The following is a 57,671-nucleotide window of genomic DNA, read 5'->3' as shown; positions in this document are numbered from 1 at the left end:
CGAATTGATTTATCATATAAACCTTTTATCAAAACAGAATATGAAAATGCAAAACCAGATGAAGCAAAGGAATATGATTATCAAGTAGATTAAAAACGATTGAATGGTAATAATTAATTTAGGAAGGGATTCCCTATCCAAATTAAATAACCGTTCAATCGTTTTTTATGGGGTAAGAATAAGGGGAGCGTTTAGGAAAACAGTATCTTTGTTTTTTATCTTTCCTTACTGCATTCCCTGCCCTTACTACTTCATTGGTGGAATTAAATGATTTAAACGTAAAATTCCAATAATGTATTGATGGAATAAATCGTTTTCATGGAACGAGCTTGAGTGTCTGATTTGCAGTGTAATAATTTCTTTGTTTAAATTTGTAGCTAATTCTTCAAAGAGTTCTTCTCTTTTTGTTATTTTTTCTTCTTTAAGAGTAATTCCTTCTCTACAATAATATATTGGCTGAAATTCACCGATAGAAGTAGGGTTTAAAATTACAGCAAATGAACAGCATTTTGTTCCATTGTTTTCAGAAGTTAATTTTAATAAAAATCGAACTCGCTCTTTTTGAGATTTAGCTATTTCAAATAATTCATAAAGATCGGAGTATCCTTCTCCTATTTCGATCATACGTTGAATCACGATGGTTCCCCCTTAAAACGTCAAAACTTAAACGATATAAAAATAATTAGAATATAAATGCAACATTTATTCTACAGGATATAGGCATAAAAAAAAACCCCGCAATTGCAGGGCCCCTCTTATTAAAGTGTCATCACTTAAAAGAAGGCAAAGGGAGAGGAGAAACCGGAGGAAGAACTTATGGGGAAACGTAAGTCTTCTCCGCGGTTGGCAACAACATCAACTGAGATGTTGTTAAATTTAGTTATTACCAAAGTGAATGTTTTTATACATTAGTAGGAGAATATGGAAAGAAATGTTTTTTGTTTCGTGAAAATTATGATAGGATATTTTCGTAAATTGAAATTTATAGTAGGTGTAAATAGAATGAGAGTAGTATCAGGTGAAAATAAAGGCTTAAGCCTAAAAGCAGTACCAGGGATGAGTACTAGACCGACAACCGATAAAGTTAAAGAAGCTATGTTTAATATTATTGGACCATATTTTGAAGGCGGGCTTGTTTTAGATTTATTCGGAGGTAGTGGCGGACTTTCGATTGAAGCTTTAAGTAGAGGAATGGAAAAAGCGATAATAGTAGATCGTGAAATGAAAGCTATTAAAACAATTAAAGAAAATTTAGCAACATGTAATCTTACAAATCGAGCTGAAGTTTATCGGAATGATGCTGAACGTGCTGTAAAAGCAATCATCAAAAGAGAAATTCAATTTGATTTGATTATTTTAGATCCTCCTTATAAAAAACAACAGATTATCTCTTTAATTGAAATTTTCGACGAAAAAAATCTGCTGACAACAGATGGAACAATTTTAGTTGAACATGCTACAGATGTCGAATTGCCAGAGAAAATTGGAAAATTTGAAAGAACAAAAGCAGAAAAATATGGAATTTGTGGAGTATCAGTGTATCATATTTGTATGGAGTAATTTATAGGGGGTACGAGATGAAACGTATTGCAGTTTGTCCTGGAAGTTTTGACCCAATTACTTTAGGACATTTAGATATTATTAAACGTGGCGCAAGAGTATTTGATGAAGTAATTGTTGTAGTGTTAAATAACTCTGCCAAAAAATCGTTGTTTTCTATAGAGGAAAGAACTTCTTTAATTGCTGAAGCTACTAAATCAATTCCTAATGTTCAAGTTGATTCTTTTAGCGGGCTATTAATGGACTATGCGAAAAAAATAGATGCCTCTGCAATCTTAAGAGGTCTTAGAGCAGTTTCAGATTTTGAATATGAAATGCAAATAACTGCAATGAACAAGAAATTGGTAGATGAAATTGATACATTTTTTGTTATGACAAATAATCAATATTCATTCTTAAGTTCTTCAATCGTAAAAGAAGTTGCTAAATATGGCGGAAATGTAAAAGATTTAGTTCCTGATTGTGTAAACAACGCATTAACAGAAAAATTTATGAAACCTCAAGTTTAAATTAAAACTGAGGTTTCTTTTTTTTGATCCAAAATTGATAAATTAAAATGAGTAAATAAATGTAGAGGGAAATTATTGTGAATAAGGAACCAGTAGAAATGATCGAATCTAGACTAAGATGCTTTTCTGAAAAAAACTTCATAACGGGTACCGTTTGATGACTAGAATTTGAAGTCAACTTATTCAAATAGAATGGTTTCCAAAAAATAATTGCTAAAATTGGAGCGATGATTGATTGTAATAATCGACCAATTAAATATGGTTTCATGCTCATTTTAACTTCTGAGATAATACTAGCAACTTGTGCTTGTATAGAGAAACCACCAAAACCTAAAATAAAACTTGTTAAGGCTACTTGTTGTAATAGTGTACTATTATTAAGTTCACTAACTAATTTAGATCCTAAAGTAATTTCAAATAGACCAGACAAAAACGGGGTAGATAAATTTTGATTAACACTTATTTTGGAAAAACAAAATGCGATCACTTTTCCAACATGAGATATAAAACCAATTTCTAATAAAAGCATATTTAGAACTGAAAAGACGATGATAAATCCACCAATCATTAATAAAGTTTGAACTGAAGAACCAATTGCATCTCCAAGTATTTTTCCAATCGGTCTTTTTTCATTTATTCTTTTTTCGTGTAGTACTTTAAAAGCGTATTTAAAGCGGTTAGAATGGATTCTTTCGCTACGGGAGTAGTTAGGTTGGTTTCTGCCGTAAAACCTCATTAGGAGGCCTACAATCGCGTTAGAAAAATAATGACTAAGAGCAAGAACAATTCCGATATTTACATTGTGAAAAAAGCCAACAGAAACAGCAACAAATATAAATAATGGATTAGACGAATTTGTAAATGAATTAAGTCGCTCAGCTTCTAATTTTGTCAGTTCGCCTTCTTTATATAACTTTGCAGAAAGTTTTGCACCCGAAGGAAAGCCAGAAGCCATTCCCATTGCCCATACAAATGCTCCCACACCTGGAACCCTAAACAACGGTCGCATAACAGGTTCTAAAAATACACCTATAAATTGAACAATCCCAAAGCAAATGAGAAGTTCACTTAAAATAAAAAAAGGAAGTAATGAAGGAAATACGATGCCCCACCACATATCTAAACCTCTAATTGACCCTTTAAATGCTACATCTGGATGCGAAATGATCATAGATGTTAGTAATACAAGTGTTATGAAAATTAGTAAAGTAATGAAGTAACTTTTTTTCACATATAAACCTCCAAAATATAAACTGTTTAACGCTTTGGATGCTGTCCATTTGTAGTAAGACCAATAAATAGAAAATAAGATATTAATATATGTATAAAAAAACTTGTACAATTTAATATACGTTCATTGAATTCGATTTTAGACCAAAGAGTTTAATTGGAGGGGAACAACTTGGAACCGAAAATTGGTTTAGCGCTAGGTTCAGGTGGGGCAAGGGGATTTGCACATGTTGGTGTAATTTCCGTCTTGAAAAAGCATAATATATCTATCGATATGATAGCAGGAAGTAGTATTGGTGCTTTAGTAGCGGTGTTATACGGTGCTGGTTCGGATGTAGATAGGTTATATAAAATTGCAAAAGTTTTTCAATCAAAATATTATATTGATTATGTTGTGCCGAAAATGGGTCTGATTTCCGGAAATAGAGTGAAAGAATTAATTAAAGTTTTATCATTTGGTAAAAAAATAGAAGAGCTAGACCTACCAATATCGGTCATTGCAACCGATTTATTAACTGGGGAAAAAATTGTCTTTCAAAAAGGTGATATCGCTACTGCGGTTAGAGGAAGCATTTCAATTCCAGGAATATTTGTACCAGAGAATTGGAATGGTAAACTTTTAGTAGACGGTGGTGTCATTGATCGAATTCCTGTTTCAGTAGTGAAAGAGATGGGAGCGGACTTTGTTATTGGTGTCGATGCTTCACCAATTAATGTAAGCAGTGAAGTTTCAACAATCTATGATGTAATTATGCAAAGTATTGAAATCATGCAGCATGAGCTTGTAAGAAATAGAGAAATTGCATCCAATATTATGATAAGACCTAAATTAGATCATATAAATTCTAGAAATTTTACTGATTTAGAAAACATTATTCAAATCGGTGAAGAGGCAGCAGAAAAATGTATACCAGAGATTTTAGATAAGATTGAGCAATGGAAGGAGAACAATGGTGATAAGAAGGATAAAAATACTTAACATACTATTCATACTTGGCATCATCTTAATACTTTTATATTTCATTCCTTTACCGTATTATGTGACAAAGCCAGGTTTAGCAGAACCATTAAGACCATATGTAAAGGTTGCAGGCGCGAAAAAAGATAAAGGTGAATTTATGCTAACAACAGTTTCGATGGGTAAGGCCAATGTATACTCTTATCTTGGAACAAAGCTAAATGATACTTACCACTTATATAAAATTAACGATATAAAAGTAAGTGGAGAAAGTGATGAAGATTATCAATTTCGTCAATTAAGATATATGGAAGAATCAAAACAAGCTGCCATATTAAATGCATATAAACAGGCAAATAAATCATATAAAGTAATCGAAAATGGGATTATTGTTGTTTCGGTAATAAAGGAAATGCCTGCTTACAACGTACTAATGCTAGGGGATATTATTACAAAAATTAACGGCAAAGCAATCCATTCCCTAAACGATTTTACAAAAACGATTAAAAGTAGTAAACCAGGTACTAATTTTCAGCTAGAAGTTGATCGTAAAGGCGAAAAAAAATACTATACCATAAAAACGAAAGCTTTTAAAAATGAACCAAAACGTTCAGGGATTGGTGTTTCAATTGCAGAAAATTTAAAGCTATCAACTAAACCAAAAGTTAAAATCAATTCTGAGGAAATAGGAGGACCTTCAGCGGGTCTCATGTTTGCACTAGAAATCTATGATCAATTAGAGGATGAAAATCTTGCGAAAGGTTATGAGATTGCTGGTACAGGTACTATTGACAAAAATGGGGTTGTAGGTCCGATTGGTGGTATATCTCAAAAAATCGTAGCAGCATCTAAATCAGGCGCAGAAATATTCTTTGCACCATCAGAAAATGGAAGAAAGAATTCAAATTATTATGAGGCTGTGCAAAGTGCAAAAAAACATCACTTGAAAATAAAAATTGTACCAATTAACACGTATGAACAAGTAATTTCTTATCTAGAAAACTTAAAAACAAAAAAATAAACTGTTTATGAATTCATCTTAACGAATTGACGTTAAATGAAATTCATAAGCAGTTTTTTCATAGTACGTAATAACTTTACGTAAACACCGATTTAGACTCCGTCTTCGACTAGTGACCCGCCATTCTGCGAGTTTTCATTCTAATTTTTACTAGGCTCTAATAAAATTTTTCGCATCTTCATCGTATATGATTGGATATAACGAGTATTCTGTTTTTATCAATTTTTGTTGGTTTTCTAGTGAAAGGATTGATGAATATGCATAAGTAGCTTTTAAATCTGTACTTAAAGCTAATTGATTTTGTTGATTAATTGTAGTGTAAATCGGAATATCAATTTGCTTTTTTTGGCGATTTAAATAAGTTTTTCCGATCGAACTCATTCCTAATAAACGAATATACGGAACACGATCAAATTCTAAAATTGATGAAATTTCATTCTTGGATGTATTGGTTAAAAGATGTGTTAATAAACGTTGAATTCGAGTCCAAGTATATCGTTTCGTTTTAATTGAAGTCATTAATTCTTCAAAATTATTGCAATTCAATATAGAATTAAAAACCCTTCTTTCTAACCCTTCAACTGCTTCGTAAATTGACTCTAACTCTTTATTTTTTGAAGTTAGTAATTTGTATTTTAAAAATGGTAAATAGTTATTCCACGAATGAAGAGTCTCAAACTCATTTAAATAATCTTCAATTGAGTTTTTAGTAAAGCTTGGGACAAAGTTAGAAATTGATTGATCCTCACCCTTAAGTAATTTTCTGATTGCAGTAGCACTTGCAATACTTTGATGAGTGGTTTCTTCGTCATGATAATTTGCTGCTATTCGTTTAATTGTTTTACCTTCCATCTTGCTTTCGAAATGTTCAATTGCTTCTAAGTAATGTATACCTAAAATATTATTTGGAAGTGAAACATCTAATTTTGATGTCTCTAGATTTTGTTGCAATGCTTTGCTATATGCTGCAGGGTAGCTCATTCCTTCATCTAGAAAAGTGCGTATAGTTGAATTAATTGAAGAAGTTAGAAGCTTCTTTTGATGAATTAGTACGTTAAACGTTTCAATATTTCCGTCTTCACTACCGAAGCAAACAAAATCACTTTTTAACGAATCTAAGATTGAAATAGCTCCTTTAGCAAAAATGCTTGCATGTTGAGTAGAATAACTATATGGAAGCTCGATAACGAGATCTGCACCGGCTTGTAATGCAAGCTTAGTCCGTACATGCTTCGGAACAACTGCAGGCTCACCTCTTTGTAAAAATTGTCCACTCATTACAGCGATAACAACATCGGCATTTGTTGCCTCTTTGGAACTATTTAAGTGAAAAACATGGCCATTATGTAAAGGATTATATTCAACAACTACTCCAACGGAACGCAAGAAAGTGCACCTCCTATATTTACTATTTTCGTCATTTTATACACTAAGAATACCAGTTTCTAGAAATAATTCGCAAGCTAGTGTGAATTGTATTGAATTTTATTGTGGAAAATAATATATTAGATAGGTTACATAATTAGAGCATGAACAAGGGGGAAGGATTGAGGGAAAAGATTAAGGGCAATGACTCAAATTTCCGGTAAGAGTTTACTGTTTTTTTTGGCTACAAAAACGATCATTTGAAGTAGTTAAAAATCGTTTAATCTTTTTAAGATTTCTAGTTCCGTGTGCTTGCTTTCCGGTAATATATCATTAGAGAAGTAGGATTGATGACAAGCTTTAGCTCGTAGCTTATCGAGGTTATAAGCGAATTTTGATTAAAGGTTAAAGAGCGAACTCCTTCCGCTTTTTTGAAGATAGTATTCAAGAAAAAAAGTAGGATTGATGTCCAGCTCCGGCTCCTAACTCCTCGAGGTCATAAGCCAATTTTCATCAAAGGTTAAAGAGCAAACCTTTGCTAAAAATCGTCTTATGCTTGTCGGGGCAGAGCGAACTCCTTCCGCTTTTCTAACTGTAAAGAAAAAATATTGACAAATGGTTATAAGGAATATATAATTTTCATTGTTGCCTTGAGGTGGTTTATTTATGAAATGGTCAGTGCACCAGTTGCAGAAATTAAGACATAAAGGTTTAAATTTAGATGAGACAATTGATTTAAGTCAATTAAAGGAACGTAATAATGAGATTCGAGAGGTTTCTCCGATTCGAGTTGCTGGACGAGTTGATTTTGGAACGAACCGATATACGTTTCATTTAACAATAACTGGATATTTAATTTTACCTTGTGTAAGAACATTGGTTGATGTAAAATATCCTTTGTCGATTACCACAACAGAAACATTTTTTACAACAAATGAATGGAAAAGTGAAGATGAGAATTTTCACATCCTAGAGGGTGATGTGTTAGACTTAACCCCAGTGATTGAGGAGTGTATTTTAGCTGAGATACCAATGCAGGTTTTTGCAGAGGATATTGAAGGCCAAGAGACAGCGCCGACATCTGGAACAGATTGGGAAGTTAGGGAACACGTCGAAGTAGAGCAAAAAATTGACCCTCGACTTGCTGGATTAGCAAAATTTTTTGACAAACAAGATAATTGAGAAGTACCGGATTACCGGCTTCATAACAAACACTCACTTTAAGGAGGTGGGATCAATGGCAGTACCTGCAAGAAGAACGTCCAAAACTGTAAAAAGAAAGCGTCGTACGCATTTTAAATTAGCGGTACCTGGAATGGTTGAATGCCCAAACTGTAGTGAATTAACATTAGCACACCGCGTATGTAAATCATGCGGACACTACAAAGGAAAACAAGTACTTAGCAAATAAGCTAGTCTTTCAAAGCACATAGGAAACTATGTGCTTTTCCTTTTGTCCAAATTAGTGTTAGAAACCACTGAAATATTTTCCACATTGTTTTTCTTTTGAAACCGCAAGAATTGTTTAAGGTTACTAAAATAACCTATTTTTACCTTCCGTATAGTATAATTAAAATTAACAGAATAGAGGTAGAGAGAGAGGGATTAGAGTGGCTGAAGTTATTAATTATCAACGAGATGAAATTGAATATATTTTTTTAAATAGGCCAAATTATGGGAATTGCATTGATGAAAACACAGCCGATAGATTATTAGAAGTCATCCAAGAGATTCGTTTAAAATCCCAAAGTAAACTAGTCATTCTAACTGGGGAAGGTTTGAAATATTTTTGTACTGGTGGAGACTTAAATACAATTTTAAATTTTAAAAATGATCTACAAGCTTTGGAGTCTTTCAGTTTAAAAATGTGTGAAATTATCTATCAAATTGCTATGTTACCACAAATTACAATCTGTTTTATTAACGGTTACTCATTAGGTGGCGGTTGTGAGCTTGCTAGTGCGTGCGATTTTAGATATGCAAATCATAATGCAAAAATAGGGTTTATACAAGGAAGATTGGGAATACCAACCTCATGGGGCGGTGGGACCATACTTCTAGAAAAAATGAATCATCAAGAATGGATCACATTATTATCATCCTCTAATATATACACCGCATTTCAGGCTAAAAAACTTGGTTTTATCCATGAACTATCCAAAGACTTAATTTCACTACATAATGAAAGTTTTATCAATTTATCACGAGGTATTCCAGCGCAAATTCATCATGAAAATAAAAAAATATTAATTCGTAAATGGAACGAACAAAATCTTAAGAAACGTATGCAAGAAGAAGTATTTTCTGCGATGCCATTATGGTTTTCAGATGAGCATATAAAAAATATCGAGCAATTTACAAAAAAATTGGAAAAGTAATCTTCTAGCTTCATTTCTTTGTGCATATGAATTAGTAAAATCTGCATATTGCATAAGAAATTGGAGGGGATTGCAAATGGTTGCAAATCGCCAGGATGCATGGACAAAAGATGAGGATAACTACTTAGCCGAAGTAGTTTTAAAAACGATAAATGAAGGGTCTACTCAATTAATGGCATTTAAAGTTGTCGCAAAGAGCTTATCAAGAACTGCTGCAGCATGTGGTTATCGATGGAATTCCTATGTAAGAAAATTTTATAAAGAAGAGATTGAAGCAGCTAAAAATAGTAGTAAAAAGCAGGCTGTTCCAACGAATGAAGTAGAGGAAGAGAAAACGCAAGAATTAAGTATAGATCACTCAACTGAAATTGAAGTTCCTGCAAATGAAAAAGTTGGCCCAGAAATAACGTTTGATTCAGTTTATAAATTTCTTGAATACTTAAGATTAAAAGTAGAATCTGGTGGACATTTAAAAGAAATCCAATCACTAGAAAGAAAGCTTTTGAAATCAAAGCAAGAAAACGAACTATTGAAAATAGAGAAGCAACAATTAATTGAGAAATTAAGTGAACTTGAAAATGAATATGAACATTTATTTGAATTTTTAGATCAAAAAAGAAAATTAGTGAGTATTAATTCAAAAAGTGACATTAAAGTAAAATCGAAAAAAGAATAAAAAAACTCAACATCTCCAAAGGGGATGTTGAGTTTTTTTATTTATGGTTTCCAAATAACGAATTCTGAATCGGACTCAACAAAATCTTGTTTTTTCCAAAATTCATTTGAATTTGCTCTAGGAATTGTTTTAATCGGTTTGTTGAAAGATTTAGCGAATTTAACTAGTTCTTTTCCGTAACCATTCTTTTGATAATAAGGTAGTACTTCCATCTTATTTATCTCAATTATTTCCTCATTATTTTCTTTATGAGTATATAAACTCATACGAGCGACAAGAGCCTTACCTAAGTAGATACCGTAGAAAGGAGATTGGAACTCGTTATCAATTAAATTTGATTCAAGATCTTCTAACATTGATAGTTCTTGTAAACCATAACCAGAAAATTGCTGGAATTGTTCAAGTGTTTTAAAATTTATTTGTAAGCGTTCTATCTTGATGTTCAAAAAAGTTCCCCCTTAAAAAGAATGTAAATTTTTAATATTTTAAATATAATTATAACGTACAATTTATTTTTAAAAAAGAGAGTTTCAGTGTAAATTTATTATCAAAAGGATAATAATGGAAAAAAGAATCATGAATGGAGAATTCAGGTGAATATTGGAATAATAGGTGGCGGTGCAATCGGTCTTCTTGTTGCATCGTATTTTAAAAAAAATAACGAAAACGTGACATTATTTACGAGAACTGAAGATCAGGCCAGCCTAATAAATGAATATGGTGTTTCTTTATCAGTAAATGAAGAAAAGAATCAAATGTGTATAAAAGCCAAAAAAATAACTGATAAAATTGAACGCTTTGATTTATTAGTTGTTTGTGTAAAACAGTATCATTTAGAGCAAGTTTCTAAATCTTTCTATCATTATGAAGGTGAGAATATATTATTCTTACAAAATGGAATGTCACATATTGAATTAGTAAAAAAATTATCAATACCAAATTGCTTTATCGGAATTGTTGAACATGGTGCTTTAAAAACAGCTCCAAACGAAATTAGCCACACGGGTAAAGGGATGATTAGACTAGGTCTAATTAAAGGGTGTGAAGAAGCGAGACAGCAAATAATGAATTTACATACAGATGATTTTCCCATTAAGTGTCAAGATGATTGGGAATATATACTTAAACAAAAATGTCTTGTGAATTGTACAATTAACCCGTTAACAGCTATTTTTAATGTAAGAAATGGTGAATTAATCACTAATGAGTATTTTAAACCGATTTGTAAATTATTATTTAATGAAGTTGCAAATATACTGGAATTAAATAAAGAACTTGAGTGGGTTAAATTAATCGAAATTTGTGAAAAAACGGCCGAAAACTATTCTTCAATGAATCGGGATCTATATTACGGAAGACAAACTGAAATCGAAAGTATGCTAGGTTATGTAAAAAAAATGGCAATTCAAAAAAAAATAAATGTTCCTACTATTAATCTTGTGTACAATAGTATAAAAGGACTTGAGAATAAAAAGGGGTAATTCCTATTGGAAAAATTTTTCATTTTTTTCATATCTTTGCTAATTGAATTTCCAATTTTTTCATCAATATTCATCTATATGTTTCTAAAGTTATTTTTTAAGAATAACAAGCGTAAACTTTTGCTTTTTACATTAGATTTATCTACAATTCTATATATTAGTTCATTTTATTTTGTTTTAAGTATGTTTTTTCCTACAGCGACATTATGGATATTAATTAATTTATTATTGGTTATCTTATTTATTAGTATTATTCTTCAATGGAAAGCTAAAAGAGATATTCGGTTTACAAAGTTAGTAAAAGGTTTTTGGAGAATGTCATTTCTTATGTTCTTTATTCTTCACTTTGTAACTGTACTGACTGGAATAGTTTTTAAAATATCCGAATACAATGCTTAGTTGGAGAGCGAGAGAGGAAGTTTGTAATGCAAATTAGTAAAGTCCATTTAGAGGGGCAAAATAAATTGCTGAATGATTTTGTAAATGGAAAAGAAGCAATTTCTTCTTTCTTTGGTGCAAATCCACTTTTAAAAGAAGAAATGGAATATAGAATCAAATATGTGATGGGACGTTCATATAATCGTACGGGATTAGTAAATGCTTTAGAAAAATTTCATCATAAACATGAAGCTAGTGATCAAGCAAAAGAAAACGTAAAAAAATTAGTAAATAAGGATACATTTGTTGTTATTGGTGGGCAACAAGCGGGTTTATTAACGGGACCGTTGTATTCAATTCACAAAATCATTTCAATTATTCATTTAGCTAAGAAATATGAAATGGAGCATGGGGTAACAGTTGTTCCAGTATTTTGGATTGCTGGTGAGGATCATGATATCGATGAGATAAATCATATACATACAATTGAAAATAATGAAGTGAAAAAACAAACATTTTATCAACGGAATCCATTTTCCAATGCTGCATCAAGAACTGAAATCGATCAGCAGGAAATGAAAAAATGGATTGAAAAAATTGTTAAAACATTTGAAGAAACAAATTTTACAAATGAATTGTTAGAAGAATTAAACGCTACAATCGAAAAATCTTCAACATATGTAGATTTTTTTGCGAAAATAATATTTAAGCTGTTCAAAAGCGAAGGTCTTGTACTAATAGATGCTGACGATCCGCTTGTACGAGAGTTAGAATCATCATTATTTGATGAAATGATTCAAAAACAAGATATCGTAAGAAGTGTTTTAAAGGATACGAAAAGCAAATTAATTCAATCCGGTTATCACGAAACGCTTCAAATTTCAGAGCAGAGTATTCATCTGTTTTTCCATAGTAAGGAAGGTAGACAATTACTTGAAGTATCTGATAATGAAGGGTATTTTCAAACGAAAAATAAAAGCTATCAATTTTCAAAAGATGAACTATTAGAAATAGCAAATGAGCAACCGGAATTATTAAGTAACAATGTTGTTACTAGACCTGTTATGCAAGAGTTTTTATTTCCAACATTAGCGTTCGTAGGTGGACCTGGTGAAATAGCATATTGGTCAGAATTAAAGGATGTTTTTAAAGTTTTTAATTTAGAAATGCCACCGGTGTTTTTAAGACATATGTTCACAATTTTCGAAAGAAATATTGTAGCTGCTTTAGATGATTTTTCATTAGATGTGAATGATGCAGTTCAAACATCTCTAGTCGATAAGAAAGAAGCTTGGATCAAAGATCAAGTAAATTTAGACTATAAGCAAGAGTTTAATACTGCAAAAAGAGCATTAGCAGAGTTACACAAACCACTTCAGGACATAACGGGGAAAATTACGCCTAACCTAAGAGATTTTTCGAAAAAGAATTTTATAAAAATTGAAGACCAAATTTTACTTTTAGAAAGAAAAATAGAGGAATCAATTTTAAAACAGCATGAAGAGCAAATTGAAAAATGGAATCGCGTCATTTCTTCAATTACACCAAATGGTAAACCGCAAGAGAGAGTACTGAATATTTATTACTTTATAAATAAATATGGTTTTGACTTTGTTCACGAGCTATGTGAATTAGAATTATCATGGGATCACGCTCATCAAATCGTAAAAATATAATAGTAAATCTTTAAATCCTGTTATGCATATAGCAGGATTTTTTGTTTTTTTAAAGAATTTTTTAGAAAAGGTGGTAAGAAGTGGGGGAATGTGGTAAGTTTGTGTTAGAAAGTGGGGGAATAGGATGTTTATCGGTGAATATCAACATAATATCGATGTAAAGGGACGTCTAATTATTCCTTCCAAATTTCGAGACAAGCTTGGTGAAACCTTCATTGTTACAAGAGGTTTAGACCAATGCTTATTTGGCTATTCATTAGCCGAATGGAGTGTAATTGAAGATAAACTGCGTACACTACCACTAACTAAAAAAGATGCAAGAGCATTTACCCGCTTTTTCTTCTCTGGAGCAATGGAATGTGAGATGGATAAGATGGGGAGAATTAATATATCGCCGAATTTGCGTGGTTACGCAAAATTAGAAAAAGAATGTGTTGTAGTTGGTGTTACGAATCGAATTGAGATTTGGGATCAATCAACATGGAATACATATATGGATGAATCAGAAGAGTCATTTGGTGAGTTAGCAGAAAACTTAATCGGATTTGACTTTTAAAAATTACAATTTGAAAGTAGTGAAAGCAACATGTTTGAACATATTACGGTTTTGTTAAAAGAAACTGTTGATTCTTTAGAAATAAATGAAGATGGAATTTATGTCGATTGTACACTAGGTGGTGGAGGGCATAGCGAGTATTTATTATCTCAGCTATCTCCTAAAGGAAGATTAATTGCATTTGATCAAGATGAAACTGCAATTCGTCATGCGAAAGAACGTTTGAAGAAATATGAACAACAATTAACAATCGTAAAAAGTAATTTTAAACATATTAAAGAGGAGCTTCATAATCTAGGGATTTATGAAGTTGATGGTATTTTATTTGACTTAGGTGTCTCGTCACCACAATTAGATGTAGCTGAACGTGGTTTTAGTTTCCATCAAGATGCACCTCTTGACATGAGGATGAACCAAGATCAAACTTTATCAGCATATGAAGTTGTAAATGAATGGACTTATGAACAGCTTGTTAAAATATTTTTCAGATATGGTGAAGAGAAATTCTCTAAACAGGTCGCTAGAAAGATTGAAGAACTTCGAGCTAAGAAGCCGATTGAAACAACAGGTGAATTAGTTGAAATTATTAAAGATGCAATCCCGGCACCAGCTAGAAGAACGGGTGGACATCCTGCTAAAAGAATTTTCCAAGCCATTCGTATTGCTGTAAATGATGAACTAGGCGTGTTTGAGGAAGCGTTAAAAGATGCAATAACACTTGTTAAACCAAATGGAAGAATAAGTGTCATTACATTCCATTCTTTAGAAGATCGTATTTGTAAAACCATTTTTAAAGAAGCAAGTTCGTTACCACCATTACCACCAGGATTACCGATTATTCCTGATGAGTTTAAACCAAAATTAAAACTGATTACAAGAAAACCATTATTACCAACTGATGAAGAATTAGAATCAAATAAAAGAGCAAGATCTGCAAAGCTAAGAGTTGCAGAAAAATTATAAGGAGGGAAAATGATGAGTAATTTGGCAAGAAAGTTACACCAAAAACAAGTTACTGATTCGCAACCAAGACCTTCTAACAAGAAAAAACAAAAGAGAGCTTCTAAAATTACGCCTTTTGAAAAATTACTGTACGTATCCTTTATTATTGTTTGTTTCGTAATTGGTACAAAAATCATAAAAACGCAAGCTGCAATCTATAATACGAATTTAGAAATTCAAAACGTAAAAAATGAAGTAGCAAAAGAAAAACAACATAACTCTGAACTGAAAATGAAGATTGATGAGCTTAGCACGTATGAGCGCATTTGGCAAAAAGCAAAAGAGTTAGGCTTAAATATTGATAGTAACAATGTAAAATTTACTGACACTACTAGCAACTAGGAGATTGTTATATGAGTAAGAAAAAGAATAAGCATACAAATGTAGGTATTCGTTGGTTTTTTCTAGTTACTCTAGGGCTGTTTATATCACTCGTAGCTAGACTTGGTTATATTCAATTATCAGGTACAGTAGAAGGTAGGAACTTAAAAGCTTATGCGGATGAGAATTATAACACTTCGCAAAAAATACCAGCAAAAAGGGGATCGATTTACGATTCAAATGGAGTTCCTCTTGCAGAAGAAGTGACAGCCTATACTGTATCTGCTGTACTAGATCCTAAGGCATCTAAAAACTCTAAAGTAAAAAGACATGTTGTCGATAAAGAAAAAACGGCAAGAGAATTATCATCTATTTTAGATATCAGTGAATCTGATCTTTTAGAAAAATTAAGTAAACGAAAATATCAAGTTGAATTAGGACCAGGTGGAAGAAATATTTCTCAAAGCAAAAAAGAACAAATTGAGAAATTAAAACTACCTGGTATTGTTTTTACTCCATCGCAACAACGATATTATCCAAATGGTGTGTTTGCTTCTCATACATTAGGATTCACTACGATCGATGATAACGGTGAATTAATAGGTGAAATGGGATTAGAAAAAGCGTTGAATAAAGATTTAACTGAAAAAGATGGCAAAAGAAGTTTTTTACGTGACAGAAAAGGGAATATTTTACCTTATGAAAAAGAAAAGATTGTCGCTCCACATAATGGTGATGATATTTATTTAACACTAGATACAAAGATTCAAAGTTTACTAGAGGATGTAATGACTAGTGTAGATAAAAAATATCAACCAGAAAAAATTATGGCAATTGTATCGGATCCGAAAACAGGTAAAATACTGGCGATGAGTAATCGTCCAAGTTTTAATCCAAATACTCACGATATTACAAACTATACAAATGATCCTATTTCGTATGCATTTGAAGCGGGTTCTACAATGAAAATATTTACATTAGGCGCAGCGATGAATGAAGGTGTCTATAATGGAGATGAACATTTTCAATCTGGTCGTTATAAAGTACCAGGTGGAGGAACTGTCCATGACGTAAATCGAAATGGGTGGGGTTCAATTTCATTTGATGAAGGGATTCAAAGGTCTTCAAACGTAGGTATTTCGATTCTTCTAAATGAAAAATTAGGACCCGATCGATTCTTGCAGTATTATAAGAATTTTGGTTTTACCCAAAAAACAAATATTAATCTTCCAGGTGAAGCAGATGGTAGATTAGTATTCAAGTATCCACTTGAAAAAACTACAACAGCATTTGGACAAGGTTCTACAGTTACAGGAATTCAAATTATTCAAGCTGCTAGTGCGATTGCAAATAATGGCAAGATGATGAAACCATATATTATTGATAAGATTGTAGATCATGATTCCAAAAAAGTAATAACAGATTATAAATCCCAAGTGGTTGGTAATCCAATTACTGAAGAAACTTCAAAAAGAGAAAGAGCGTTATTAGAAACCGTTGTAACTGCTCCACATGGAACTGGACACAATTATGCAATTCAAGGATATTCTGTTGCTGGTAAAACTGGTACAGCCCAAGTCGTAAACGATAACGGGAAGTATATTAAAGGGCATGGGCAAAACCTATTTTCATTTATCGGTATGGCACCAGCAGATGATCCAAAATTAGTCGTTTATGTAGCCGTTCTTCGTCCGAAACTTCAAGCAACTGAATTAGGTTCTGACGGAGTTTCTGAAATCTTTAGAACAGTTACAAAAGGTGCATTAGAGTATATGAAAGTAGAACCAATACAAAATGCAAATGTGAATCAATTGGTTGATAAAGAAAGTGTAGAAATTCCAAACTTAGAAGGTCTATCAATTGATGAAGCAAAGTCATTAGCTGCATCTGAAGGGTTAAAACCTGTTCTATTAGGTAATGGAGAAAAAGTTACTGGTCAATCAATTAGCCCAAAAACTCAAGTTGTAAGAGGGACGAAAATCTATCTAAAAACAGATGGTAAAAATTTAATGCCGTCAATTATTGGTTGGTCAAAAACAGATGTAAATCGTTTAGGTCAATTATTTGATTTGAAAATTCATTCAAAGGGCTCTGGTTTTGTAACTAGCCAAAGTATTAAAGCAAATGCTGAGATACGAAACAATGATTATTTAACGATTGAATTTCATAAGCCACAAGATAATGTAACGGATAGTAACAAAGATATAAAGGTTGATATTCAAGAATAAAGGAAATATTGAATGTCCCAAAAACCAATTAAATAGATAAAAACAATAGACCGTTCTAGGACATTAATAGCTAGAAGGTCTATTGTATTTGGTACAAGCATATATTGAAACGAACATAATGTAGAGGAGTGTTCGTTTTGATGCGAGTATCTAATGTAACAGTTCGGAAACGATTATTTGTTGTATTTATTGGTGGATTGTTAATATTTTCTGTGATTGCAACAAGGCTTGGTTATGTACAATTTGCGATGGGAGATGTGCTTACTAAACGAGCGAAAGATTCCTGGAGTCGTGATATTCCATTTGAACCAAAACGTGGAGAAATTCTAGATCGAAACGGAGTAGCTCTTGCTACAAATAAAAGTGCTCCATCTGTATTAGTCGTTCCTAGACAAATAAAAGATCCGAAGGAAACGACGGCAAAATTAGCCCCAATTTTAAAAATCTCCGAAGTAAAACTTTACCAAATTTTAACGAAGAGATCCCGTATGGAACATATTCGCACTGAAGGTATAAAAATTACAAATGAGAAAGCAAAAGAAATTCGGGATTTAAACTTACCAGGTGTTTACATAGCTGAGGATTCTAAACGATATTATCCATTTGGTGACTATCTTTCTCATGTATTAGGATTTGCGGGAATCGATAACCAAGGATTGAATGGGCTAGAGCTTTATTATGATAAACAATTAAGTGGTGAAAAAGGCAGTGTACAGTTTTATTCAGATGCGAAAGGTCAAAGAATGCCGAATATAGCAGACGACTATACAGCACCGATAAATGGGTTGAATTTAAAGTTAACAGTAGACTCACGCATCCAAACAATTCTTGAACGTGAAATGAATAATGCTACAGCCCAATATAATCCCGATTCTATGATTGGGATTGCGATGAATCCAAATACCGGCGAAATACTTGCAATGAGCAGTCGTCCAAGCTTTGACCCTACAAATTTCAAAAATGTTTCCCCTGAAATATATAATCGAAATTTACCTGTTTGGTCAAATTACGAACCGGGTTCAACATTTAAGATTATTACGCTTGCAGCGGCATTGAATGAAGGTTTAGTAGATTTAAATAAAGATCATTTTTATGATGATGGTGCAGCAGAAGTAGCAGGTGCACGATTACGTTGTCATAAAAGAGGTGGACATGGATCACAAACATTTTTAGAAGTAGTTCAAAATTCTTGTAACCCAGGTTTTGTTGAATTAGGGAATCGATTAGGTGAAGATCGTTTATTTAAATATATTCGTAATTTTGGATTCGGGCGAAAAACAGGAATTGATTTACAAGGTGAAGCTTCAGGGATTTTATTCAGCATGGATCGAGTCGGTCCTGTTGAAGCAGCAACGACTGCTTTCGGCCAAGGTGTATCAGTTACGCCAATTCAACAAGTTGCAGCGGTTTCAGCGGCGATAAATGGAGGTATTCTTTACCAGCCATACATCGCAAAGGAATTTGTTGATCCTGTTACAAATGAAGTTGTTAGTAGAAAAACACCAGTTGCTAAAAGAAGGGTTATCTCACCAGAAACATCTAAGACAGTTAGATTGGCATTAGAAAGTGTTGTTGCACAAGGAACTGGTAGAGGTGCTTTTGTTGAAGGATACCGCGTAGGTGGAAAAACTGGAACAGCTCAAAAAGTAAAAAATGGAAGATATGATGATAGTAGTTTTATCGTTTCTTTCGTTGGATTTGCTCCTGCAGATGATCCTCAAATAGTTGTTTATATCGCGGTGGATAATCCGAAAGGAACAGTTCAATTTGGGGGAGTAGTTGCTGCACCAATCGTAGGAAATATCATTCGAGACAGTATGCAAGTTTTGGGTGTTTCTCCTAGAAAAAATCAACTTGAGAAAAAATTCGTATATGGTGATACTCCAACATATGAAGTACCAAATTTAATTGGTTTAGAGAAAAAAGATTTGCAACCTTTGCTAGATACTTTTACTATTGAATATAGTGGCAGTGGAAATATAGTCATTGACCAAGCACCTAAAGCAGGTGTTAAACTAAAAGAAGGCTCTAAAATTAGAATTTATTTAGGAACGAAAGAAGAAACTAAATCAAAAGATAAAAAATGATTTAGTCAAAATGAAAGGAATTACTATGAAACTTCATACTTTACTATCAAGATTGCAACCTTTAGTGGAAATTCCAACAGAGAATCCGGAAATCACAGGGGTTGAAATGGATTCACGAAATGTAAAACCAGGTTATTTATTTATCTGTATCGAAGGATATACAGTTGATGGGCATCAGTATGTTAATCAGGCAATTGAAAATGGAGCAGTAGCAATACTAGCTCAAAAACCAATTAACACGAATGTACCTGTCGTTTACGTTAAGGATACTCATCGTTCAATGGCTATCATTGGAAATACTTTCTACGATAATCCTACACATAAATTTAATTTAGTTGGGATTACTGGAACAAACGGTAAAACAACGACTTCTTATATTATTGAAGAAATTGTAAAACATAATAAGCAAAAAACAGGTGTCATTGGTACAATTGGCATGAAAATTGGAGACGAGATTTTTGAAACAAAAAATACGACTCCAGATAGTCTAACATTACAGTCAATGTTTGCAAAAATGGTAGAATCGAATGTAAATACTGCTGTAATGGAAGTATCATCACATGCATTGCATTTAGGTCGAGTTCATGGATGTGAATATGATATTGCTGTATTTACAAATCTATCGCAAGATCACTTAGACTATCATGGGACAATGGAAGAATATAAAAAAGCAAAAGGTTTATTATTTTCTCAATTAGGAAATAGTTTTTCAACTGATAAACCGAAATTTGCTGTATTAAATAATGATGATCCTGCTTCCAATGAATATATGAAATTTACACAAGCAAATATTTTAACGTATGGTTTAAGTAATGAATCAGACTTATTTGCGGATGAAATTGAACTAACGAATGGTGGTACAAGATTTAATTTACATTTTTTAAATAAACAATATGTTGTTGAGATGAATTTAATTGGGACATTTAACGTATACAATGTTTTAGCAGCTATAGGTGCTGGGATTGCATTGAATATAAAAATGGAAACGATTCTTGATGCCATCGCATCAATTGAAGGTGTACCAGGACGTTTTCAAGCGGTAAACGCAGGTCAAGATTTTACGGTTATTGTAGATTACGCTCACACACCTGATAGTTTAGAAAATGTATTAAATACAGTTAAGCAATTTGCTAAAAATGATATTTATACTGTTGTCGGTTGTGGTGGGGATCGTGATCGAACTAAACGACCACTAATGGGTAAAATTGCTGCTGAACTATCAACAAAAGCAATATTTACATCAGATAATCCTAGAACAGAGGATCCAATTCAAATTTTAGAAGACATGAAAAACGGATTGGAGCATAATAATATAACGGTAATAGAAGATCGTAAAAAAGCTATAACATTTGCGATTCAAAATGCAAAAAAACATGATATTATTGTTATTGCAGGTAAAGGTCATGAAACTTATCAAATTGTAGGGACAGTGGTTTCTCATTTTGATGATGTAGAAGAAGCTAAAGAAGCAATTTTGCAAAGAAGAGGATAATGTCCTCTTCTTTGTAATGCGAAGAATTGCTAAATAGATTCTTGTCAGTAAAGACTTAATAATTCTGTATAAAAGAATTAAACTATTAATTAGAACTTTTGAAAGGAGGGCGTATTATGCTAGAACCGTCAATTTTAGTTGCTATGATCTCAGCATTTATCATTGCAGTCATTTTATCGCCTATTTTTATACCGTACTTAAGAAAACTTAAATTTGGACAGAGTATTCGAGACGAAGGTCCACAATCACATAAAAAGAAATCAGGAACCCCAACAATGGGTGGAATTATCATATTAATCGCATTAAGTTTATCTGCACTAATTATTTCAATGTATTACGATGTATTATCTACACGTACATATGTTTTATTGTTTGTAACAATATGCTTTGGAATTATTGGATTTTTAGATGATTATATCAAGGTCGTTAAAAAAAGAAATCTTGGTTTAACTTCTAAACAAAAATTTATTTGTCAGGTTATCGTTTCAATCATTGTATTTTTCGCATTACGTGCAATGGGTGTCTCTACATCTATTTCTATTCCGGGTACAAATTATTCATTTGATTTAGGTTTTATTTATGTTTTATTAATTATCTTTATGTTAGTTGGTACATCAAATGCAGTTAACTTAACAGACGGATTAGACGGACTTGTTTCAGGTACAGCTGCAATTGCATTCGGAGCATATGCAGTACTTGCATATAATCAACACCAATTAGATGTTGCAATTTTTTCAATAGCTGTTGTGGGAGCTGTATTAGGATTCTTAGTATTTAACGCGCACCCAGCAAAAGTTTTTATGGGAGATACAGGTTCATTAGCATTAGGTGGAGCATTAGCTGCAATTGCAATCGTAACGAATTTAGAAATCTTACTTGTTATTATTGGAGGTATTTTCGTTATTGAAACACTTTCAGTAATGATTCAAGTTGCATCATTTAAAACAACAGGTAAAAGAGTATTTAAGATGAGTCCACTACACCATCATTATGAGTTATCAGGTTGGTCAGAATGGCGTGTAGTTGTAACATTTTGGTTTGTAGGACTACTTTTTGCATTATTAGGAATCTATATTGAGGTGTGGATGTAATTGAAAAACGTAGAGAACTTTCAAGATAAACATGTATTAGTTTTGGGAATGGCAAAAAGCGGTTATGCTGCAAGTCAATTACTTAAAAAATTAGGAGCATCCGTAACAGTTAATGATCGTACTCCTTTTGAGCAAAATGAAATTGCGCAAAAACTAAAAAGTGAAGGATTTAACGTAATTTGTGGCGAACATCCACTATCGTTATTAGATGAACAACCATACTGTATTGTTAAAAATCCGGGGATACCATATTCTAATCCATTATTAATTGAGGCAATCAAACGTAATATTCCAATTTTTACAGAAATTGAACTTGCCTATTTAATAAGCGAGGCACCTTTCATTGGAATTACTGGTTCAAATGGAAAAACAACAACGACTACGTTAGCATTAAATATGTTGCAAGAAGGTAATAAAAATCCGTTAGTCGCTGGTAATATCGGAACAGTTGCTTGTGAGGTTGCTGAAAAAGCGACAAAAGATAATATTATTGTGACTGAACTTTCTTCATTTCAATTAATGGGAATAAATGAATTTCGTCCAAAAATTTCATTAATCACAAATATTTTTGAAGCGCATTTAGACTATCATGGAACAAAAGAAGAGTATATTAACGCAAAAGCAAATATATTTAGAAATCAAACAGAAGATGATTTTGCAATTGTTAATTTTGATGATGAAAATGTTATGGCAATGGCTTCCCAAATTGGAGCTAAAATTATTCCATTCTCTTCAACTAAATTAGTACCTGATGGTGCTTATGTGAAAGACGGTTATATCTATTTTAAAGAAATGAAAGTCATTGAAATTGAGAAAATTGTCTTACCTGGTAAACATAATTTAGAAAATATCTTAGCTGCTATTGCAATTGCTAAACTTCTTGGAGTAGAAAATGATGCGATTGAGAGAGTTTTAACAACTTTCACTGGCGTAGAGCATAGACTTCAATTTGTTACGGAAATTAATAAGAGAAAATTCTATAATGACTCGAAAGCAACAAATATTTTAGCGACTCAAAAAGCGATTTCATCGTTCCAAAAACCGGTGATTCTTATCGCAGGTGGTTTAGATCGTGGAAATAGCTTTGACGATTTAATTCCTTATTTGAAAAATGTAAAAAAAATGGTCACTTATGGTCAAACTGCAGATAAATTAATTGAATCAGCGGAAAAAGCAGGAATGAAAGCAGTAAAATCGGTTGATAATGTTGAAGATGCTGTAAATGAGGCATTCGCTCATTCAGAAGTTGGAGATATTATTTTATTGTCACCTGCTTGTGCAAGCTGGGATCAATTTAAGACTTTTGAAGAACGTGGTAATAAATTTATACAAGCAGTGCATAAATTAATGTAAGGCTTGTTTAATTCAAAAGTTGAGGTGTATTTAAGTGCCAACAAAAAAAAATAGTCCTGACATGATTCTAGTTCTCGTTACGCTATCATTATTAACAGTCGGTATGATTATGGTTTACAGTGCTAGTGCAATTTGGGCATCTTATAAGTTTCATGATTCGTTCTTTTTTGCTAAACGGCAATTATTATTTGCTGGTGTTGGAGTAGTTGGTATGTTTATCGTTTCAAATATTGACTACTGGTTGTTTAGAACTCATGCAAAAAAAATATTAATCGCTTGTTTTATCTTGTTGGTACTTGTACTTATTCCCGGAGTAGGTTTAGTTCGTGGGGGTGCTCGAAGCTGGATTGGTATCGGGGCATTTTCCATACAACCTTCTGAATTTATGAAACTGGGAATGATGGTTTTTCTATCAAAATACTTAGCTGATCATCAAAAAAATATTACATCCTTTAAAAAAGGTCTGATGCCAACATTAGGACTTGTATTCCTTGCATTCGGATTAATCATGCTTCAACCAGATTTAGGTACAGGTACTGTCATGGTCGGGACATGTGTCATTATTATTTTCGTAGCAGGTGCAAGACTTTCTCATTTCATGGGATTAGGGATTGTTGGTGTTGTAGGTTTTGTTGCCTTAATAGCTTCAGCACCATATCGAATCAAAAGGATTACTTCATTTCTAGATCCTTGGTCTGATCCATTAGGCACTGGGTTCCAAATTATTCAATCGCTCTATGCGATAGGGCCAGGTGGATTATTTGGTTTAGGATTAGGACAAAGTAGACAAAAATTTATGTACCTTCCTGAACCACAAACAGATTTCATCTTTGCAATTCTTTCAGAAGAACTAGGATTTATTGGAGGCTCTTTTGTTATCTTATTATTCTCTTTATTACTTTGGAGAGGGATAAGGATTGCATTAAGTGCACCTGATTTATTCGGGACATTTTTAGCTGTAGGCATTGTTTCAATGATTGCAATTCAAGTAATGATTAACATAGGTGTTGTTATAGGTTTAATGCCTGTTACTGGAATTACACTACCTTTTTTAAGTTATGGTGGTTCATCATTAACACTAATGCTACTAGCTGTTGGAGTATTATTAAATATTAGTAGACATGCACGTTCATAATAGGACCGACTCAAATTGAAACAAGTACAACTTTTCTAAAGTACTTGAGTATTTCAAAAATGAGTCGGTCACTTTTATTTATAAGGCAGGAAAACAGAAAAGCAGGGAAAGTAGGGAAAACATATAGGACTTATTTTTGTAACAATAAAATATACTTTAGCCTTATACAATCTTCTCCGTGATTCTGCCTTACCTTGATCCTGCTCTAAAAATCAACATTTTTCTAACAAAGCCTTATTTTTTATAAAAAAAATTAGAATCATAGTAGTAAAATTGGTATAATAACTACTTAAACTGTTTTAAATTATTTATGTTTTGAATTTTAGGAGGATCTTTATGAAAATTTTAGTTAGTGGTGGGGGTACTGGTGGACATATTTATCCAGCACTTGCGCTAATTAAAGAGTTAAAAAAACAAGATTCCAATGTAGAGTGTTTATATGTTGGTACTGAAAATGGATTAGAAAAAGGCATTGTTACTAAACAAAATATCCCTTTTAAATCTATTGTGATTACGGGTTTCAAAAGAAGTTTATCATTAGAGAATTTTAAAACAATCTATCGTTTCTTAAAAGGTGTTTCAGATAGTAAGAAAATTATTCGTGAATTTAAGCCTGATGTTGTAGTTGGAACAGGTGGTTACGTTTGTGGGCCAGTAGTTTACGCTGCAGCGAAGTTAGGGATCCCAACCGTTATTCATGAACAGAATAGTATCCCAGGCTTAACAAATAAGTTTTTGAATCGTTATGTAACAAAAGTAGCAATCTGTTTCGAAGAAGTTGCTCAATACTTTAATAAAGAAAAAGTTGTATTTACAGGAAATCCAAGAGCTTCTGAAGTACTTGGTGAACAGAATCCTGCAGTTCTAGAATCTATTGGGCTAAAATCAGATAAACGAACTGTGCTAATTGTTGGTGGATCAAGAGGGGCAAGACCAATTCATCAAGCGTTTTTAAAAAGTGTAAATCAATTAGGTGATAAAGATTACCAAATGATTTATGTGACAGGTGACGTTCATTATAACTCCGTAATGGAAGAAGTTAATAAAGTTGGAAATCCAGCAAATGTAGTGGTTAAACCATTTTTACACAATATGCCTGAGGTTTTAAGAGAAGTAGATTTAGTAGTGTCTAGAGCGGGGGCGACGACGCTTGCAGAATTAACCGCTTTAGGAAAACCAAGTATTTTAATTCCAAGTCCGTATGTAACAAATAATCATCAGGAAGTAAATGCTAGATCTTTAGAAAAAAATGAGGCTGCAATTGTTATATTGGAAAAAAATTTCAATAATGAATATTTAGTTAATGAAATTGAAAAAGTATTACTAAATCCTACTAAACTTGAAGAGATGAAAAATGCATCACTAAAAATGGGTGTACCAGATGCTGCTAAAAAACTAGTAAATGTTTTAGAAGAAATAAGTAAATAGAACTTGCACGAACAAGTTTGAATAACAATAAAAATGTATCAGAGGATGCTATTAGCTAAAGGGGGATATACATCGAATGTTTGAAACAAAATTAAAGGAAATATTAAATGACTCAAGTCTTCTAATAAATGAGCCTTTAGCAAACCATACGACTATGAAAATTGGTGGCCCAGCTGAATATATGGTCATTCCAAAAAATGTAAATGAGATAAAAGAGATTATTAAACTTGCAAATGAAAATGAAATAAACGTTACTGTGATCGGACGTGGCTCAAATTTACTTGTATCAGACAATGGGATCGAAGGTATTGTGATTAAAATAAGCGATTGCTTAGATCATATTGAATTAGATGGTACAAAAGTTCTAGTAGGTGCTGGTTATTCTGTCATTCGTTTAGCTACTCAATTAAGTAGAAAAGGATTATCAGGTCTTGAATTTGCGAGCGGAATTCCTGGAAGTGTTGGCGGCGCTGTATATATGAACGCAGGAGCACATCAATCAGATTTCTCAAATATTACGACAAGAGCACATATTCTATTTCAAGATGGAACAATGGAATGGTTAACAAATGACGAACTTGAATTTTCATATCGAACTTCTGTTTTACAACAAAAACGAAAAGGGTTTGTACTAGAAGCAGAATTAACTTTACAAGAGGGATCAAAAGAGGCATCAACTGCTTTAATGCAAAAAAACAAAGATTATAGAAGAGAAACTCAACCTTGGAATTATCCATGTGCTGGTAGTATTTTCCGTAATCCATTACCTCAGTATGCTGGAAATTTAATTGAACGTGCTAATTTAAAAGGGTATCAGATCGGTGGAGCGAAGGTTTCAGAAATGCATGGAAACTTTATTGTTAATGCAGGAAATGCAACATCAAAAGATGTATTAGATTTAATTGCATTTATTAAGAAAACTATATTAGAAAAATTTAATGTTCAGCTTGAAACAGAAGTTGAAATAGTTGGGAAAAAAATGTAAGTTTCTTCTAAACTAACCAAATTATATGCTATAATTTACATTAGCATATGATGACCAAGATAGAATGGCATTCAAATGCTATTCTATTTTTTATTATTCTTGAATTACTTCTGAACAATAGTATATTAAAATGGATTTAGTAGTTGAACATTGATAATGGAGGCATAATTATGCAGGAAAATAAGATTATTAGTTTAGAAGACCGTGTTCCTGTTTTACGTAATAAAAAACGTAAAAAAGCAAATATGCGATTACTTATGACAATTCTTGTGTTTTTTTCTTTGCTTTTATGTGTATTGTATTTCCAAACATCAATTGGTTCAAAAATTAAATTAGAAATTAAAGGAAATCATCTATATTCTAATAAAGAAATTCAAAAATTAGCCGATTTAAACGTTGATGACAGCTTTTTGACAATTAGGTCAAAAAAAGTAGAAGCAATGCTTGAAAGTCGAAATACAATTCAATCTGCAACTGTACATAAAAGATTTCCTAATAAGATAGAAATTGATGTTAAAGAATTTCAACCCGTTGGACAAGCTGTATTTAATGGAAAACGACATTTATTATTAGAAAGTGGCATTTTACTGAAAGAAAAAAATTCACTAGGAAATATTACTGTTCCTGAATTAATTGGTTGGAAACAAGGAGATGAATTACAGGAAATGGCTGCGGAATTACAAAAATTACCGAAGAGCATTTTCCATTCGATTTCAGAAATTGAATACACACCAAGTAAGGATGATCCGTTACTCATTACAATCTTCACAAATGAGGGTTATGAGGTAAAGTCCACCATTCGTAAGTTTTCAAATAAAATGTCAAATTATCCACTAATACTAAAGTCAATCCCTAAAAATCAAAAAGGGATTATTCATTTAGAAGTTGGCGCGTATTTTTCACCATACAATTCAAATAGTAAAAATGGTTCAAAATAAGTAGTCTATTATTCGTAAATTGCACTTTCAAGTCTTTTCTATCTTTTAATGATAGTGTAGACTAATAGTTAAATAGTTAATAATGAAAAAAATTAAAAAGATTATGAAAAATCAAATTTAAAAAGAGGAAAAAACCTTGTAAATGTTGAATAGATGTCATATATGATATTTAAGAATGAATTGATGTTCGATTATAATAGATAGAGAGAAAAAGGAGGTGCCATCATGAACAGCAATGAGATCTATGTGAGTCTTGACGTTGGAACTTCGACAATTAAAGTAATAATAGGAGAACTAGTTAATGACACGCTTAACATTATCGGCGTTGGTAATGTTAAATCTTCAGGCTTAAAACGTGGGTCAATCGTTGATATAGATGAAACAGTCAAATCAATTAAAAAGGCAATAGATCAAGCAGAAAGAATGGTTGGCATTCACATTGACAAAGTAATTGTAGGGGTTAGTGCTAACCAAGTGCAATTAATTAGTACTAATGGCGTAGTGGCAGTTTCTAAAGAAAATAAAGAGATTGATAATGAAGATGTTTTAAGAGTAATGGATCAAGCCCAAGTAATTTCAATACCACCAGAAAGAGAAATTATCGATGTTGTTCCACATGAATACATTGTAGATGGCCTTTCTGAGGTAAAAGACCCTAGAGGGATGATCGGTGTTCGCTTGGAAATGGAAGGTACTTTAATTACAGGTTCAAGGACTCTTGTACATAATATACTTCGCTGTGTTGAAAGAGCAGGCTTAGAAGTAACTGATATATGCTTGCAACCAATGGCTGCAAGTACAATCGCTCTAAAACAGGATGAGAAAAATTTAGGTGTAGCTCTTGTTGATATCGGTGGCGGTTCAACTACGATATCTGTTTTTAGAGAAGGAGTATTAATTGCAACTTCCGTACTTCCAGTTGGCGGTGAACATATTACCAAAGATATTTCGATCGGTCTTAAAACTTCAACAGAAGATGCAGAGAAAATTAAAGTGAAATTTGGACATGCATATTATGACACTGCTTTAACTGAAGAAGTATTAAGTGTTCCAATTATGGGAAGTGAGCAACATCACCAATACAGCCAACAAGAAATTTCAGACATAATTGAAGCTAGATTAGAAGAAATCTTCTTAATGGTTCAAAATGAACTAGGTAGAATGAGAGGAAGCAATTTACCAGGCGGCTTTGTGTTAACTGGTGGAACTGTTACAATGACAGGCGTAATCGAACTAGCTCAAAAAGTATTTAAAAACAATGTAAGGATTGCAACTCCGGATTATATCGGTGTCCGTGAACCACAATACATTACTGGCGTTGGATTAATTAAGTATGCTTTTTATAAATCAAAAATGCGCGGAAAAAAACTTAGCTCTAATATTGCATTCGAATCAAATGAACGAAAACCTGTAGCTGTTACAAATTCAAATACAAAACCAAAACAGCAGGATGAAGAACGCGTCATGAGTAAAGTTAAAAGCATTTTTAAATATTTATGGGATTAAATTTGTGATGAATTTGAATAGTAGGGGGATCAATCATGTTAGATTTTGATACAAACGTAGATGCTTTAGCAAAGATAAAAGTTATTGGTGTAGGTGGCGGAGGTAATAACGCCGTTAACCGTATGATAGAACACGGCGTACAAGGTGTAGATTTTATTGCAGTAAATACTGATGCACAAGCACTTAACCTATCTAAAGCTGAAGTAAGAATGCAAATCGGTGGCAAGCTTACTCGTGGTTTAGGTGCAGGTGCTAATCCTGAAGTAGGTAAAAAAGCAGCTGAAGAAAGTAGAGAACAATTACAAGAAGCTCTTAAAGGAGCAGATATGGTATTCGTAACTGCTGGTATGGGCGGAGGAACAGGAACAGGTGCAGCTCCAGTAATAGCACAAGTAGCGAAAGAATTAGGTGCTTTAACTGTAGGTGTAGTTACTCGTCCATTTACATTTGAAGGTAGAAAGCGTTCAACTCAAGCAGCAACTGGTATCGCAGCTATGAAAGAAAGTGTTGACACTTTAATTGTTATTCCTAATGACCGATTATTAGAAATCGTTGATCGCAACACTCCAATGCTTGAAGCATTCCGCGAAGCTGATAATGTTCTTCGTCAAGGGGTTCAAGGTATTTCTGACTTAATCGCTGTTCCTGGATTAATTAATCTAGACTTTGCAGACGTAAAAACGATTATGTCTAATAAAGGCTCTGCATTAATGGGTATCGGTGTTGCTGGTGGTGAAAACCGTGCAGCAGAAGCAGCTAAGAAAGCTATCTCAAGTCCATTACTTGAAACATCAATTAATGGTGCGCAAGGTGTTCTTATGAATATTACAGGTGGAACGAACTTAAGTTTATACGAAGTTCAAGAAGCTGCGGATATCGTATCTACTGCATGTGATGCAGAAGTTAATATGATTTTCGGTTCTGTAATTAACGAGAACTTAAAAGATGAAATTATTGTAACGGTAATTGCAACTGGATTTGAAGGTGTTGTGTCTTCACCACCAACTCCAAAACCAGTTGCAGCAAGACCATCAATTTCAACAAATAATACAACTGCACAACCAACGATTAAACGCGAACAAATTCGTGAAGAAGTCCCAGTAGTTGAAACAACTAAAAATATTACAAGTCTAGATGACTTAGATATTCCGGCATTCTTACGTAACCGTAAAAAACGCTAATAATAGTAAAAACCAAGAAAAGAGAACACTCTATTCTTGGTTTTTTTAATTCCTATTGTAATGATTTTGTAGCTTATCTATTTCGTTAAAAACATTTTTAAATTTAGAATAAAAGCCTTTAGGAAATAACACACCTAAGCCATGTGAGTGTTTAAAATCAAAATGTGGATACTGTTGTTTCATTTGATCCCAAAAAATATGAACTCCGAAATCTTGAAATCTAACCTCCGTATCATGAATTAAAACAATTCCTTCTTTTGAAACCTTAGGTAACCATGTCTTATAGTCATGTGAAACGGCCTCAAACGTATGAAAGCCATCAATATGAAGCAAGTCAATTGACTCATCCTCAAAATTTTGAATAGCGACATCGAAAGAAGATCGTAACATTTTACCGATCGTAGAATAATGTTTTTGAATGACATTCGAAACTGTATCAAAAACTTCATTTGAATAGTAACCACTGTGCATATCACCTTGCCACGTATCAATTGCATAGCATTCTGTAGATAGATTACTATCTTTTACGCTTTGACATAAGCAAAAAAAAGAGAAACCATAATGCGTTCGCCTTCCTCATTTCGTGATGTCTAGTTCCAGGCGTTAGCGCCTCGAGGTCATAAGCCAATGCCCAATAAAAGTAAAAAAACCAACCTTTATCGATGTTATTTTTTGTATATTTCATTCTTAATCATGTTTATAATAGTGTCTAGTTTCGCAAGTTAGCTCTTCGGTAATATTCCATCCAACTTCGAAGTGGAAAACCACCACTTCTTCAGCTGACTGGAGATATTCCCTTCAGAGCTGAACAAACTTGCTCCACATTTCAGATTTGTCGGGGCTGAACAAACGCCTTCCACATTTCAGGTTATGTCGAAAAACTCTTTAATGAATATTCCTTTTTTTGACAGACTTCTTGCTGTGCTCATCCTATACTTACATATAAATGAAATACTAAATAGGGGATGGCGACAAAATTGGTGATATATGGAGATCTTGTTTGGTTATTAAACTTGTTAATGGATTTTTTAATTATTCAATTAACAGGTTTAATTCTAAAAAGAAATGTATCTATTTTGCGTTCGTTATTGGGGGCATTATTAGGGTCGGTCGTTGTTTTAATGACGTTTACTCCATATGCTTATGTTGTTGGATCACCCTTTATGAAAATATTATTATCATTTTTCATAGTATTTTTGGCATTTGGAAGGCAACGGATTATTACTTTTTTACAACTTATTAGTATCTTTTATTTTTCTACCTTTATTTTAGGTGGCGCTTTATTAGGGTTACATTATTTATTTGAATCAGACTCTTCTAATTTATCTAAGACATCTTTTTATGGTGACCCAGTGAGTTGGTATTTTGTAATAGGAATGCTCCCAATTGTTATTTTTTACGCTAGAAAGTCAATCAATCAAATTTCTTTTACAAAATGGAAGTTGAATGAAATGTATGAAATGGAGATTGTATGGCGAAATACTTCGTTTAAGGTTAGAGGATTAATGGATAGTGGGAATTCACTTCACGAGCCGCTATCAAGGAAACCAGTCATTATCTTGGATTGTTCGATTAATGATTATGGATTGCCTTCAGAGCTAGTAAAGTTAGTAAGAGACTCAGGAAATACATTACATAACACTGAGGCATTAGATATTTTAAGCTTCTTTCAAGGGACGTATATACCTTATAAAAGCATCGGTCAAAGTAATCAATTTCTCGTTGCAATTAAACCTACTGTTGTTAAATTGAAAATTAATGGTAAATGGTATTCGTCGAAATCGGTTTTAGTTGGATTGAGTCATGTTACTTTGTCTTCAGACAATTTATATGAATGTATCTTGCATCCAAAAATGATGCAGGGAACGATTAATGAAATTGCATAGGAGGTAGAAAATGTATCGATTTTTCTTAAAACTAAAATTAGGTTTTTACAAGCTATTAGTTAAGCTTGGTTTGAAAGCCGATGAAGTCTATTACATTGGAGGAAGTGAAGCATTACCGCCTCCTTTGACAAGAGAAGAAGAAGAAAAACTTTTACAGAAACTACCGAATGGGGATTTAGGTGCTAGATCATTATTAATAGAGAGAAATTTAAGGTTAGTTGTTTATATTGCTAGAAAATTTGAGAACACAGGTATTAATATTGAAGACTTAATAAGTATTGGAACGATTGGACTTATTAAGGCAGTAAATACTTTTAATCCTGAAAAGAAGATTAAATTAGCTACTTATGCTTCAAGATGTATTGAAAATGAAATACTAATGCATTTACGCCGAAATAATAAAAACAGATCCGAAGTTTCATTTGATGAGCCATTAAATATTGATTGGGATGGCAACGAATTATTGCTTTCAGATGTGCTAGGAACTGAAGATGATATCATTACGAAAGATTTAGAAGCAAATGTTGATAAATCTTTATTAACGAAAGCATTAGATCAACTAAATGATCGTGAAAAACAAATAATGGAATTAAGATTTGGTCTTGACGGAACGGAAGAAAAAACACAAAAAGACGTTGCGGATATGCTTGGAATATCGCAATCATATATTTCCAGATTAGAAAAACGAATTATTAAAAGACTTCGAAAAGAATTTAATAAAATGGTATAGAAAGAGTTAAATAATATTAAAAAAACCAATTAGATTGAGTTTTGACTCGAGCTAATTGGTTTTTTACTGTTTCTGTTAAAAAAAATTGATTTCCGTTCCAGTATGTTCGCTTTCCATGGGGCGTGAGGCTTTAGCCTCCTCGGCAAGCCTGCGGGGTCTCACCCTTCCCGCTACTCCCATAGGAGTCTCCCACCTTCCACTCCAATCAATATCTTTAACTATTCTATAATTAAAAAAATATTAACAGGGATTTTTCCCAAAAATGTTAGATTATTAAATTCACTAAACTGTAAATAATAATTTTTTCCGATTCCCTAATCTTTAGGATCAAGGATAAATGAAAAGATAGTAAAAGACTAAAAGTATTTTATTGATTTCCTCTAAATTTTCTCTTCCAATATGTTTTTCCTACTTTACCTGCCTTTCCTGCTCTTAAGCATTTCTTAGCTCCTGTTCTTCCTTAATCTTGCTCTAAATTTTTCGTGCATAAATTTTCCACCGAAGGAGATACTTACCTATAGTACAGCAACTCCAAGTAGGAGGGAACATCATGACACGAAACAAAGTAGAAATATGTGGTGTAGATACATCAAAACTTCCAGTTTTAAAGAATGATGAGATGCGTAAGTTATTTCACGCAATGCAAAGCGGTGACAGAAGCGCACGAGAAACAATTGTAAACGGGAACTTGCGATTAGTTCTTAGTGTAATTCAACGTTTTAATAATCGCGGTGAATTTGTGGATGACTTATTTCAAGTAGGTTGTATAGGCCTTATGAAGTCTATTGATAATTTTGATTTAAGCCAAAATGTAAAATTTTCGACGTATGCTGTACCGATGATAATTGGTGAAATAAGAAGATATTTAAGGGATAATAACCCGATAAGAGTGTCTAGATCATTAAGAGACATAGCTTATAAAGCATTACAAGTTAGAGAGCGACTTTTAGCAGAGAATTCAAAAGAACCAACACCTGTTCAAATCGCAGAAGTATTAGGTGTAACACACGAAGAAATCGTCTTTGCATTAGATGCAATTCAAGATCCAGTATCGTTATTTGAACCTATTTATAATGATGGCGGAGATCCTATATTCGTAATGGATCAGCTAAGTGATGATAAAAATAAGGACGAGCAATGGGTTGAAGAACTAGCATTACGCGAAGGAATGAAACGGTTAAATGACCGTGAAAAAATGATCATCAGCAAACGCTTTTTCCAAGGGAAAACACAAATGGAAGTTGCAGAAGAAATCGGAATCTCACAAGCTCAAGTATCAAGACTAGAAAAATCAGCAATAAAACAAATGAATAAAAATATTCAAGGCTAAAGAAATGCGGAAGGCGTTCGCTCTGCCCCGACAAGCATAAGACGATTTCCGGTAAAGGTTCGCACTTTAACCTTTACCAGAAATTGGCTTATGACCTCGAGGAGCTAGGAGCCGTAGCTAGACATCGAACATACATGTTTCTCTGAAATAAAGAATTAGCTTTTCCACTAGACAATAACTTAAATAAGAAATTTTTTAGAAAAATAAAAAACAAACACGAAAAAAACCAAATTAATCCAATAACGAACAAAAAGTTAAATTGGAAGACTGACATCCGATAATAAATGTGTTAGATAATGATTGAAATTAAAACAACATTGTCTAGCACATTTTTATTTGAATTTTATCATGATGTTTGACCCTTACTTCATATATTTGTATAAAAGGATGGTGAAGTAAGAATGGCCAGAATTTCGGATTTTCAAGTAAAAGATGTAGTGAATGTTGCTGATGGAAAGAAATTAGGGAACATTGTTGATTTAGATATTGATCAAATGAGTGGGAGAATAACTTCGATTATATTAACAAAGCCAGGAAAAGGTTTGAATTTTTTTAGTAAAGAAGAAGAAATGACGATTTACTGGAATGATATTGTAAAAATTGGTGAAGATGTAATCTTAGTGAAGTATCGTTCGACAGTAGATTTAGAAGAAAAAGAAATAAATCCTGTTAAATTCACATAAAAAAATAGCGTGTTTTGTCAAAAATAATCAAAAAGATGAAATCTATGGTAAAATATAGGAAACCATAAAGTGGTTTACATATATATTTACTAAAATAGTTTTTGTGAGGTCTTATAATTATGAAAGAAAGTTTCATTCAATCGACTGAAAGTACTTTTAAGATTCAGCCTTGGGAAGACTCATTTAAACATTTAGTTGCGGGATTTACAACAAAAAATGACGGAGTTAGCCAAGGTTGTTTCTCTTCTTTGAATCTTGGGTTACATGTAAATGATTCACAAATTAGTGTTGTTGAAAATAGAGAAATTCTTGCGAATCGAATTAATTATTCAACGACGAAATGGGTTTGTTCTGAACAAGTTCATGGGTATAATGTTGTGAAAGTAACAAAAAAAGATTGTGGAAAAGGCGTAACAGATTACGAAAGCGGCATTCCAATTACAGATGGGTTTTATACAAATGAAGAGGATCTATTATTAACATCTTGTTATGCTGATTGTGTTCCAATCTATTTCATAGAACCAAATACGAAATATATTGGTTTAGCTCATGCTGGTTGGAAAGGCACTGTTCATAATATTGGCGGTCGATTAATTGAAAAGTGGTTAAAGGAAGAAAATTTACAACTTGAAAATATACAAGTTGCAATTGGACCTTCAATTGGAGACTGTTGTTATGAAGTAGATGATTTTGTAATGAATAAAGTAAAAGAAGTTTTCGAAAACAATATTCCAAATAATATTTTAACTTCATTATCAAATAATAAATACAGATTGAATTTAAAAGAAGCAAACAAACAATTACTCATTAGAGCAGGTGTACGTGAGGACAATATAGTCGTAACGAATTATTGTACAAGCTGTCACCCAAAGACATTTTTCTCACATCGAAGAGATGGCGGGAAAACTGGAAGAATGATGAGTTTTATTGGTTGGAGGAAATAACATCATGTCAGTTAAACAAAATTACGAAAGAATAAGTGAACAAATAAAAGCTGCTAAAATTCTAGCAAATCGAAATGATGATGTGACATTAATTGCAGTTACAAAAGAAGTGTCTGCAGATGTAGCGAAAGAAGTTTTAGCAGAAGGTATTATGCAATTAGGTGAAAATCGCTTTGAAGGTCTTAAAGATAAACAAGAACAAATTCAAGATGATGTTGTTTGGCATTTTATTGGTTCACTTCAAACAAGAAAAGTTAAAGACATCATTCATCGAATTGATTATTTACATTCGTTAGATCGTTTATCTTTGGCCGAAGAAATACAAAAAAGAGCAACTGAGCCGTTAAAGTGCTTTTTACAAGTAAATGTATCTGGTGAAGAATCAAAACATGGCTTAGATCCTAGTGAAGTATTAGAATTTGCTAGACAGCTAGCTGAATTTGATAAAGTAAAAGTTGTTGGTTTGATGACGATGGCGCCATTTACAGAGAATGAGTTAATCATTCGAAATAGTTTCAAAGGTTTAAAAGAGTTACAAGAAAAGGTAAAAGAATTACAGATTGCAAATATTCCATGTACTGAATTATCGATGGGGATGTCTAATGATTTTGAAATTGCAATAGAAGAAGGAGCTTCTTTTATTAGAATTGGTACAGATTTAGTAGGAAAGGGTAGGGTATAAAAATGAGTTTTATTGGAAAAGTAAGAAACTTTTTTGCAATGGATGAAGACGAGTATGAAGACGATTATGAATACACAGAACAGCAACAACAACAACCAGTTGCTAAACAAGTGCATGAAGAAATTCATCATGAACGTAATACTTCAAAGCAAAAACTAGTAAGTATACCAGGAGGAGCTTCTTTGACGTCAAAAGTTGTTTTAGTGCAACCGCGTGAATATGCAGAAGCACAAGATGTTGCAGACCATCTAAAATCTAAAAAAGCTGTAGTAATTAATTTACAACAAATGCAAATTGATCAAGCTAAGCGTTTTGTTGATTTCTTAAGCGGAACTGTTTACGCTATTAGTGGAGATATTAAAAAAATAGGAACAAATACTTTTATTTGTACGCCAGATAATGTAGATATTTCTGGAACGATTACGGATATGCTATTTGAGGAAGAACAATCCATTAAAAGGTGGTAAATAAATGGACTTCGTTTTAGTTTTATTAATACAAGTTATTAGTATCTATCGATATGTCATTATCATTAATATTATTCTGTCTTGGTTCCCACAAGTAAGACAATCTGGTTTTGGACGTTTTATCAGTACAATTTCAGAACCGTTTTTGGAACCATTTCGTCGGATCATACCGTCAATTGGAATGTTTGATTTCTCTCCAATTGTATCGATTTTTGCGCTAGAATTTGCTATTATCGGTATCGATAGTATTAGAAGTTTCATTTAAAAGAGAATCTATGTGGTTCTCTTTTTTATTAATAATGTATATTGAGGAAAGCAACTATGAGTATTTATGATCATTATCGAAAAGAAGAGCATGTTTTTGTTGACCAAGTAATGAATTGGAAAGAGCAAGTCATTGAACGCTATTCACCAAAGTTAACCGATTTTCTTGATTTAAGAGAACAAATGATTATGCAATCGATTATCGGAAATCAAACAGAATGTCTTGTTACTTTTTTTGGAGGATGTGAAAATTGTGAACGAAAACGTGCCATCATTTATCCAAGTTACTTCACTCCAGAGGAAAAGGACTTTTCATTAGTTGCATTTGATTTAAAGTATGCTACGAAATTTACTACAATAGCACATCGACAAGTACTAGGTACTTTAATGTCACTAGGAGTAACAAGAGCTAAATTCGGTGATATTTTAATAAAAAATGAAAAAATCCAAATCATTGTTGCTGATGAAATTGCAAGTTTTGTTGAAAATAACTTAAATTCTGTAGGTAAATCGCCGATTACATTAATGAAAATACCATTTAATGAATTGATTGAAACAGAAAATGATTGGGAAACTAGCAATGGTACAGTATCTTCATTACGTTTAGATGTACTATTAAGTGAGTTTTATAATGTGTCTAGACAGAAGGCTCAAGCAATGATTAAAGCTGAACATGTTAAAATAAACCAACGAATTATTGACTCAACTTCTTTTATTTGTGGAGAAGGAGATTTATTTTCAGTCAAAGGATTTGGAAGAGGATTGTTAATATCAATCGATGGTTTGTCGAAGAAAGAAAAATGGCGGATTCACTACGGTGTTAAAAAATAGTCAAAAATGATGAAGGAAAATCGTAGAAACTGTCGAAAATTTATAATAACCTATTATTTAAGAACCTACATGGAGGTGGCTTAATTGCCTTTAACACCACTTGATATTCATAATAAAGAATTTGGTAAAAGTTTTCGTGGATATGACGAAGATGAAGTAAATGAGTTTTTAGACCAAGTAATAAAAGATTATGAACTAGTTATTCGTGAAAAGAAACAATTAGAAGAACAAATTCTAGATATGAGAGAAAGATTAAAGCATTTTTCTACGATCGAAGAAACTTTAAATAAGTCAATTTTAATTGCGCAAGAAGCTGCTGAAGATGTAAAAGGAAGCGCTCAAAAAGAAGCAAAACTAATCATTAAAGAAGCAGAAAAAAATGCTGATCGTATTATTAATGAAGCATTAATCAAATCAAGAAAAGTAACAATCGAGTTTGAAGAGCTTAAAAAACAATCAAAAGTTTTCCGCACTCGTTTAAGAATGGCGATCGAAACTCAATTAGAAATGTTAAATCATGAAGATTGGGATCATATACTAGAAGAAAAAGAAACAGAAGAAATAGCAAACTAATTGGATAAGCCTTGACGATTTGTAAAGTTTTACATATAATTTATTAAATATTAATAGTAAATCGGAGATAGGGAAGAGTACTTCTACATAACTAGTTAGCGAGTCAAGGATAGTGTAAGCTTGATGTAGATAGTAGGAGGAAAATCACCCTTGAGTGCTTTTCTGAACAGTAGTAAGAAAAGACGTTTCATTCACGTTACGAATGCTAAGTGGACAATGAATAAATTTATTTATTGTCAATTAGGGTGGTACCACGGGAAACCTTTCTCGTCCCTTTTTTGGGATGAGAAAGGTTTTTTTGCGTTTATAACTTCTGAATAATCGCCGTTGAGCCAATTCAGAAGTAAATTGCAAACTAGGTCTCTGACTTAGACGATTGGATCGTCAATCAACTGGTTATCTTTCTCACGATTTATATTACATATTTAAAATCCATCCACAAAAAAATGAGAGCTTTAAAAAATCATCCGATATATGTTTAAAGCTTTTGTAATAGATAAATCCACTAATCATAAAAGGCTTGTAAGATGGATACAATGCGTTAATGTGGAAGCGACTGTATATTCTAAAATGTATCAAAATTGGAGGAAAGCAAAATGGAATACAAAGATACGTTACTAATGCCAAAAACTGAATTTCCTATGAGAGGAAATTTACCTCAACGTGAGCCTCAAATTCAAGAAGAATGGAACAAGAAAAATATTTATGCAACCGTCCAAAAACATAATGAAGGAAAACCGTCATTTATTTTACATGATGGACCACCTTATGCTAATGGTGATCTTCATATGGGTCATGCACTTAATAAAGTACTAAAGGATTTCATTGTACGTTTTTATAACATGAATGGATATCGTTCTCCTTATGTACCAGGTTGGGATACTCATGGCTTACCAATTGAACAAGCATTAGCAAATAAAAAAGTAAATCGAAAAGAAATGTCAGTTGCAGAATTCCGTAAACTATGTGAAGAATATGCTTATGAACAAGTAGAGCGTCAAAAAGAACAATTTAAACGTTTAGGAATTTTAGGTGATTGGGATCGCCCTTATATCACACTTGAAAAAGAATATGAAGCTGAACAAATTAAAGTATTTGGTAAAATGGCTACGAAAGGTTTAATCTACAAAGGACTTAAACCAGTTTATTGGTCTCCATCAAGTGAATCAGCATTAGCTGAAGCTGAAATTGAATATCAAGACAAACGTTCAGCATCAATTTATGTAGCATTTGCTGTTGAAAATGGAAACAATGTTTTAAATGGTGGCGAGAAATTCATCATTTGGACAACAACTCCTTGGACTATTCCAGCGAACTTAGCAGTATGTTTACATCCAGACTTAAGCTATGATGTAGTTTCTGTGAATGGGGAACAATTCGTAGTGGCAAGTGACTTAAGAGAGTCAGTTGCTAATGAATTAGGTTGGGAAAATGCAGTAGTTGAAAAAACATTTTATGGTTCTCAATTAGAAGGAATCATTTGTAAGCACCCACTTTATGATCGTAATTCAGTTGTAATTTTAGGTGATCATGTTACAACTGACGCTGGAACTGGTTGTGTTCACACTGCTCCTGGCCATGGTGAAGACGATTTCCGCGTAGGACAACAATATGGATTAGACGTACTTTGTCCAGTTGACGAGAAAGGTGTACTGACTAAAGAGGCTCCTGGCTTCGAAGGACTTTTCTACGAAGAAGCGAACAAAGAAATTACAAAAGCATTGGAAGAAAAAGGTGCTTTATTAAAACTACAATTTATTACACACTCATATCCACATGACTGGAGAACGAAGAAACCTATTATTTTCCGTGCTACTGCACAATGGTTCGCTTCAATTGAAGCAATTCGTGAGCAGCTTATGCAGGCTGTTCAAGATACAAAATGGTTCCCAGCATGGGGCGAAACTCGTCTATTTAACATGGTTCGTGATCGTGGAGATTGGTGTATTTCACGTCAACGTGTATGGGGAGTACCAATTCCTGTATTTTATGCAGAAGACGGTGAGGCAATTATTACAGAAGAAACAATTGAACATGTATCTAACTTATTTAAAGAACATGGATCAAACATTTGGTTTGAAAAAGAAGCGAAGGAACTATTACCTGAAGGATTTACACATCCAGGCTCACCGAATGGTAAATTTACAAAAGAAAAAGATATCATGGATGTTTGGTTCGATAGTGGTTCATCACATCAAGCTGTATTAACAACTCGTGAAGAATTATCTTTCCCGGCTGATATTTACCTAGAAGGTTCTGACCAATACCGTGGTTGGTTTAACTCTTCATTAAGTACAAGTGTAGCAGTAACTGGCCAAGCTCCATACAAAGCAGTAGTAAGTCATGGTTTCGTATTAGATGGAGAAGGTCGTAAGATGAGTAAATCAATCGGTAACATTGTCCTACCATCAAAAATTATGAATCAATACGGATCAGATATTTTACGTCTATGGGTAGCTTCAGTTGATTATCAATCAGATGTTCGTATTTCAGATGCATTAATGAAACAAGTTGCAGAAGTATACCGTAAGATTCGTAATACGTTCCGTTTCTTATTAGGTAACCTTGATGGCTTTAATGCAGCTCAAGATGCTTTAAAATATGATGAACTACGTGAACTAGATCAATATATGTTAGTTAAATTAAATAACGTTGTAAAAACTGTTCGTGAATCATATGAAAAATATGATTTTGCAAATGTATATCATACAATTCAAAATTTCTGTACGCAGGAATTAAGTTCATTCTATTTTGACTTATCAAAAGATGTTTTATATATTGAGCCAAAATCAAATAAAGATCGTTTAGCAATCCAAACTGTATTACATGAATCATTACAAGCACTTACACGTTTAGTTGCACCTATTTTACCTCATACAGCTGAGGAAGTATGGTCTCACATAGCGGATACATCAGTAGATAGCATCTTCTTAACTGAAATGCCTGATGTAAAAGATTTTGGAGATACTCAAAGCTTAGAGGCTAAATGGGAAAAATTCATGGATTTACGTGATGACGTATTAAAAGCACTTGAAGTTGCTCGAAATGAAAAAGTAATCGGTAAATCATTAACTGCAGCTGTTAAGATCTATCCTAATAATGAAGTAGCTGAGCTATTAAATTCAATTAATGAAGACTTTAAACAATTATTAATTGTCTCTCAAGTTGAAGTAGTGGGAAGTAATGAACAAGCACCAGAATCAGCACAAAAATTTGATTCTTTAAGTATCGAAGTAACTCCAGCTATCGGTGATACATGTGAACGTTGTTGGGTAGTTACAGAAGAAGTAGGAAAAGATGAAGAACATCCAACACTATGCTTACGTTGCGCTAGTGTTGTGAAAGAAATGTAATAAAGTATTATACCAAGAGTCGAAAGAGTTAACTTTCGGCTCTTTTTTTTATGATTTTTACATATATTTGAATGTTGAAAGGAAGGAGTTGGGCTGATGAAATTGTTAATTCTTATTCACGTGTTATCTTCAATCATAGGTGTTGGGCCGATCTTTTTTTGTCATGTGTTAACGCGATCAAATCAAACAGTAGAGGAATTAAGGTCAAGTTATCGGTACTTTAAGTATTTAGAACGATTCCCAAAAATCGGCGGAAGTATTGCTTTAATAAGTGGGATCGTGCTCTTTTTTTTAGGGAACTATGGTTCATTTACCCAACTCTGGCTCATTGGATCTTTAATTCTATATATACTGATTCAAATTGTAGTAATTGGCTTTATTACACCAAAACAAAATAGAATTTCAAAGTGGCTTTTTGATGAGAGGAATAAGGGTATTGAAATTTTGGATATGGAAATTTATATTGCCCAAAAACAAGTAAACAGATATTTTTATTTTGCTTCATTTATGGGTGTTCTATTATTTGTTTTTATGATTCTAAAGCCAATCGTATTTGATTAATTTAAAATAATGAAAATCATAGAAGCGCAGAACTTCTATGATTTTTTGTTTTGGTAAAAGAAGGAAGTGCAGGAAATTCTATGATTTAAAATGCTTTAAAGGTCTTAAAGATTCCATAACCCCTGCATTATCTATTGTCTATTATTATGAACTTTATCCATTTCCTTTAAAGGAAAAAGTTTCACCTATTATCGATTTCAATTTGAGGGAAAAGTATTTTTACACAAATGAATTGGGAGTGAAGAAGATGAGGAGCAATGAAATTTTCCATATTAAACAAGAGCTCGAAATGATAAAAAATGAATTGCTGTATCGTTTATTTTCTGAACCAATAAGTTCTTCAATGGTTGAACATCATTATTCAATATTTGAAGAAACAAATAAACACCAAACCCTCGTAGAAGACATGCAAAATGATTTATATGATATCGAGCTTGCTTTAGAAAAAATAAATAATGGTTTATATGGTTATTGTGAAATAACAGGTCAACCGATTCCAATTGAAAAACTCAAAGTACTTCCGACAGGTCGAACGATAGAGGATTTTAGTTTTGTAAGAAACCATTACTAATACTATTCATTGTATAAACGATTCCCCTATGCTAAAATTTTATGAGATATCTTATAAGGTAGGGGATAAATATGGCATATATTATTGCTTTAATTGTCATTTTAATTGATCAGCTTACAAAGTTGGCAGTTTTAAAGAAGATGTATTTAGGTGAAAATATTGAAATCATTAAAAATATTTTTTACATAACATCACATCGCAATAGAGGCGCAGCTTGGGGAATGCTTCAAGGTAAAATGGGATTCTTTTATTTAATTACATTTGTCTTTGTAGCAGCGGTAATTTACTTCATTCAAAAACACGCAAAAGGAGATCGATTACTAGGGCTATCACTAGGGTTAGTTTTAGGTGGTGCGATTGGTAATTTCATCGATCGATTTTTTAGAAAAGAAGTAGTTGATTTTATTCATGTTTATATTTTCAAATATGATTTCCCAGTATTTAATATAGCTGATTCAGCTCTATGTGTTGGGGTTGTTTTATTATTTATAATTACTTTAATGGAAGATAAAAGAGGAGTTAAGAAATGACAGTTTTTGCATTTACAGTTCAAGAAGAACAACATTTAGAAAGAATCGATACGTTTATCGCAGCTCAAAACGATGAGTGGTCAAGATCTCAAGTTCAAACTTGGTTAAAAGATGATCTTGTATTAGTGAACGGAGAAAAAATTAAACGTAATTATAAAGTAAAACAAGGCGATGAAATATCTGTTTCAGTACCTGAACCAAAGCCGTTAGAGGTTATAGCTGAAAATATTCCACTTGATGTATATTACGAAGATTCAGATGTAATTGTTGTTAACAAACCACGTGGAATGGTTGTACATCCTGCATTAGGTCATGAAACTGGTACTTTAGTTAATGCGCTAATGTATCATTGCAAAGATTTATCAGGTATTAATGGCGTTTTAAGACCTGGTATTGTACATCGAATTGATAAGGATACATCTGGCTTATTAATGGTTGCTAAAAATGATGTGGCTCATGAAAAGCTTGCAGAACAATTACGTGAAAAAACATCAGTCCGTAAATATATTGCGATTGTTCATGGCGTAATACCTCATGAAGAAGGTACAATTGATGCACCAATCGGTAGAGATAAAAGTGATCGTCAAAGCATGACAGTTACAGAAGAAAATAGTAAAGAAGCTGTAACCCATTTTAGAGTATTAGAACGTTTTGAAGAATTTACTTTAGTTGAATGTCAGCTAGAAACCGGACGTACGCACCAAATTCGTGTGCATATGAAATATATTGGCTATCCATTAGCAGGTGATCCAAAGTATGGTCCAAGAAAAACGTTAGACATTGATGGACAAGCACTTCACGCAGCTGTTTTAGGCTTTAATCACCCTAGAACGAACGAGTATTTAGAGTTTACTTCTCCAATTCCAGAAGTAATGGAAGATGTAATTGAACAATTAAGAAGATAACTGTTGACATTTATCGTGACATAAGTCATAATGAGGACAGTTGAATGAACCTTTAACACAACCCCGTGAGGTTGAGAAGGAAGCGGAAATATGAAAAGGGATAATTGTATCCTTTTGCGCTACCCTCTTGTCCATCGGGCAAGAGGGTTTTTTGCTTCTACAAAATAATAGTAGGAGGTAAGGGAAATGACTGAGAAAGCAATCATCTTAGACGAATTAGCAATTAGACGCGGACTTACGAGAATTGCACATGAAATGCTAGAAAATAACAAAGGCATTCAAGACATTGTTTTAATCGGTATTAAAACTAGAGGTGTTTACCTAGCAAAACGTATCGCGGAAAGAATTAAGCAAATTGAAGGTAAAGAAGTAATGATGGGTGACTTAGATATTACTCTTTATCGAGATGATTTAACAACTAAAACAGAAAACAAGGAACCGTTAGTAAAAGGTTCAAATGTTCCTGTTGACCTAACAAACAAAAAAGTAATATTAGTTGATGATGTGCTTTACACAGGTAGAACAGTTCGTGCCGCAATGGACGCTGTGATGGACCTTGGTAGACCTGCACAAATTCAATTAGCAGTATTAATCGATCGCGGACATCGTGAATTACCGATTAGAGCAGACTATGTTGGTAAAAATATTCCAACTTCAGGAAATGAAAAAGTAGTCGTAGCTTTAAAGGAAACGGATGACCATGATAAAGTAAGTATATTTGAAAATTAAAAGTCCCTTTTAAATGTGGTCCAGAGAGGCCGCCAAAGGGTCTAGTTAGTTGCAGCCTTCTTCCGTGCAACGTATTGGACTCTTTGTGTACAATCACAAAGAGTTTTTTTATTGAAAAAAATGGGGGTATCGTCATGATAAAACAAAAACCAGTTCTAGAGATAAATGAAAAACCTAGTGTGAGTCAATGGTTTTTCCTAAGTATACAGCACTTATTCGCAATGTTTGGAGCTACAGTGCTAGCGCCAATCTTAATCGGAATTAACCCCTCGATTGCACTGATATCAAGTGGGATTGGAACAATTGTATTCGTACTGATCACAAGAGGAAAAGTACCATCTTATCTAGGATCATCATTCGCATTCATCGCTCCGATGTTCTACGCTAAAACAAATCTCGGACCTGGTTCAGCTTTCGTAGGGGTTTTCATTACTGGAGTTGTTTACGCGATCATCGCACTTATCATAAATAAAGTCGGTGTAAATTGGTTGTTCAAAGTACTACCACCAATCGTAGTAGGACCAGTTATCATCGTAATCGGATTAAGCTTATCATCTGTTGCAGTAAGCATGGCAATGAATGGAGCGGACAAAAAATATAGCTCAACATCAATCACAATCGCACTAATCACATTGGCAATCACAATCATTACAGCGTTATTTACAAGAGGTTTCTTATCAGTCATACCAATCTTAGTAGGAATAATCGGTGGATACATTACTTCAATCTTATTTGGAGTAGTAGACTTCACAGGAATTGCTAAAGCTGATTGGCTAGCAATACCAGATTTCTCGGTACCATTTGTGAACTACACACCGCATATCACATTCCAATTACTTTTAATCTTCGTACCGGTAGCAATTGTAACGATTTCAGAGCACATCGGTCACCAAGTAGTACTTGGAAGTGTAGTAAATAAAGATTTAATCAAAGATCCTGGGTTAGACAGGTCATTATTCGGAGATGCAGTTTCAACAATGATTGCAGGTTTAATCGGCGGTCCAACAACAACAACTTACGGTGAAAACATCGGGGTTCTAGCAATCACAAGAGCTTACAGCGTCTACTTATTCATAGGCGCAGCAATCTTCGCGATGATCTTCGGATTCGTCGGAAAAATTTCAGCGATCATTAGCTCAATTCCAACACCAGTTATGGGTGGTATCTCAATCCTACTATTCGGAATCATCGCATCAAGCGGATTACGAGTTCTAGTAGAAAATAAAATTGATTTTTCTAAGCAGCGTAACTTAGTAATCGCATCAGTAATCTTAGTACTAGGAATTGGTGGAGCTGCAATTCATATCGGTAAACAATTCGCACTAGAAGGAATGGCTTTATCAGCACTAATCGGAGTAGTACTAAATTTAGTCCTACCAGAAAAAATTGGTGGCGATCGAAATATCCAAGAGGAAAATGAAGTATCACTATAAACAATAAATATGGAGCACCAAAAACTTGAGTGCTCCAAAAATAAAATACGAATGAAATTCATTTAGGGGGATGACGGATGAATCATTTATTAACCTTGTCTGATTTAACAAACGATGAAATTCAAGATTTGCTTAAGCAAGCACAAAGCTTTGCGAATGGAGAAACAACTAGCCTGAAACGTCAGACATTTGTAGCAAATTTGTTTTTTGAGAATAGTACGAGAACTCGCTTCAGTTTTGAAGTAGCCCAAAAGAAACTTGGACTTGATGTGATTAACTTAGCTGTGGAAAGCTCAAGTATTCAAAAAGGTGAGACTTTGTATGACACTGTTAAAACACTTCAAGCAATTGGAGTAGAAGCAGTAGTAATCCGTCATACAGAAGACGAATATTTTCAAGAAATTAAAGATGCGGGAATGCCAATCCTGAATGCCGGTGATGGATGTGGAAATCATCCAACACAATGTCTACTAGATCTACTGACGATCAAACAAGAATTTGGTCGATTTGACGGATTAAAAGTAGCAATTGTGGGTGACTTAAGACATTCGAGAGTTGCTCGCTCAAATGCTGAAGCACTAACTAGATTAGGTGCACAAGTATACTTCGCAAGCCCAGATGAATGGAAAGACGAAAAAAATTCATACGGAACATATAAAAACTTAGATGAACTAGTTGAAGAAGTTGATGTCTTAATGCTTCTAAGAGTACAGCATGAAAGACATGACTCTGAAACAAATCATATTATGGAAAATTACTTACAAAAGCATGGCCTAACGGTTGAAAGAGAAGCAAAAATGAAACCTAATAGCATCATCATGCACCCAGCACCATTTAATAGAGATGTTGAAATCGCCAGCGAGTTAGTAGAATGTGAACGTTCAAGAATCTTTAAGCAAATGGAAAATGGGGTCTATGTTCGAATGGCTGTATTAAAAAGAGCCTTATCAACTGTATGGGGAGAGATGAAAAATGAAGTACTTGTTTAAAAACGGTGTCATCTTACAAGAAAATGGTGAACTTCTAAAACGTGACGTATTAGTAGCAAATGGAAAAATCTCAGTCATTGCTGAAACGATCATTGATGAAGACGCAGAACAGATTGAATTAGATGGTAAATTACTATCACCAGGATTAATAGATGTTCATGTGCACCTTCGTGAGCCAGGTGGTGAACATAAGGAGACAATCGAAACAGGTACGAAAGCAGCAGCAAGAGGTGGGTTTACATCGATTGCAGCAATGCCAAACACTCGTCCAGTACCAGATACAATCGAGCACTTAACAGCATTAAACAAAAAAATAGAAGAAACAGCGGTTGTAAATGTATTACCATATGCATCAATTACAATTCGACAAGCTGGAGAAGAGCAAACAGACTTTGAAGGCTTAAAAGAAAACGGAGCTTTCGCATTCACTGATGATGGTGTAGGAGTTCAATCAGCAGAAATGATGTACAAAGCAATGCAAAAAGCTGCTGAACTAAATGTATCAATCGTTGCACACTGTGAAGAAAACACACTTATTCAAAAAGGTTGTGTTCACGAAGGAAAGTTTTCAAAAGAAAATGGTTTAAACGGAATACCTTCTATTTGTGAAAGTGTACAAATTGCTCGAGATGTTCTTCTTGCTGAAGCAACAGGATGCCACTACCATGTATGCCATATCAGTACAAAAGAATCAGTAAGAGTTGTACGGGATGCAAAACGAGCTGGAATAAATGTTACTGCGGAGGTTTCTCCACACCATTTAATTCTTTGTGAAGATGATATTCCAGGATTGGATACAAATTTCAAAATGAATCCACCATTACGAAGTGCAATCGATAGAGAAGCATTAATTGAAGGATTACTTGATGGAACAATCGATATGATTGCGACAGATCATGCACCTCATACAGCAGAAGAAAAAGCTCAAGGGATGCAACTTGCACCGTTTGGAATTGTCGGTTTAGAAACAGCCTTTCCATTACTAAACACACACTTTGTTGAAACAGGAAAAATGACTTTACAGCAATTAATAAACTTTTTAACGACTAAGCCTGCTGAAGTTTTTAACCTAAATAAAGGGAAAATTGAAGTTGGAGCGATCGCGGATTTAACAGTAATCGACTTAGACTTAGTTGAGGAAATTGATTCAGCAACATTCCTATCAAAAGGTAAAAACACACCATTTAATGGCTGGAAATGTAAAGGTTGGCCAGTAATGACGATGGTAAATGGCAAATTAGTATATGAAAGAGAGGAACTAACAGTATGATGCGTCAATTAATATTAGAAGACGGAACAGTTTTTGTAGGAGAAGGATTTGGTAGCGAAGTTGAAACAACAGGAGAAATCGTTTTTACAACAGGTATGACAGGATATCAAGAGGTATTAACTGACCCATCTTACTGTGGACAAATCGTAACGTTTACTTACCCTTTAGTAGGTAACTACGGTATCAATTTAGAGGATTTTGAAAGCATCGTTCCAGCGGTACACGGTTTAATCGTAAAGGAATATGCAGAGCATCCATCAAATTTCCGAAATAAAATGAGCTTGGATCAATATTGTAAAGATAAAGGAATCCCAGGTTTAGCAGGGATCGATACACGTATGTTAACTAAAAAACTACGTGAAGTTGGAACGATGAAAGGGAAGTTCTGCAGCATGGAAGCAAATGTTGACGAAGTAGTTGCAGAATTAACAAACACACCATTTTTCACAAACCATGTAGAGCGAGTTTCAACACAAAAACCTTATAGAAGTCCAGGTAGAGGACACCGAGTAGTATTAGTAGATTTCGGTATGAAACACGGTATTTTAAGAGAATTAACAAACCGTAAATGTGACGTTACAGTAGTACCTTACAATATCTCAGCAAAAGAAATTTTCTTACTAGCTCCAGATGGAATTATGCTAAGTAACGGACCTGGAGATCCAAAAGATGTTCCAGTAGCAATCGAAATGATTAAAGAAGTAGTAGGCAAAGTACCATTATTCGGAATTTGCTTAGGTCACCAATTATTTGCTCTAGCAAACGGTGGAAATACTTCAAAACTAAAATTCGGACATCGTGGTGCGAATCATCCAGTTAAACACTTAGAAACAGGTAAAGTAGCCATTACTTCTCAAAACCACGGTTATGCAGTAGAAATGGATTCAATTGAAGGAACTGAATTAGAAGTAACACATGTTGCACTAAATGATGGAACAGTAGAAGGACTTAAACATAAAACGTACCCAGCATTTACAGTACAATATCACCCAGAAGCATCACCAGGACCAGAAGATGCAAACTACTTATTTGACGAATTTATTAACATGATGGAAGCACAGAAAAGAGAGGGGAACTTACAATGCCAAAACGCGTAGACATTAAATCAATCTTAGTAATCGGATCAGGACCAATCATTATCGGTCAAGCAGCAGAATTTGACTATGCTGGAACACAAGCTTGTCAGGCATTGAAAGAAGAAGGTTACAAAGTAATTCTTGTAAACTCAAACCCTGCAACAATTATGACGGATGTACAAACAGCAGATAAAGTATACATCGAACCACTAACAGTAGATTTCGTTAGCAGAATCATTCGTAAAGAACGCCCAGATGCACTTTTACCAACATTAGGAGGTCAAACAGGACTTAACTTAGCGGTAGAATTAGATAAATCAGGCGTGTTAAAAGAGTGTGGAGTAAAAATCTTAGGAACGACTCTTGAAGCGATTAACCGAGCAGAAGACCGTGACTTATTCAGAACATTAATGAACGACTTAAATGAGCCAGTACCAGAAAGTACAATCATCCATACATTAGAAGAAGCATATGACTTCGTAGAACAAATTGGCTATCCAATCATCGTAAGACCTGCCTTTACTTTAGGAGGAACAGGCGGAGGAATTTGTAACGATGAAGAAGAACTAAAAGAAATCGTAGCAAGTGGATTAAAAAATAGCCCAGTAACACAATGTTTATTAGAGAAAAGTATCGCTGGTTTTAAAGAAATTGAGTATGAAGTAATGCGTGATGCAAGTGACCATGCGATTGTAGTATGTAATATGGAAAACATTGACCCTGTAGGTGTTCATACTGGAGATTCAATCGTAGTAGCTCCATCTCAAACATTAAGTGATCGCGAATATCAAATGTTACGGAATGTTTCACTAAAAATCATTCGCTCTTTAGGAATAGAAGGTGGATGTAACGTACAGCTTGCAATTGATCCACATAGCTTCCAATACTATGTAATCGAAGTTAATCCACGTGTATCACGTTCAAGTGCCTTAGCATCAAAAGCGACAGGATATCCGATTGCGAAATTAGCAGCAAAAATCGCAGTAGGCTTAACACTAGATGAAATGATCAACCCAGTTACAAAGAAAACATACGCTTGCTTCGAGCCAGCATTAGACTATATCGTTTCAAAAATTCCACGCTGGCCATTTGATAAGTTCGAAACTGCAAACCGCAAACTAGGAACTCAAATGAAAGCAACTGGAGAAGTAATGGCGATCGGTAGAACACTTGAAGAGTCATTATTAAAGGCAGTACGTTCGCTAGAATTAGGTGTAAATCACATCGAACTTAACGCAGTAAAAGAACTTTCTAAAGAAGAAATGATTAATCGTATGGCAAAAGCGGATGATGAAAGACTTTACATCGTTGCTGAAGCAATGAGAACGGGTATGACGCTAGAAGAAATACATGAAATAACAAAAATCGATTTCTTCTTCCTACACAAAATCGAAAACATCATCAAAATGGAACAAGTAATTAACGAAAACCACTTTGATTTAGAAATACTTTTAAAAGCTAAGAAAATGGGCTTCAGTGATGAGTACATCGCAAGTAAATGGAACGCTACAAATAAAGAAATATACGAGTTTAGAAAACAAAATCAAATCATACCAGTATACAAAATGGTAGATACATGTTCAGCAGAGTTTGAATCGACAACTCCTTACTTCTACGGAACATATGAAATCGAAAATGAATCAATCGTAACTGATAAAAAGAGTGTAGTAGTACTTGGTTCAGGTCCAATCCGAATTGGTCAAGGTATTGAGTTTGACTACGCTACAGTACACTGTGTAAGAGCAATTAAAGAAGCTGGATATGAAGCAATTATTATAAATAACAACCCTGAAACAGTATCAACAGACTTCAGTATCTCAGATAAACTTTACTTCGAACCATTAACAATTGAAGACGTAATGCACATTATCGATTTAGAAAAACCAATGGGTGTAGTCGTTCAATTCGGTGGCCAAACAGCAATTAACCTAGCAGGTAAATTAGTAGAACGTGGCGTGAAAATTCTTGGAACTTCACTTGAAGATTTAGATCGTGCCGAAGACCGTGATAAGTTTGAAGAAGCACTTCAAAAATTAGGAGTACCTCAACCGCTTGGTAAGACAGCGATGACAGCGGAAGAAGCAGCAGCGATTGCTGATGAAATTGGATACCCAGTACTAGTAAGACCATCATATGTACTAGGTGGACGTGCTATGGAGATTGTATATCACCGTGAAGAAATTCTTCACTACATGAATAATGCAGTAAAAATTAATCCAGAACACCCAGTACTTATCGATCGTTACTTAACTGGTAAAGAAATCGAAGTTGATGCAATCTCAGACGGAATCGATGTATACATCCCAGGTATCATGGAGCACATCGAACGAGCAGGCGTACACTCAGGTGACTCAATCGCAGTTTACCCAACTCAAAATGTATCAGCGGCTGCTAAAGAAAAGCTTATTGATTACACAATCAAGCTTGCAAAAGGCTTAAACATCAAAGGTTTACTAAACATCCAGTTTGTTGTAACTGATAAAGATGAAGTATTCGTACTAGAAGTTAACCCAAGATCAAGTCGTACAGTACCATTCTTAAGTAAAATTACGAATGTACCAATGGCGAACATTGCGACGAAAGTAATTCTTGGTCAAACATTAGCATCATTCGGATATGCAACAGGCTACCATCCAGAAGGTGATGAAGTTTATGTAAAAGCACCAGTGTTCTCATTCGCTAAACTGCGCTCAGTAGATATAACATTAGGCCCTGAAATGAAATCAACTGGAGAAGTAATGGGTAAAGATGTGAGTCTTCAAAAAGCATTATACAAAGCGCTTGTAGCTGCTGGAATGCAAATCCCAACTCACGGATCAGTTATCATCACAGTAGCTGATAAAGATAAAGAAGAAGTAGTAAATATCGCAAAACGCTTCCATGAAATCGGATTTACAGTATTCGGTACGGAAGGCACTAAAAATCATTTAGAAAACCATGGTGTACCAGTAAAAGCGGTAAATAAAATAAACGAGCATGAAGACAATATGCTAGATATGATTAAACGCGGAGATGCACAGTTTGTTATCAATACGCTAACAAAAGGTAAAAAACCGGCACGTGATGGTTTCCGAATTCGTCGTGAATCAGTTGAAAATGGAGTAGTTTGCTTAACTTCCCTAGATACTGCAACGGCAATCCTATCAGTAATTGAGAGCTTAACATTCTCGACTTCTGCACTAACAAACAAAGAAATGAAGGCTGGCGTTCTAGTATGATAAAAAAGGAACTCATGACAATTGTCTCAAACAGAGAAATTGCCCATCAAATTGTCGAAATGACATTAAAAGGTGAACTAGTTCAGGAGATGCAATCTCCTGGGCAGTTTGTCCATATAAAAGTGACTGGTGGACTAACACCACTATTAAGAAGACCAATCAGTATATGTCGCATCGACAAAGAGAAAAGTGAGTTCACGATGATTTTCCGCGCAGAAGGTGAAGGAACAAAGCTTTTAAAAGAAGCAAGCGTTGGACAACAGGTTGATGTACTAGGTCCTTTAGGTCAAGGTTATGATATTGAAGCTCTTTCAGAAGGTGATACTGCACTACTTGTTGGTGGTGGAATTGGAGTACCTCCAATGTATGAACTTTCAAAGCAATTTAAAGCTCGTGGAGTAAATGTAATCCATGTACTAGGGTTTGCATCAAGTAACGTAGCTTTTTATGAAAAAGAGTTTTCTGAATTAGGGCCAACTTACATGGCAACAGTTGATGGAACTTTAGGTACGAAAGGATTCGTAACGGATGTAATTCGTGATAAAGAGCTTCAATTTGATCAATATTTTGCTTGTGGTCCAACCGTGATGTTAAAAGCCTTACAACAGCAATATAAAGGTAAGAAGGATGGCTATATATCACTTGAAGAACGAATGGGCTGTGGAATCGGAGCTTGTTTCGCATGTGTATGCCATACAGAAGAAGGGTCGTATCGTAAAATTTGTAGCGATGGACCAGTATTCCAGGCTGAGGAGGTAGTACTATGATCTCATTACAAACAAAACTTCCTGGCTTAGATTTAAAAAATCCTATTATGCCAGCTTCAGGTTGCTTCGGATTTGGTAGAGAGTTTGCAAATCTTTACGACCTAAGTATCCTTGGAGCGATTATGATAAAAGCAACAACAGTTGAAACGAGATACGGAAATGAAACTCCTCGTGTAGCGGAAACGCAAGCTGGAATGTTAAATGCAATCGGACTTCAAAACCCAGGCTTAGAAAAAGTAATAAACGAAGAATTAAAATGGTTATCAAACTACGATGTACCAATTGTTGCAAATATCGCAGGGTCTACGATTGAAGACTATGTAAAGGTTGCAAAAGAAATTTCACAAGTAAGTAATGTAAAAGCATTAGAATTAAATATCTCTTGCCCAAATGTAAAATGTGGTGGAATTGCATTTGGTACTGACGCTGCTACTGCTGCTGAAGTAACCAAAAAGGTAAAAGAAGTAAGTGAAGTTCCTCTATATGTAAAATTATCTCCAAATGTAACAAACATTGTTGAAATTGCAAAGGCAATTGAAAATGCGGGTGCAGATGGATTAACAATGATTAACACATTATTAGGAATGAGATTAGATTTAAGAACAGGTAAACCAATTCTTGCTAATAAAACTGGTGGATTATCAGGTCCAGCAATTAAACCAGTAGCAATTCGAATGATTCATGATGTGAGTCAGGTAGTCAACATTCCAATTATCGGAATGGGTGGTGTAATGAATGCAGAAGATGCACTTGAGTTTTTCCTTGCAGGAGCAAGTGCAATCGGCGTAGGAACAGCAAACTTTGTTGATCCATTTGTATGTCCAACAATCATTGAGGAATTACCTGAAGTACTACACAAATATGGATATCAATCAATTGAAGAATGTATTGGAAGGAGCTGGAAACAACATGTCATCACAAGTGGTCATCGCGCTTGATTTTTCATCGAAAGACGAAGTAATGAATTTTGTAAAAAAATTTCATCAATCACTTTATGTAAAAGTAGGTATGGAGCTTTTTTACAAAGAGGGTCCAGCGATTATAAAGGAATTAAAAGAACTAGGACATCAAATTTTCTTAGACTTAAAGCTGCACGATATTCCGAATACAGTTAAACATGCAATGAAAAATATCGCATCATTAGAAGTAGATATGGTGAATGTTCATGCAGCTGGCGGATCAAAAATGATGAGAGCAGCATTAGAAGGACTAGAAGAAGGTACTCCAACTGGTAAAAAAAGACCATTACTAATTGCAGTAACACAGCTAACAAGTACTTCAGAAGAACAAGTAATGCGTGAACAAGGAATTGCATCATTAAATGATTCGATTAAACTATACGCTGCACTGACTGAAGAAAGCGGACTTGACGGTGTAGTTTGTTCTCCACTAGATGTAGAACTAGTTCAAGCATCAGTTGTAGGCGAGAACTTCTTAACGGTAACTCCTGGTATTCGTCTAGCAGATAATAGCGTAGATGATCAAGTACGTGTAACAACTCCAGAAAAAGCAAAACAACTTGGAAGTAGCTATATTGTAGTAGGACGCAGTATTACGAAAAGTGAAAATCCAGTAAAAGCATATGAAGAAATAATAGCACAATGGGAGGGCGTAACAATATGAAAAAGAATATCGCATCTAACTTATTAAGCATTGGGGCAGTCAGCCTTCAACCTGAAAATCCATTCACATGGGCTTCAGGGATCAAATCTCCAATCTATTGTGATAATCGCCTAACTCTTGGCTATCCAGAAATTCGTAAAAACATCGCAGCGGGCTTAGTAGAATTAATCCAAACGAAATTCGAAAACGTTGATGTAATCGCAGGAACTGCAACTGCTGGAATTCCTCATGCAGCATGGACTAGTGATTTAATGGAATTACCAATGGTATATGTACGTAGCTCTGCAAAAGGTCATGGAAAAGGCAATCAAATCGAAGGCCCAATCAAATCAGGACAAAAAGTAGTAGTTGTAGAAGACCTAATCTCAACAGGTGGAAGCGTAATTACATGTGTAGAAGCATTACGCGAAGCAGGATGTGAAGTTGTCGGTGTAGTTTCAATCTTCACATACAACCTACCAGCAGCAGTTGAAAAATTTGAATCAAATGATGTAACATACTACTCACTAACTGATTATGACACTTTAGTAGAAGTAGCAAAAGAACAAGGTTCAATTAAAGAAGAACATGTATCAAAATTAACTGCATGGAGTAAAAATCCACAAGATGCAAGTTGGATGACAGTTGAAGTTTAATACTTGAGAGATGACTTTTTAAGAGGTCATCTCTTTTTTTATTTTTTTGGTAGTACATTGCAATTACAAATTTGAAAACTTCAATTAAAAATGGGGTAGTGCAAATAAAAAATGGAAAACTGCAATTAAGATTGAGCAAACTGCAAATAAAAAACGGGAATCACAATTAAAAATGGCTAATCATAAATAAAAATAACAAAATAGCTAACTAAATACTAAATAACCCATTCAATAGCACAAAAATGAGCTGTCATAACGAATATCCTTACATCAAATAGATAAAATAGCGCTTTAAGAAAAACAAATCAAATTTGTTGATGTTTCAATTAATAAGTTTTTATACTATTCATATAATTAAAAATAAGTGTCTAATGAATTGGAGTGAGTAGTATGTCGATCGCAAAGCATTTTTTATCAAATAGTTTAAAAGAGTTCCATGGAATAAAAAGACTCGGTGATCGAGCGATGGCTCAATTGAATAATGAAGAGTTACATTGGCAGCCATCTACTGAATCAAACAGTATCGCTATCATCGTAAAACATCTAAGTGGGAACATGCTTTCTAGATGGACAGATTTTCTCACGACAGATGGTGAAAAACCATGGCGAAATCGTGACGTTGAATTTGAAGGAGATTATCAATCGAAAGATGATTTATTAGCCGATTGGAATAAAGGATGGAATGTTGTTTTTTCAACATTAGAGGGGTTAACTGAAAAGGATGTCTTAAAAACGATAACAATACGAGGAGAAGACCATTCAGTCATTGAAGCGATACATAGACAGATTAGTCATTATGGATATCATATTGGGCAAATCGTTTTTATTGCTAAGCAAGTTAAAAATACAGAGTTTGAGAGTTTAAGTATACCGAAAGGAAAATCACAACAATTTTTAGAACAAAAGTTGAATGAAGCAAAGCAGTAAACAACCAAAAAATCTACTGTCCACCAAACGCTCGCTTTCTTCGTTAGTTCACCTGCTGAGCGGTGCTCATTACAGCCTAAAGGTAACTCTGCTCCTCGAAAGACAAGCGTTTTCAATCAGTCTGAAAATCAGATAAATAGGACTTTGTCTACACACTGA

The 57,671-nt window shown here is 33.8% G+C and carries 56 protein-coding genes, 1 pseudogene and 1 other annotated feature (1 of these 58 running past the window's edge); of the genes and pseudogenes, 52 read left to right on the top strand and 5 right to left on the bottom strand.

Annotation, left to right across the window (positions count from 1 at the left end; all coding sequences use genetic code 11):
• A protein-coding gene (locus B7R67_RS03915) for a YlbG family protein (protein ID WP_088067747.1) crosses the window boundary here: on the top strand, window positions 1–93 show its end. It extends 180 nt beyond the left edge of the window; 93 of the gene's 273 nt are visible here — the last part of the coding sequence; its start codon lies beyond the left edge, outside the window; it ends in the stop codon at window positions 91–93.
• Between the two features lie 153 nt (window positions 94–246).
• Here B7R67_RS03915 and B7R67_RS03910 read toward each other — a convergent pair whose 3' ends face one another.
• The gene (locus tag B7R67_RS03910) at window positions 247–636 is read right to left on the bottom strand and encodes a DUF7147 family protein (RefSeq protein WP_088067745.1); all 390 of its coding nucleotides are present in this window, start codon (window positions 634–636) and stop codon (window positions 247–249) included.
• A 366-nt stretch (window positions 637–1,002) separates the two neighbouring features.
• Between B7R67_RS03910 and rsmD the strand changes: the two genes are divergently transcribed.
• A complete protein-coding gene (gene rsmD, locus B7R67_RS03905) occupies window positions 1,003–1,560 on the top strand; it encodes a 16S rRNA (guanine(966)-N(2))-methyltransferase RsmD (protein WP_088067984.1) in 558 nt (185 codons plus the stop codon).
• A 17-nt stretch (window positions 1,561–1,577) separates the two neighbouring features.
• Window positions 1,578–2,069: a pantetheine-phosphate adenylyltransferase gene (gene coaD, locus B7R67_RS03900; RefSeq protein WP_088067743.1), complete on the top strand. Its 492-nt coding sequence runs from the start codon at window positions 1,578–1,580 to the stop codon at window positions 2,067–2,069.
• A 1-nt stretch (window position 2,070) separates the two neighbouring features.
• Here the strand turns inward: coaD and ylbJ are convergent, their stop codons facing one another.
• Window positions 2,071–3,300, bottom strand: coding sequence for a sporulation integral membrane protein YlbJ (gene ylbJ, locus B7R67_RS03895; RefSeq protein WP_407920373.1), 1,230 nt, complete (start codon window positions 3,298–3,300; stop codon window positions 2,071–2,073).
• A gap of 171 nt (window positions 3,301–3,471) precedes the next feature.
• On the opposite strand from ylbJ, the gene B7R67_RS03890 reads away from it, so the two are divergent.
• Window positions 3,472–4,278 carry a patatin-like phospholipase family protein gene (locus B7R67_RS03890; protein ID WP_235822081.1) on the top strand — a complete coding sequence of 269 codons (807 nt, stop codon included), beginning with the start codon at window positions 3,472–3,474 and terminating at the stop codon, window positions 4,276–4,278.
• Window positions 4,250–5,278, top strand: coding sequence for a SepM family pheromone-processing serine protease (locus tag B7R67_RS03885; protein WP_088067739.1), 1,029 nt, complete (start codon window positions 4,250–4,252; stop codon window positions 5,276–5,278). The genes B7R67_RS03890 and B7R67_RS03885 overlap by 29 nt, the downstream gene beginning before the upstream one ends.
• 150 nt (window positions 5,279–5,428) lie before the next feature.
• Here the strand turns inward: B7R67_RS03885 and B7R67_RS03880 are convergent, their stop codons facing one another.
• Complete coding sequence (locus B7R67_RS03880; protein ID WP_088067738.1) at window positions 5,429–6,664, bottom strand: nucleotidyltransferase; 1,236 nt, start codon at window positions 6,662–6,664, stop codon at window positions 5,429–5,431.
• Window positions 6,665–7,309: 645 nt separating this feature from the next.
• On the opposite strand from B7R67_RS03880, the gene B7R67_RS03875 reads away from it, so the two are divergent.
• The 4 genes from B7R67_RS03875 (at window position 7,310) to B7R67_RS03860 (ending at window position 9,697) form a co-directional block, all read left to right on the top strand.
• Window positions 7,310–7,825: a YceD family protein gene (locus tag B7R67_RS03875; RefSeq protein ID WP_088067736.1), complete on the top strand. Its 516-nt coding sequence runs from the start codon at window positions 7,310–7,312 to the stop codon at window positions 7,823–7,825.
• A 55-nt stretch (window positions 7,826–7,880) separates the two neighbouring features.
• Window positions 7,881–8,054: a 50S ribosomal protein L32 gene (gene rpmF / locus B7R67_RS03870; protein ID WP_025672195.1), complete on the top strand. Its 174-nt coding sequence runs from the start codon at window positions 7,881–7,883 to the stop codon at window positions 8,052–8,054.
• Window positions 8,055–8,253: 199 nt separating this feature from the next.
• Window positions 8,254–9,021, top strand: coding sequence for an enoyl-CoA hydratase/isomerase family protein (locus tag B7R67_RS03865; RefSeq protein ID WP_158095017.1), 768 nt, complete (start codon window positions 8,254–8,256; stop codon window positions 9,019–9,021).
• 76 nt (window positions 9,022–9,097) lie between these two features.
• Window positions 9,098–9,697 carry a Myb-like DNA-binding domain-containing protein gene (locus B7R67_RS03860; RefSeq protein WP_088067732.1) on the top strand — a complete coding sequence of 200 codons (600 nt, stop codon included), beginning with the start codon at window positions 9,098–9,100 and terminating at the stop codon, window positions 9,695–9,697.
• A 41-nt stretch (window positions 9,698–9,738) separates the two neighbouring features.
• Here the strand turns inward: B7R67_RS03860 and B7R67_RS03855 are convergent, their stop codons facing one another.
• Complete coding sequence (locus B7R67_RS03855; RefSeq protein ID WP_088067730.1) at window positions 9,739–10,143, bottom strand: GNAT family N-acetyltransferase; 405 nt, start codon at window positions 10,141–10,143, stop codon at window positions 9,739–9,741.
• Between the two features lie 147 nt (window positions 10,144–10,290).
• Between B7R67_RS03855 and B7R67_RS03850 the strand changes: the two genes are divergently transcribed.
• The 17 genes from B7R67_RS03850 to ftsZ all read left to right on the top strand — a co-directional run bounded on the left by B7R67_RS03850 (window position 10,291) and on the right by ftsZ (window position 30,535).
• Window positions 10,291–11,178, top strand: a complete 888-nt coding sequence (locus B7R67_RS03850; protein ID WP_158095016.1) for a 2-dehydropantoate 2-reductase — start codon at window positions 10,291–10,293, stop codon at window positions 11,176–11,178.
• A 6-nt stretch (window positions 11,179–11,184) separates the two neighbouring features.
• A complete protein-coding gene (locus B7R67_RS22795; protein WP_088067726.1) occupies window positions 11,185–11,577 on the top strand; it encodes a DUF3397 family protein in 393 nt (130 codons plus the stop codon).
• Between the two features lie 26 nt (window positions 11,578–11,603).
• Window positions 11,604–13,232 (top strand): bacillithiol biosynthesis cysteine-adding enzyme BshC, encoded by a 1,629-nt coding sequence (gene bshC, locus B7R67_RS03840; RefSeq protein ID WP_088067724.1) that lies wholly within the window; start codon window positions 11,604–11,606, stop codon window positions 13,230–13,232.
• A gap of 124 nt (window positions 13,233–13,356) precedes the next feature.
• Window positions 13,357–13,788 (top strand): division/cell wall cluster transcriptional repressor MraZ, encoded by a 432-nt coding sequence (gene mraZ / locus B7R67_RS03835; protein ID WP_088067722.1) that lies wholly within the window; start codon window positions 13,357–13,359, stop codon window positions 13,786–13,788.
• Window positions 13,789–13,818: 30 nt separating this feature from the next.
• Entirely contained in the window at window positions 13,819–14,751 is a 933-nt protein-coding gene (gene rsmH, locus B7R67_RS03830; protein ID WP_088067720.1) for a 16S rRNA (cytosine(1402)-N(4))-methyltransferase RsmH, read from the top strand.
• A gap of 12 nt (window positions 14,752–14,763) precedes the next feature.
• Window positions 14,764–15,132, top strand: coding sequence for a cell division protein FtsL (gene ftsL, locus B7R67_RS03825; protein ID WP_158095015.1), 369 nt, complete (start codon window positions 14,764–14,766; stop codon window positions 15,130–15,132).
• Between the two features lie 11 nt (window positions 15,133–15,143).
• A complete protein-coding gene (locus tag B7R67_RS03820) occupies window positions 15,144–17,339 on the top strand; it encodes a penicillin-binding protein (protein WP_088067715.1) in 2,196 nt (731 codons plus the stop codon).
• 140 nt (window positions 17,340–17,479) lie between these two features.
• On the top strand, window positions 17,480–19,426 hold the full coding sequence (locus tag B7R67_RS03815; protein ID WP_088067714.1) for a stage V sporulation protein D: 1,947 nt from the start codon (window positions 17,480–17,482) through the stop codon (window positions 19,424–19,426).
• 25 nt (window positions 19,427–19,451) lie between these two features.
• The gene (locus B7R67_RS03810) at window positions 19,452–20,918 is read left to right on the top strand and encodes a UDP-N-acetylmuramoyl-L-alanyl-D-glutamate--2,6-diaminopimelate ligase (protein ID WP_088067712.1); all 1,467 of its coding nucleotides are present in this window, start codon (window positions 19,452–19,454) and stop codon (window positions 20,916–20,918) included.
• 116 nt (window positions 20,919–21,034) lie between these two features.
• The gene (gene mraY / locus B7R67_RS03805; RefSeq protein ID WP_088067710.1) at window positions 21,035–22,009 is read left to right on the top strand and encodes a phospho-N-acetylmuramoyl-pentapeptide-transferase; all 975 of its coding nucleotides are present in this window, start codon (window positions 21,035–21,037) and stop codon (window positions 22,007–22,009) included.
• On the top strand, window positions 22,010–23,362 hold the full coding sequence (gene murD, locus B7R67_RS03800) for a UDP-N-acetylmuramoyl-L-alanine--D-glutamate ligase (protein ID WP_088067708.1): 1,353 nt from the start codon (window positions 22,010–22,012) through the stop codon (window positions 23,360–23,362). It begins immediately after the preceding gene.
• A gap of 61 nt (window positions 23,363–23,423) precedes the next feature.
• Window positions 23,424–24,497, top strand: coding sequence for a stage V sporulation protein E (gene spoVE / locus B7R67_RS03795; RefSeq protein ID WP_088067980.1), 1,074 nt, complete (start codon window positions 23,424–23,426; stop codon window positions 24,495–24,497).
• A gap of 336 nt (window positions 24,498–24,833) precedes the next feature.
• Window positions 24,834–25,925: an undecaprenyldiphospho-muramoylpentapeptide beta-N-acetylglucosaminyltransferase gene (murG, locus tag B7R67_RS03790; protein WP_088067707.1), complete on the top strand. Its 1,092-nt coding sequence runs from the start codon at window positions 24,834–24,836 to the stop codon at window positions 25,923–25,925.
• Between the two features lie 76 nt (window positions 25,926–26,001).
• The gene (murB, locus tag B7R67_RS03785) at window positions 26,002–26,910 is read left to right on the top strand and encodes a UDP-N-acetylmuramate dehydrogenase (protein ID WP_088067705.1); all 909 of its coding nucleotides are present in this window, start codon (window positions 26,002–26,004) and stop codon (window positions 26,908–26,910) included.
• Between the two features lie 170 nt (window positions 26,911–27,080).
• A complete protein-coding gene (locus tag B7R67_RS03780; protein WP_088067703.1) occupies window positions 27,081–27,848 on the top strand; it encodes a cell division protein FtsQ/DivIB in 768 nt (255 codons plus the stop codon).
• A gap of 225 nt (window positions 27,849–28,073) precedes the next feature.
• On the top strand, window positions 28,074–29,354 hold the full coding sequence (gene ftsA / locus B7R67_RS03775) for a cell division protein FtsA (RefSeq protein ID WP_088067701.1): 1,281 nt from the start codon (window positions 28,074–28,076) through the stop codon (window positions 29,352–29,354).
• Between the two features lie 35 nt (window positions 29,355–29,389).
• Window positions 29,390–30,535, top strand: coding sequence for a cell division protein FtsZ (gene ftsZ, locus B7R67_RS03770; protein ID WP_088067699.1), 1,146 nt, complete (start codon window positions 29,390–29,392; stop codon window positions 30,533–30,535).
• A gap of 45 nt (window positions 30,536–30,580) precedes the next feature.
• Here the strand turns inward: ftsZ and B7R67_RS03765 are convergent.
• Window positions 30,581–31,090: pseudogene (locus B7R67_RS03765) on the bottom strand (class I SAM-dependent methyltransferase); the annotation flags it as partial.
• A gap of 425 nt (window positions 31,091–31,515) precedes the next feature.
• Between B7R67_RS03765 and spoIIGA the strand changes: the two are divergent.
• From spoIIGA to B7R67_RS03635, 26 genes are all read left to right on the top strand, one after another.
• Window positions 31,516–32,421: a sigma-E processing peptidase SpoIIGA gene (spoIIGA, locus tag B7R67_RS03760; protein WP_235822085.1), complete on the top strand. Its 906-nt coding sequence runs from the start codon at window positions 31,516–31,518 to the stop codon at window positions 32,419–32,421.
• 10 nt (window positions 32,422–32,431) lie between these two features.
• Complete coding sequence (gene sigE / locus B7R67_RS03755) at window positions 32,432–33,151, top strand: RNA polymerase sporulation sigma factor SigE (RefSeq protein ID WP_088067697.1); 720 nt, start codon at window positions 32,432–32,434, stop codon at window positions 33,149–33,151.
• Between the two features lie 550 nt (window positions 33,152–33,701).
• Window positions 33,702–34,481 carry an RNA polymerase sporulation sigma factor SigG gene (gene sigG / locus B7R67_RS03750; protein WP_056471070.1) on the top strand — a complete coding sequence of 260 codons (780 nt, stop codon included), beginning with the start codon at window positions 33,702–33,704 and terminating at the stop codon, window positions 34,479–34,481.
• A 401-nt stretch (window positions 34,482–34,882) separates the two neighbouring features.
• Complete coding sequence (locus tag B7R67_RS03745) at window positions 34,883–35,164, top strand: YlmC/YmxH family sporulation protein (protein ID WP_088067696.1); 282 nt, start codon at window positions 34,883–34,885, stop codon at window positions 35,162–35,164.
• Window positions 35,165–35,283: 119 nt separating this feature from the next.
• Window positions 35,284–36,108, top strand: a complete 825-nt coding sequence (gene pgeF, locus B7R67_RS03740; RefSeq protein ID WP_088067695.1) for a peptidoglycan editing factor PgeF — start codon at window positions 35,284–35,286, stop codon at window positions 36,106–36,108.
• 4 nt (window positions 36,109–36,112) lie between these two features.
• Window positions 36,113–36,790 carry a YggS family pyridoxal phosphate-dependent enzyme gene (locus tag B7R67_RS03735; protein ID WP_167374903.1) on the top strand — a complete coding sequence of 226 codons (678 nt, stop codon included), beginning with the start codon at window positions 36,113–36,115 and terminating at the stop codon, window positions 36,788–36,790.
• Window positions 36,791–36,792: 2 nt separating this feature from the next.
• Window positions 36,793–37,257: a cell division protein SepF gene (locus B7R67_RS03730; protein WP_088067694.1), complete on the top strand. Its 465-nt coding sequence runs from the start codon at window positions 36,793–36,795 to the stop codon at window positions 37,255–37,257.
• Window positions 37,258–37,261: 4 nt separating this feature from the next.
• Window positions 37,262–37,522: a YggT family protein gene (locus tag B7R67_RS03725; RefSeq protein ID WP_088067693.1), complete on the top strand. Its 261-nt coding sequence runs from the start codon at window positions 37,262–37,264 to the stop codon at window positions 37,520–37,522.
• A gap of 56 nt (window positions 37,523–37,578) precedes the next feature.
• A complete protein-coding gene (locus B7R67_RS03720) occupies window positions 37,579–38,352 on the top strand; it encodes a YlmH family RNA-binding protein (RefSeq protein ID WP_088067691.1) in 774 nt (257 codons plus the stop codon).
• Between the two features lie 84 nt (window positions 38,353–38,436).
• The gene (locus B7R67_RS03715; protein ID WP_088067689.1) at window positions 38,437–38,925 is read left to right on the top strand and encodes a DivIVA domain-containing protein; all 489 of its coding nucleotides are present in this window, start codon (window positions 38,437–38,439) and stop codon (window positions 38,923–38,925) included.
• A 55-nt stretch (window positions 38,926–38,980) separates the two neighbouring features.
• Window positions 38,981–39,203: a binding site (T-box leader), on the top strand.
• Between the two features lie 318 nt (window positions 39,204–39,521).
• On the top strand, window positions 39,522–42,278 hold the full coding sequence (gene ileS / locus B7R67_RS03710) for an isoleucine--tRNA ligase (protein WP_088067687.1): 2,757 nt from the start codon (window positions 39,522–39,524) through the stop codon (window positions 42,276–42,278).
• Between the two features lie 96 nt (window positions 42,279–42,374).
• The gene (locus B7R67_RS03705) at window positions 42,375–42,839 is read left to right on the top strand and encodes a DUF2269 family protein (RefSeq protein WP_088067685.1); all 465 of its coding nucleotides are present in this window, start codon (window positions 42,375–42,377) and stop codon (window positions 42,837–42,839) included.
• 247 nt (window positions 42,840–43,086) lie between these two features.
• Complete coding sequence (locus B7R67_RS03700; protein WP_088067683.1) at window positions 43,087–43,410, top strand: TraR/DksA family transcriptional regulator; 324 nt, start codon at window positions 43,087–43,089, stop codon at window positions 43,408–43,410.
• Between the two features lie 71 nt (window positions 43,411–43,481).
• A complete protein-coding gene (gene lspA / locus B7R67_RS03695; protein WP_088067681.1) occupies window positions 43,482–43,940 on the top strand; it encodes a signal peptidase II in 459 nt (152 codons plus the stop codon).
• On the top strand, window positions 43,937–44,845 hold the full coding sequence (locus B7R67_RS03690) for an RluA family pseudouridine synthase (protein ID WP_088067679.1): 909 nt from the start codon (window positions 43,937–43,939) through the stop codon (window positions 44,843–44,845). Before lspA ends, B7R67_RS03690 begins: the two co-directional genes overlap by 4 nt.
• 186 nt (window positions 44,846–45,031) lie before the next feature.
• Window positions 45,032–45,574 (top strand): bifunctional pyr operon transcriptional regulator/uracil phosphoribosyltransferase PyrR, encoded by a 543-nt coding sequence (pyrR, locus tag B7R67_RS03685; protein ID WP_088067676.1) that lies wholly within the window; start codon window positions 45,032–45,034, stop codon window positions 45,572–45,574.
• A gap of 137 nt (window positions 45,575–45,711) precedes the next feature.
• Window positions 45,712–47,007, top strand: a complete 1,296-nt coding sequence (locus B7R67_RS03680; RefSeq protein ID WP_142289516.1) for a solute carrier family 23 protein — start codon at window positions 45,712–45,714, stop codon at window positions 47,005–47,007.
• 77 nt (window positions 47,008–47,084) lie between these two features.
• On the top strand, window positions 47,085–47,996 hold the full coding sequence (locus tag B7R67_RS03675) for an aspartate carbamoyltransferase catalytic subunit (protein WP_088067672.1): 912 nt from the start codon (window positions 47,085–47,087) through the stop codon (window positions 47,994–47,996).
• On the top strand, window positions 47,980–49,266 hold the full coding sequence (locus B7R67_RS03670; protein ID WP_088067670.1) for a dihydroorotase: 1,287 nt from the start codon (window positions 47,980–47,982) through the stop codon (window positions 49,264–49,266). The genes B7R67_RS03675 and B7R67_RS03670 overlap by 17 nt, the downstream gene beginning before the upstream one ends.
• The gene (locus B7R67_RS03665; protein ID WP_088067668.1) at window positions 49,263–50,363 is read left to right on the top strand and encodes a carbamoyl phosphate synthase small subunit; all 1,101 of its coding nucleotides are present in this window, start codon (window positions 49,263–49,265) and stop codon (window positions 50,361–50,363) included. Before B7R67_RS03670 ends, B7R67_RS03665 begins: the two co-directional genes overlap by 4 nt.
• Entirely contained in the window at window positions 50,348–53,560 is a 3,213-nt protein-coding gene (carB, locus tag B7R67_RS03660; RefSeq protein WP_088067666.1) for a carbamoyl-phosphate synthase large subunit, read from the top strand. Before B7R67_RS03665 ends, carB begins: the two co-directional genes overlap by 16 nt.
• Window positions 53,557–54,327, top strand: coding sequence for a dihydroorotate dehydrogenase electron transfer subunit (locus B7R67_RS03655; RefSeq protein ID WP_088067664.1), 771 nt, complete (start codon window positions 53,557–53,559; stop codon window positions 54,325–54,327). Before carB ends, B7R67_RS03655 begins: the two co-directional genes overlap by 4 nt.
• On the top strand, window positions 54,324–55,265 hold the full coding sequence (locus tag B7R67_RS03650; RefSeq protein WP_088067662.1) for a dihydroorotate dehydrogenase: 942 nt from the start codon (window positions 54,324–54,326) through the stop codon (window positions 55,263–55,265). The genes B7R67_RS03655 and B7R67_RS03650 overlap by 4 nt, the downstream gene beginning before the upstream one ends.
• On the top strand, window positions 55,237–55,950 hold the full coding sequence (pyrF, locus tag B7R67_RS03645) for an orotidine-5'-phosphate decarboxylase (protein WP_088067660.1): 714 nt from the start codon (window positions 55,237–55,239) through the stop codon (window positions 55,948–55,950). Before B7R67_RS03650 ends, pyrF begins: the two co-directional genes overlap by 29 nt.
• Window positions 55,947–56,585 (top strand): orotate phosphoribosyltransferase, encoded by a 639-nt coding sequence (gene pyrE, locus B7R67_RS03640; protein WP_088067658.1) that lies wholly within the window; start codon window positions 55,947–55,949, stop codon window positions 56,583–56,585. Before pyrF ends, pyrE begins: the two co-directional genes overlap by 4 nt.
• Before the next feature lie 390 nt (window positions 56,586–56,975).
• Window positions 56,976–57,512 (top strand): DUF1572 family protein, encoded by a 537-nt coding sequence (locus B7R67_RS03635; RefSeq protein ID WP_088067656.1) that lies wholly within the window; start codon window positions 56,976–56,978, stop codon window positions 57,510–57,512.
• Window positions 57,513–57,671 lie beyond the last annotated feature (159 nt).

Origin of the sequence: Gottfriedia luciferensis, from assembly GCF_002156865.1 — a bacterium.
Lineage (GTDB): Bacteria > Bacillota > Bacilli > Bacillales > Bacillaceae_G > Gottfriedia > Gottfriedia luciferensis.
This window is presented reverse-complemented; position numbering and strand designations above follow the sequence as displayed.

Excerpts from the sequence above, each read along its gene's own strand:
- B7R67_RS03730 (WP_088067694.1), top strand. The coding sequence starts at position 36,793 with ATGAGTTTTATTGGAAAAGTAAGAAACTTTTTTGCAATGGATGAAGAC.
- B7R67_RS03745 (WP_088067696.1), top strand. The coding sequence starts at position 34,883 with ATGGCCAGAATTTCGGATTTTCAAGTAAAAGATGTAGTGAATGTTGCT.
- B7R67_RS03670 (WP_088067670.1), top strand. The coding sequence starts at position 47,980 with ATGAAGTACTTGTTTAAAAACGGTGTCATCTTACAAGAAAATGGTGAA.
- B7R67_RS03810 (WP_088067712.1), top strand. The coding sequence starts at position 19,452 with ATGAAACTTCATACTTTACTATCAAGATTGCAACCTTTAGTGGAAATT.
- sigE (WP_088067697.1), top strand. The coding sequence starts at position 32,432 with ATGTATCGATTTTTCTTAAAACTAAAATTAGGTTTTTACAAGCTATTA.
- mraY (WP_088067710.1), top strand. The coding sequence starts at position 21,035 with ATGCTAGAACCGTCAATTTTAGTTGCTATGATCTCAGCATTTATCATT.
- B7R67_RS03815 (WP_088067714.1), top strand. The coding sequence starts at position 17,480 with ATGCGAGTATCTAATGTAACAGTTCGGAAACGATTATTTGTTGTATTT.
- B7R67_RS03665 (WP_088067668.1), top strand. The coding sequence starts at position 49,263 with ATGATGCGTCAATTAATATTAGAAGACGGAACAGTTTTTGTAGGAGAA.
- B7R67_RS03720 (WP_088067691.1), top strand. The coding sequence starts at position 37,579 with ATGAGTATTTATGATCATTATCGAAAAGAAGAGCATGTTTTTGTTGAC.
- coaD (WP_088067743.1), top strand. The coding sequence starts at position 1,578 with ATGAAACGTATTGCAGTTTGTCCTGGAAGTTTTGACCCAATTACTTTA.
- carB (WP_088067666.1), top strand. The coding sequence starts at position 50,348 with ATGCCAAAACGCGTAGACATTAAATCAATCTTAGTAATCGGATCAGGA.
- B7R67_RS03700 (WP_088067683.1), top strand. The coding sequence starts at position 43,087 with ATGAGGAGCAATGAAATTTTCCATATTAAACAAGAGCTCGAAATGATA.
- sigG (WP_056471070.1), top strand. The coding sequence starts at position 33,702 with ATGACACGAAACAAAGTAGAAATATGTGGTGTAGATACATCAAAACTT.
- B7R67_RS03635 (WP_088067656.1), top strand. The coding sequence starts at position 56,976 with ATGTCGATCGCAAAGCATTTTTTATCAAATAGTTTAAAAGAGTTCCAT.
- murB (WP_088067705.1), top strand. The coding sequence starts at position 26,002 with ATGTTTGAAACAAAATTAAAGGAAATATTAAATGACTCAAGTCTTCTA.
- B7R67_RS03820 (WP_088067715.1), top strand. The coding sequence starts at position 15,144 with ATGAGTAAGAAAAAGAATAAGCATACAAATGTAGGTATTCGTTGGTTT.
- B7R67_RS03655 (WP_088067664.1), top strand. The coding sequence starts at position 53,557 with ATGATAAAAAAGGAACTCATGACAATTGTCTCAAACAGAGAAATTGCC.
- mraZ (WP_088067722.1), top strand. The coding sequence starts at position 13,357 with ATGTTTATCGGTGAATATCAACATAATATCGATGTAAAGGGACGTCTA.
- pyrR (WP_088067676.1), top strand. The coding sequence starts at position 45,032 with ATGACTGAGAAAGCAATCATCTTAGACGAATTAGCAATTAGACGCGGA.
- pgeF (WP_088067695.1), top strand. The coding sequence starts at position 35,284 with ATGAAAGAAAGTTTCATTCAATCGACTGAAAGTACTTTTAAGATTCAG.
- pyrF (WP_088067660.1), top strand. The coding sequence starts at position 55,237 with ATGTCATCACAAGTGGTCATCGCGCTTGATTTTTCATCGAAAGACGAA.
- B7R67_RS03875 (WP_088067736.1), top strand. The coding sequence starts at position 7,310 with ATGAAATGGTCAGTGCACCAGTTGCAGAAATTAAGACATAAAGGTTTA.
- ftsZ (WP_088067699.1), top strand. The coding sequence starts at position 29,390 with ATGTTAGATTTTGATACAAACGTAGATGCTTTAGCAAAGATAAAAGTT.
- murG (WP_088067707.1), top strand. The coding sequence starts at position 24,834 with ATGAAAATTTTAGTTAGTGGTGGGGGTACTGGTGGACATATTTATCCA.
- rsmH (WP_088067720.1), top strand. The coding sequence starts at position 13,819 with ATGTTTGAACATATTACGGTTTTGTTAAAAGAAACTGTTGATTCTTTA.
- B7R67_RS03725 (WP_088067693.1), top strand. The coding sequence starts at position 37,262 with ATGGACTTCGTTTTAGTTTTATTAATACAAGTTATTAGTATCTATCGA.
- B7R67_RS03780 (WP_088067703.1), top strand. The coding sequence starts at position 27,081 with ATGCAGGAAAATAAGATTATTAGTTTAGAAGACCGTGTTCCTGTTTTA.
- ftsL (WP_158095015.1), top strand. The coding sequence starts at position 14,764 with ATGAGTAATTTGGCAAGAAAGTTACACCAAAAACAAGTTACTGATTCG.
- B7R67_RS03735 (WP_167374903.1), top strand. The coding sequence starts at position 36,113 with ATGTCAGTTAAACAAAATTACGAAAGAATAAGTGAACAAATAAAAGCT.
- B7R67_RS03705 (WP_088067685.1), top strand. The coding sequence starts at position 42,375 with ATGAAATTGTTAATTCTTATTCACGTGTTATCTTCAATCATAGGTGTT.
- pyrE (WP_088067658.1), top strand. The coding sequence starts at position 55,947 with ATGAAAAAGAATATCGCATCTAACTTATTAAGCATTGGGGCAGTCAGC.
- B7R67_RS03885 (WP_088067739.1), top strand. The coding sequence starts at position 4,250 with ATGGTGATAAGAAGGATAAAAATACTTAACATACTATTCATACTTGGC.
- ftsA (WP_088067701.1), top strand. The coding sequence starts at position 28,074 with ATGAACAGCAATGAGATCTATGTGAGTCTTGACGTTGGAACTTCGACA.
- lspA (WP_088067681.1), top strand. The coding sequence starts at position 43,482 with ATGGCATATATTATTGCTTTAATTGTCATTTTAATTGATCAGCTTACA.
- ileS (WP_088067687.1), top strand. The coding sequence starts at position 39,522 with ATGGAATACAAAGATACGTTACTAATGCCAAAAACTGAATTTCCTATG.
- spoVE (WP_088067980.1), top strand. The coding sequence starts at position 23,424 with ATGATTCTAGTTCTCGTTACGCTATCATTATTAACAGTCGGTATGATT.
- rpmF (WP_025672195.1), top strand. The coding sequence starts at position 7,881 with ATGGCAGTACCTGCAAGAAGAACGTCCAAAACTGTAAAAAGAAAGCGT.
- bshC (WP_088067724.1), top strand. The coding sequence starts at position 11,604 with ATGCAAATTAGTAAAGTCCATTTAGAGGGGCAAAATAAATTGCTGAAT.
- B7R67_RS03860 (WP_088067732.1), top strand. The coding sequence starts at position 9,098 with ATGGTTGCAAATCGCCAGGATGCATGGACAAAAGATGAGGATAACTAC.
- B7R67_RS03675 (WP_088067672.1), top strand. The coding sequence starts at position 47,085 with ATGAATCATTTATTAACCTTGTCTGATTTAACAAACGATGAAATTCAA.
- rsmD (WP_088067984.1), top strand. The coding sequence starts at position 1,003 with ATGAGAGTAGTATCAGGTGAAAATAAAGGCTTAAGCCTAAAAGCAGTA.
- B7R67_RS03650 (WP_088067662.1), top strand. The coding sequence starts at position 54,324 with ATGATCTCATTACAAACAAAACTTCCTGGCTTAGATTTAAAAAATCCT.
- B7R67_RS03690 (WP_088067679.1), top strand. The coding sequence starts at position 43,937 with ATGACAGTTTTTGCATTTACAGTTCAAGAAGAACAACATTTAGAAAGA.